The organism is Staphylococcus sp. EG-SA-18, assembly GCF_017151825.1.
GTDB lineage: Bacteria > Bacillota > Bacilli > Staphylococcales > Staphylococcaceae > Staphylococcus > Staphylococcus aureus.
This window is the reverse complement of sequence record NZ_JACYVY010000011.1, coordinates 1-57,671: the sequence shown is the minus strand read 5'-3', so window position 1 is coordinate 57,671 and position 57,671 is coordinate 1. Positions and strand designations below refer to the sequence as shown.

The 57,671-nt window shown below is 34.3% G+C and carries 57 protein-coding genes (1 of these 57 running past the window's edge); 40 read left to right on the top strand and 17 right to left on the bottom strand.

The genetic code is table 11. The features are described 5' to 3' along the window. Positions 1 to 963, top strand: the 3' portion of a protein-coding gene (locus tag IDG66_RS03765; RefSeq protein WP_000895196.1) for a nucleoside recognition domain-containing protein. 378 nt of this gene lie to the left of the window's left edge; the window shows 963 of its 1,341 coding nt (coding positions 379-1,341); its start codon lies beyond the left edge, outside the window; the stop codon is at positions 961 to 963. Positions 964 to 1,059: 96 nt separating this feature from the next. Next, on the top strand, positions 1,060 to 1,950 hold the full coding sequence (locus tag IDG66_RS03760; RefSeq protein WP_000706517.1) for a CobW family GTP-binding protein: 891 nt from the start codon (positions 1,060 to 1,062) through the stop codon (positions 1,948 to 1,950). A gap of 146 nt (positions 1,951 to 2,096) precedes the next feature. On the opposite strand, the gene IDG66_RS03755 is transcribed toward IDG66_RS03760, so the two are convergent. The 4 genes from IDG66_RS03755 to IDG66_RS03740 all read right to left on the bottom strand — a co-directional run bounded on the left by IDG66_RS03755 (position 2,097) and on the right by IDG66_RS03740 (position 5,297). Further along, the gene (locus IDG66_RS03755; protein ID WP_000448900.1) at positions 2,097 to 2,915 is read right to left on the bottom strand and encodes an alpha/beta hydrolase; all 819 of its coding nucleotides are present in this window, start codon (positions 2,913 to 2,915) and stop codon (positions 2,097 to 2,099) included. Between the two features lie 19 nt (positions 2,916 to 2,934). Beyond that, positions 2,935 to 3,945 (bottom strand): amidohydrolase family protein, encoded by a 1,011-nt coding sequence (locus IDG66_RS03750; RefSeq protein ID WP_000836417.1) that lies wholly within the window; start codon positions 3,943 to 3,945, stop codon positions 2,935 to 2,937. A 97-nt stretch (positions 3,946 to 4,042) separates the two neighbouring features. Further along, positions 4,043 to 4,747 (bottom strand): SDR family NAD(P)-dependent oxidoreductase, encoded by a 705-nt coding sequence (locus tag IDG66_RS03745; protein ID WP_000161829.1) that lies wholly within the window; start codon positions 4,745 to 4,747, stop codon positions 4,043 to 4,045. Beyond that, positions 4,740 to 5,297, bottom strand: coding sequence for a TetR/AcrR family transcriptional regulator (locus IDG66_RS03740; protein WP_001224187.1), 558 nt, complete (start codon positions 5,295 to 5,297; stop codon positions 4,740 to 4,742). Before IDG66_RS03740 ends, IDG66_RS03745 begins: the two co-directional genes overlap by 8 nt. A 131-nt stretch (positions 5,298 to 5,428) precedes the next feature. Here IDG66_RS03740 and IDG66_RS03735 point away from each other — a divergent pair, with 131 nt between their 5' ends. Genes IDG66_RS03735 through IDG66_RS03725 form a run of 3 tightly spaced genes read left to right on the top strand, consistent with a single transcriptional unit; the run spans position 5,429 to position 6,963 of the window. After that, positions 5,429 to 5,728, top strand: a complete 300-nt coding sequence (locus tag IDG66_RS03735; protein ID WP_000055860.1) for a DUF2316 family protein — start codon at positions 5,429 to 5,431, stop codon at positions 5,726 to 5,728. Positions 5,729 to 5,747: 19 nt separating this feature from the next. Then, positions 5,748 to 6,569: an NmrA/HSCARG family protein gene (locus IDG66_RS03730; protein ID WP_001837228.1), complete on the top strand. Its 822-nt coding sequence runs from the start codon at positions 5,748 to 5,750 to the stop codon at positions 6,567 to 6,569. A gap of 16 nt (positions 6,570 to 6,585) precedes the next feature. Then, positions 6,586 to 6,963 (top strand): VOC family protein, encoded by a 378-nt coding sequence (locus IDG66_RS03725; protein WP_000616227.1) that lies wholly within the window; start codon positions 6,586 to 6,588, stop codon positions 6,961 to 6,963. 162 nt (positions 6,964 to 7,125) lie between these two features. Here the strand turns inward: IDG66_RS03725 and IDG66_RS03720 are convergent, their stop codons facing one another. The 3 genes from IDG66_RS03720 to IDG66_RS03710 form a co-directional block, all read right to left on the bottom strand. Beyond that, entirely contained in the window at positions 7,126 to 7,356 is a 231-nt protein-coding gene (locus tag IDG66_RS03720) for a DUF896 domain-containing protein (protein WP_000697134.1), read from the bottom strand. Positions 7,357 to 7,575: 219 nt separating this feature from the next. Then, positions 7,576 to 8,076 (bottom strand): hypothetical protein, encoded by a 501-nt coding sequence (locus tag IDG66_RS03715; RefSeq protein ID WP_010956664.1) that lies wholly within the window; start codon positions 8,074 to 8,076, stop codon positions 7,576 to 7,578. A gap of 197 nt (positions 8,077 to 8,273) precedes the next feature. Then, positions 8,274 to 8,843 (bottom strand): TetR/AcrR family transcriptional regulator, encoded by a 570-nt coding sequence (locus IDG66_RS03710; protein WP_001789900.1) that lies wholly within the window; start codon positions 8,841 to 8,843, stop codon positions 8,274 to 8,276. Between the two features lie 154 nt (positions 8,844 to 8,997). On the opposite strand from IDG66_RS03710, the gene IDG66_RS03705 reads away from it, so the two are divergent. From IDG66_RS03705 to IDG66_RS03645, 13 genes are all read left to right on the top strand, one after another. Beyond that, positions 8,998 to 9,135: a hypothetical protein gene (locus tag IDG66_RS03705; RefSeq protein ID WP_031893178.1), complete on the top strand. Its 138-nt coding sequence runs from the start codon at positions 8,998 to 9,000 to the stop codon at positions 9,133 to 9,135. A 117-nt stretch (positions 9,136 to 9,252) separates the two neighbouring features. Then, a complete protein-coding gene (locus IDG66_RS03700; RefSeq protein WP_000200682.1) occupies positions 9,253 to 10,308 on the top strand; it encodes a PTS sugar transporter subunit IIC in 1,056 nt (351 codons plus the stop codon). A 607-nt stretch (positions 10,309 to 10,915) separates the two neighbouring features. Further along, positions 10,916 to 11,617, top strand: a complete 702-nt coding sequence (gene isaA, locus IDG66_RS03695; protein WP_000751267.1) for a lytic transglycosylase IsaA — start codon at positions 10,916 to 10,918, stop codon at positions 11,615 to 11,617. Between the two features lie 275 nt (positions 11,618 to 11,892). Next, positions 11,893 to 12,381, top strand: coding sequence for a GNAT family N-acetyltransferase (locus tag IDG66_RS03690; protein ID WP_000996736.1), 489 nt, complete (start codon positions 11,893 to 11,895; stop codon positions 12,379 to 12,381). Between the two features lie 511 nt (positions 12,382 to 12,892). Further along, positions 12,893 to 14,704 carry an acyltransferase family protein gene (locus IDG66_RS03685; RefSeq protein WP_000379821.1) on the top strand — a complete coding sequence of 604 codons (1,812 nt, stop codon included), beginning with the start codon at positions 12,893 to 12,895 and terminating at the stop codon, positions 14,702 to 14,704. Between the two features lie 360 nt (positions 14,705 to 15,064). Beyond that, on the top strand, positions 15,065 to 15,832 hold the full coding sequence (locus IDG66_RS03680) for a CHAP domain-containing protein (protein ID WP_000725225.1): 768 nt from the start codon (positions 15,065 to 15,067) through the stop codon (positions 15,830 to 15,832). 174 nt (positions 15,833 to 16,006) lie between these two features. Next, complete coding sequence (gene crtO, locus IDG66_RS03675; RefSeq protein WP_001795496.1) at positions 16,007 to 16,495, top strand: glycosyl-4,4'-diaponeurosporenoate acyltransferase; 489 nt, start codon at positions 16,007 to 16,009, stop codon at positions 16,493 to 16,495. Then, on the top strand, positions 16,488 to 17,981 hold the full coding sequence (locus tag IDG66_RS03670) for a phytoene desaturase family protein (protein ID WP_206172178.1): 1,494 nt from the start codon (positions 16,488 to 16,490) through the stop codon (positions 17,979 to 17,981). The genes crtO and IDG66_RS03670 overlap by 8 nt, the downstream gene beginning before the upstream one ends. Before the next feature lie 5 nt (positions 17,982 to 17,986). After that, positions 17,987 to 19,114, top strand: a complete 1,128-nt coding sequence (gene crtQ, locus IDG66_RS03665; protein ID WP_000871731.1) for a 4,4'-diaponeurosporenoate glycosyltransferase — start codon at positions 17,987 to 17,989, stop codon at positions 19,112 to 19,114. A gap of 36 nt (positions 19,115 to 19,150) precedes the next feature. After that, positions 19,151 to 20,014 carry a 4,4'-diapophytoene synthase CrtM gene (crtM, locus tag IDG66_RS03660; RefSeq protein ID WP_000178307.1) on the top strand — a complete coding sequence of 288 codons (864 nt, stop codon included), beginning with the start codon at positions 19,151 to 19,153 and terminating at the stop codon, positions 20,012 to 20,014. Positions 20,015 to 20,025: 11 nt separating this feature from the next. Further along, positions 20,026 to 21,534 (top strand): phytoene desaturase family protein, encoded by a 1,509-nt coding sequence (locus IDG66_RS03655; RefSeq protein WP_000686167.1) that lies wholly within the window; start codon positions 20,026 to 20,028, stop codon positions 21,532 to 21,534. A 426-nt stretch (positions 21,535 to 21,960) separates the two neighbouring features. Then, complete coding sequence (locus IDG66_RS03650; RefSeq protein WP_000625079.1) at positions 21,961 to 23,115, top strand: aminotransferase class I/II-fold pyridoxal phosphate-dependent enzyme; 1,155 nt, start codon at positions 21,961 to 21,963, stop codon at positions 23,113 to 23,115. A gap of 22 nt (positions 23,116 to 23,137) precedes the next feature. Continuing rightward, positions 23,138 to 24,136, top strand: a complete 999-nt coding sequence (locus tag IDG66_RS03645) for a D-lactate dehydrogenase (RefSeq protein ID WP_000161355.1) — start codon at positions 23,138 to 23,140, stop codon at positions 24,134 to 24,136. 89 nt (positions 24,137 to 24,225) lie between these two features. On the opposite strand, the gene copZ is transcribed toward IDG66_RS03645, so the two are convergent. The 3 genes from copZ to cwrA all read right to left on the bottom strand — a co-directional run bounded on the left by copZ (position 24,226) and on the right by cwrA (position 27,620). Next, positions 24,226 to 24,432, bottom strand: a complete 207-nt coding sequence (copZ, locus tag IDG66_RS03640) for a copper chaperone CopZ (RefSeq protein WP_000076661.1) — start codon at positions 24,430 to 24,432, stop codon at positions 24,226 to 24,228. A gap of 348 nt (positions 24,433 to 24,780) precedes the next feature. After that, positions 24,781 to 27,189 carry a heavy metal translocating P-type ATPase gene (locus IDG66_RS03635; protein ID WP_000024129.1) on the bottom strand — a complete coding sequence of 803 codons (2,409 nt, stop codon included), beginning with the start codon at positions 27,187 to 27,189 and terminating at the stop codon, positions 24,781 to 24,783. 239 nt (positions 27,190 to 27,428) lie between these two features. Further along, positions 27,429 to 27,620 (bottom strand): cell wall inhibition responsive protein CwrA, encoded by a 192-nt coding sequence (gene cwrA / locus IDG66_RS03630; protein WP_001221402.1) that lies wholly within the window; start codon positions 27,618 to 27,620, stop codon positions 27,429 to 27,431. Positions 27,621 to 27,858: 238 nt separating this feature from the next. Between cwrA and IDG66_RS03625 the strand changes: the two genes are divergently transcribed. The 3 genes from IDG66_RS03625 (at position 27,859) to IDG66_RS03615 (ending at position 30,471) form a co-directional block, all read left to right on the top strand. Next, complete coding sequence (locus IDG66_RS03625) at positions 27,859 to 28,458, top strand: sugar O-acetyltransferase (protein WP_000136500.1); 600 nt, start codon at positions 27,859 to 27,861, stop codon at positions 28,456 to 28,458. Between the two features lie 189 nt (positions 28,459 to 28,647). After that, a complete protein-coding gene (gene pruA / locus IDG66_RS03620; protein ID WP_000259692.1) occupies positions 28,648 to 30,192 on the top strand; it encodes an L-glutamate gamma-semialdehyde dehydrogenase in 1,545 nt (514 codons plus the stop codon). 111 nt (positions 30,193 to 30,303) lie between these two features. Then, positions 30,304 to 30,471, top strand: a complete 168-nt coding sequence (locus IDG66_RS03615) for a hypothetical protein (protein WP_001796738.1) — start codon at positions 30,304 to 30,306, stop codon at positions 30,469 to 30,471. A gap of 75 nt (positions 30,472 to 30,546) precedes the next feature. Here IDG66_RS03615 and farR read toward each other — a convergent pair whose 3' ends face one another. After that, the gene (farR, locus tag IDG66_RS03610; protein ID WP_000665232.1) at positions 30,547 to 31,095 is read right to left on the bottom strand and encodes a fatty acid efflux pump transcriptional regulator FarR; all 549 of its coding nucleotides are present in this window, start codon (positions 31,093 to 31,095) and stop codon (positions 30,547 to 30,549) included. Between the two features lie 144 nt (positions 31,096 to 31,239). On the opposite strand from farR, the gene farE reads away from it, so the two are divergent. The 4 genes from farE (at position 31,240) to IDG66_RS03590 (ending at position 36,361) form a co-directional block, all read left to right on the top strand. Then, positions 31,240 to 33,729 carry a fatty acid efflux MMPL transporter FarE gene (gene farE / locus IDG66_RS03605; protein ID WP_001051422.1) on the top strand — a complete coding sequence of 830 codons (2,490 nt, stop codon included), beginning with the start codon at positions 31,240 to 31,242 and terminating at the stop codon, positions 33,727 to 33,729. Positions 33,730 to 33,944: 215 nt separating this feature from the next. After that, the gene (locus IDG66_RS03600) at positions 33,945 to 34,172 is read left to right on the top strand and encodes a FeoA family protein (protein ID WP_000932073.1); all 228 of its coding nucleotides are present in this window, start codon (positions 33,945 to 33,947) and stop codon (positions 34,170 to 34,172) included. A gap of 11 nt (positions 34,173 to 34,183) precedes the next feature. Beyond that, the gene (feoB, locus tag IDG66_RS03595; RefSeq protein WP_000432897.1) at positions 34,184 to 36,178 is read left to right on the top strand and encodes a ferrous iron transport protein B; all 1,995 of its coding nucleotides are present in this window, start codon (positions 34,184 to 34,186) and stop codon (positions 36,176 to 36,178) included. A 12-nt stretch (positions 36,179 to 36,190) separates the two neighbouring features. After that, on the top strand, positions 36,191 to 36,361 hold the full coding sequence (locus tag IDG66_RS03590; protein ID WP_000111118.1) for a FeoB-associated Cys-rich membrane protein: 171 nt from the start codon (positions 36,191 to 36,193) through the stop codon (positions 36,359 to 36,361). A 68-nt stretch (positions 36,362 to 36,429) separates the two neighbouring features. Here IDG66_RS03590 and clpL read toward each other — a convergent pair whose 3' ends face one another. Next, positions 36,430 to 38,535 carry an ATP-dependent Clp protease ATP-binding subunit ClpL gene (gene clpL, locus IDG66_RS03585; RefSeq protein ID WP_001058988.1) on the bottom strand — a complete coding sequence of 702 codons (2,106 nt, stop codon included), beginning with the start codon at positions 38,533 to 38,535 and terminating at the stop codon, positions 36,430 to 36,432. Positions 38,536 to 38,943: 408 nt separating this feature from the next. Between clpL and IDG66_RS03580 the strand changes: the two genes are divergently transcribed. Beyond that, positions 38,944 to 39,465 (top strand): methylated-DNA--[protein]-cysteine S-methyltransferase, encoded by a 522-nt coding sequence (locus IDG66_RS03580; protein WP_000455993.1) that lies wholly within the window; start codon positions 38,944 to 38,946, stop codon positions 39,463 to 39,465. Between the two features lie 169 nt (positions 39,466 to 39,634). On the opposite strand, the gene IDG66_RS03575 is transcribed toward IDG66_RS03580, so the two are convergent. Then, positions 39,635 to 40,801 carry a hydroxymethylglutaryl-CoA synthase gene (locus IDG66_RS03575; RefSeq protein WP_000151982.1) on the bottom strand — a complete coding sequence of 389 codons (1,167 nt, stop codon included), beginning with the start codon at positions 40,799 to 40,801 and terminating at the stop codon, positions 39,635 to 39,637. Between the two features lie 253 nt (positions 40,802 to 41,054). On the opposite strand from IDG66_RS03575, the gene IDG66_RS03570 reads away from it, so the two are divergent. Next, entirely contained in the window at positions 41,055 to 42,335 is a 1,281-nt protein-coding gene (locus tag IDG66_RS03570; RefSeq protein WP_001180324.1) for a hydroxymethylglutaryl-CoA reductase, degradative, read from the top strand. A gap of 137 nt (positions 42,336 to 42,472) precedes the next feature. Here IDG66_RS03570 and IDG66_RS03565 read toward each other — a convergent pair whose 3' ends face one another. Further along, the gene (locus IDG66_RS03565) at positions 42,473 to 42,904 is read right to left on the bottom strand and encodes a CHAP domain-containing protein (protein ID WP_000455861.1); all 432 of its coding nucleotides are present in this window, start codon (positions 42,902 to 42,904) and stop codon (positions 42,473 to 42,475) included. A gap of 389 nt (positions 42,905 to 43,293) precedes the next feature. After that, positions 43,294 to 43,512, bottom strand: coding sequence for a sterile alpha motif-like domain-containing protein (locus tag IDG66_RS03560; RefSeq protein ID WP_000011687.1), 219 nt, complete (start codon positions 43,510 to 43,512; stop codon positions 43,294 to 43,296). A 166-nt stretch (positions 43,513 to 43,678) separates the two neighbouring features. Here IDG66_RS03560 and cidR point away from each other — a divergent pair, with 166 nt between their 5' ends. The 8 genes from cidR (at position 43,679) to IDG66_RS03520 (ending at position 52,262) form a co-directional block, all read left to right on the top strand. Continuing rightward, positions 43,679 to 44,557 carry a cidABC operon transcriptional activator CidR gene (cidR, locus tag IDG66_RS03555; RefSeq protein ID WP_031893180.1) on the top strand — a complete coding sequence of 293 codons (879 nt, stop codon included), beginning with the start codon at positions 43,679 to 43,681 and terminating at the stop codon, positions 44,555 to 44,557. Between the two features lie 212 nt (positions 44,558 to 44,769). After that, on the top strand, positions 44,770 to 45,165 hold the full coding sequence (gene cidA / locus IDG66_RS03550) for a holin-like murein hydrolase modulator CidA (protein ID WP_000549734.1): 396 nt from the start codon (positions 44,770 to 44,772) through the stop codon (positions 45,163 to 45,165). Next, positions 45,158 to 45,847: an LrgB family protein gene (locus IDG66_RS03545; RefSeq protein WP_001001019.1), complete on the top strand. Its 690-nt coding sequence runs from the start codon at positions 45,158 to 45,160 to the stop codon at positions 45,845 to 45,847. Before cidA ends, IDG66_RS03545 begins: the two co-directional genes overlap by 8 nt. 46 nt (positions 45,848 to 45,893) lie before the next feature. Beyond that, the gene (locus IDG66_RS03540) at positions 45,894 to 47,633 is read left to right on the top strand and encodes a pyruvate oxidase (RefSeq protein WP_001062652.1); all 1,740 of its coding nucleotides are present in this window, start codon (positions 45,894 to 45,896) and stop codon (positions 47,631 to 47,633) included. 300 nt (positions 47,634 to 47,933) lie between these two features. Then, positions 47,934 to 50,000 carry a glucose-specific PTS transporter subunit IIBC gene (gene ptsG / locus IDG66_RS03535; protein WP_000473675.1) on the top strand — a complete coding sequence of 689 codons (2,067 nt, stop codon included), beginning with the start codon at positions 47,934 to 47,936 and terminating at the stop codon, positions 49,998 to 50,000. 364 nt (positions 50,001 to 50,364) lie between these two features. After that, on the top strand, positions 50,365 to 50,775 hold the full coding sequence (locus tag IDG66_RS03530) for an acyl-CoA thioesterase (protein ID WP_000206033.1): 411 nt from the start codon (positions 50,365 to 50,367) through the stop codon (positions 50,773 to 50,775). A 41-nt stretch (positions 50,776 to 50,816) separates the two neighbouring features. Further along, positions 50,817 to 51,161, top strand: coding sequence for a thioredoxin family protein (locus IDG66_RS03525; protein WP_000240662.1), 345 nt, complete (start codon positions 50,817 to 50,819; stop codon positions 51,159 to 51,161). 132 nt (positions 51,162 to 51,293) lie between these two features. Beyond that, positions 51,294 to 52,262: an alpha/beta hydrolase fold domain-containing protein gene (locus IDG66_RS03520; RefSeq protein ID WP_001228169.1), complete on the top strand. Its 969-nt coding sequence runs from the start codon at positions 51,294 to 51,296 to the stop codon at positions 52,260 to 52,262. A gap of 80 nt (positions 52,263 to 52,342) precedes the next feature. On the opposite strand, the gene IDG66_RS03515 is transcribed toward IDG66_RS03520, so the two are convergent. Continuing rightward, entirely contained in the window at positions 52,343 to 53,278 is a 936-nt protein-coding gene (locus IDG66_RS03515) for a DMT family transporter (protein WP_072362001.1), read from the bottom strand. 182 nt (positions 53,279 to 53,460) lie between these two features. After that, positions 53,461 to 53,664: a hypothetical protein gene (locus tag IDG66_RS03510; protein WP_001177186.1), complete on the bottom strand. Its 204-nt coding sequence runs from the start codon at positions 53,662 to 53,664 to the stop codon at positions 53,461 to 53,463. Between the two features lie 549 nt (positions 53,665 to 54,213). Here IDG66_RS03510 and IDG66_RS03505 point away from each other — a divergent pair. From IDG66_RS03505 to IDG66_RS03485, 5 genes are all read left to right on the top strand, one after another. Beyond that, entirely contained in the window at positions 54,214 to 55,257 is a 1,044-nt protein-coding gene (locus tag IDG66_RS03505; RefSeq protein ID WP_000353634.1) for a PTS sugar transporter subunit IIC, read from the top strand. Positions 55,258 to 55,259: 2 nt separating this feature from the next. After that, positions 55,260 to 55,940 carry an L-serine ammonia-lyase, iron-sulfur-dependent subunit beta gene (sdaAB, locus tag IDG66_RS03500; protein WP_001140234.1) on the top strand — a complete coding sequence of 227 codons (681 nt, stop codon included), beginning with the start codon at positions 55,260 to 55,262 and terminating at the stop codon, positions 55,938 to 55,940. Between the two features lie 13 nt (positions 55,941 to 55,953). Continuing rightward, a complete protein-coding gene (gene sdaAA / locus IDG66_RS03495) occupies positions 55,954 to 56,853 on the top strand; it encodes an L-serine ammonia-lyase, iron-sulfur-dependent, subunit alpha (protein WP_000460421.1) in 900 nt (299 codons plus the stop codon). 18 nt (positions 56,854 to 56,871) lie between these two features. Further along, on the top strand, positions 56,872 to 56,970 hold the full coding sequence (locus IDG66_RS03490) for a hypothetical protein (RefSeq protein WP_001789909.1): 99 nt from the start codon (positions 56,872 to 56,874) through the stop codon (positions 56,968 to 56,970). A 61-nt stretch (positions 56,971 to 57,031) separates the two neighbouring features. Then, positions 57,032 to 57,202, top strand: coding sequence for a hypothetical protein (locus IDG66_RS03485; protein WP_001549802.1), 171 nt, complete (start codon positions 57,032 to 57,034; stop codon positions 57,200 to 57,202). Positions 57,203 to 57,671 lie beyond the last annotated feature (469 nt).

Genomic DNA, 57,671 nt, shown 5'->3' with positions numbered 1-57,671 from the left:
ACAACATTGCTCAATCACGATATATTACAGCATATATTATTTGGTGATTATGGTGTGCTATCACTTGGAACATATTCGCTCGTATGGGCATTGCCGGTTGTAATATTAATTAGTTTATCAACTGCAATAATTGATCAAACAGGACTCAAATCATGGATGATATGGGCAATTGAACCGTCAATGTTATGGATCGGATTACAAGGTAATGATATCGTGCCACTATTAGAAGGATTTGGATGTAATGCAGCAGCTATTTCACAAGCAGCACACCAATGCCATACCTGCACGAAGACACAGTGTATGAGTTTAATAAGCTTTGGTAGTTCTTGTAGTTATCAAATAGGTGCGACATTATCTATTTTTAGTGTAGCTGGAAAGTCATGGCTATTTATGCCGTACTTAATATTAGTACTTTTAGGTGGCATCTTACATAATAGGATATGGTTGAAAAAGAATGATCAACAACTTAGCGTTCCGCTACCTTATGATAGACAATTACATATGCCAAATATACGTCAAATGTTGCTGCAAATGTGGCAAAATATACAAATGTTTATCGTTCAAGCGCTACCTATTTTTATCACAATCTGTCTTATTGTTAGTATTTTATCACTAACGCCAATTTTGAATGTTTTATCACAAATATTTACACCTATATTATCGTTATTAGGCATCTCGTCAGAATTGTCACCAGGGATTTTATTTTCAATGATTCGAAAAGACGGCATGCTCTTGTTTAATTTGCATCAGGGCGCCTTATTACAAGGAATGACAGCAACACAGTTACTACTACTTGTGTTTTTTAGTTCAACTTTTACAGTGTGCTCGGTCACAATGACGATGCTTTTGAAACATTTAGGTGGTCAGTCAGCACTAAAATTAATTGGAAAGCAAATGGTGACATCATTGTCTTTAGTTATTGGTGTAGGCATCATTGTTAAAATAGTAATGCTGATTATTTAAAAAAATGAACTATAACTGAATATAGAGTCATGTCAGTCAATAGGAGATCTATCTTGGAATATGCTATTCATATGAAGTATAAGAGGAGAGTCGCAGATGAAAATAGTTATTATAGGTGGGTTTTTAGGTGGCGGTAAAACGACTGTCTTAAATCATTTGCTCGCTGAATCATTAAAGGAATCGCTGAAACCAGCAGTCATCATGAATGAATTTGGGAAAATGAGTGTTGATGGTGCCTTAGTATCTGAAGACATACCTTTAAGTGAACTGACAGAGGGGTGTATCTGTTGCGCAATGAAAGCAGATGTATCAGAACAGTTACATCAATTATATTTAAAAGAGCAACCAGACATTGTATTTATTGAATGTAGTGGGATTGCAGAACCAGTCTCTGTCTTAGATGCTTGTTTAACGCCTATTTTAGCTCCGTTTACAACAATTACACATATGATTGGTGTAATAGACGCAAGCATGTATAAACACATTAAATCATTCCCTAAAGACATCCAAGGCTTATTTTATGAGCAATTAGCATATTGTTCTGTCTTATTTGTTAATAAAATAGATTCAGCAGATGTTGAAACAACGAGCAAACTATTGAAAGATTTAGAAGTTATTAACCCAGAGGCCGATATACAAGTCGGTATGCATGGCAGCGTCACTTTGCCAATATCAGTTAGACAAATGACAGCAACTTCTGACAATAAACATAAGTCGTTACATCAAATGATTAATCATCAATTTGTGCAATCACCAGCCAAATGTACTAAAGCAGAGTTTATAAAACGTTTAGCATGCCTTCCGTCTCATATTTATAGGTTGAAAGGGTTTATGACATTTGAAGACACCGCACATACGTATCTCATTCAATTTACACAAGGACAATATGAATTAACACCTGTAGCATTTTCAAAAAAAGTGCCAGAATATTTGGTGCTTATCGGAAAGGGTATTTCAAAAGAAGACTATCAATGTTTGGAACAGTAGTGTTTTCAGTGGAAGAGAATGGTTAACATGCCTTCATGTATAATAACGAGTTGATTTGAACTTTTAAACGTAAACAAAAATAAGCTTGGTCAGCCATCAAATATAATTTGAAAACTGTCCAAGCTGTTTTATTAGAGAACGATAGATTAACCCCACATATTTAATAATACGTCAGCAAAGCCTTCAGGTTTTTGAATATAACCTAAGTGACCGCCTGGAATATCTACAATAGGTATGCTAGTTTCTTTGTTTATATAAAAGTTAACATCTTGTGGGAAGGAGCCTCTAGAATCTGTCCCATTTAGTAGGGTGATTTTATCGCTGTATTTTGTGAAATCATCCAAAGTAATATCTGAATGCGTATATTGTCTAATTTCAAATTCTGACCAGAACATCGTACGTTTGTACTGTTCTATACGTCCTTCTTCAGTATCAGCAGGTTGAGACATCATTTTTGCATCAATTGGTGCGATATTTAATGTTTCACCAAATGTTTTCATGCCTTTTTCTAAGCCTTCTGTTAAAATTTGATGCACAATGTCATCATTTTTATCTTTCCAATAAGTACTGTCTGGTAAAAATGTATTAATTGGTGGTTCATGAAATGCAATCTTTTTAACGACTTCAGGGTAATCTTTTAACACATGCATCGCAACGATTGAACCTAATATATAGACAGGTTCATCACTTAATGACTTTGCAAGTTCGGCAATGTCCTGTGCGTCGCGTTTGACACGATAATCACTGTCAGGGTTTGAAGCGGAATCAGGGAGTGGTTCAGTTAACTCGCTTTCTCCATAATCACGACGATCAACGGCTACAACAGTAAAATGGTCTTTTAACTGTTCTGCAAGAGGCAGAAAAATGTCTCCGGTACCGTTTGCACCAGGAATAAAGATGAGCACGGGTCCTTGTCCGACTTGGTGGTATCGTAATTTAGCGCCTTGTAATTCTAAAGTTTCCATATTCAATGACCTCCATTTGTTAATTGTTAGCTGATAAACCTAATAATTTAGCACCATTTGTATAACTTATTTTCTCTTTTTCTTCATCTGTTAAACCCAGTTCATCTAAAAATACACCTAATTTTTCAGGCTCAATATATGGATAATCAGCAGCATAAAGAATTCTATCAATACCTACTTCTTTCTTGACTAAATCAAACTGTGGCTTCGTTAACATGCCACTCGGTGTGATATAAAAATTATTTTTAAAGTAATAGCTTACAGGGTGGTTCAAATGTTCAGCGAATAAAGCTTCATCCATACGTTCTAAGAAGAATGGGATAAACTCACCCCAATGTCCAATAATCATATTTAACTTTGGATAACGATCAAAAATACCAGATAATACTAGATGTATTGCATGAATACCGACATCAATGTGCCAACCATAACCAAAACAAGCAAATGTTGCCGCAGTTACTTCAGGATAATTTCCTTTATAGTATGATTGATAAATGTCACTGTTAACTGGCGCGGGATGTAGATAAATCGGTACGTCTAAATTTTCAGCTGTTTTGAAAATAATGTCATATTTGTCTTGATCAAGAAAACCATCTTGTGCACGTCCCATAATGAGCGCACCTTTGAATCCTAAATCATTGATGCAACGTTCGAATTCTCGCGCTGCGGCTTCAGGCTCATTGATAGGTAAAGTTGCAAAGCCTACAAAGCGATTGGGATATTGTGCAATATAGTTTGCCAATTGATCATTTGCTTTTTGACATAATTCAATGGCTTTCTGACCAACCAAATTTGAAGGAGAACCATTTCCATAAGATAAGACTTGAATTTGAACGTCTTGATTATTCATAAATTGGATACGTTCATCATGATGTGATAATTCGTCGGCATTTGTAAAACCTGTCTTTTTTTCAAGGCCTTCTAACATTACTTTCATCGGTACACCTTTAGGATCTGCTGATATCGCATTCATCGTTTCTTTTTGAATATCTTCAATGACATAATGTTCTTCAAACGTAATACTTTTCATTTACTTCGCCTCCATATTGTATTGCATGTTTATTGCATCTATTGCAGAAGCATTTTTTATATACCTCTAATTTCAATGTTTGTAACATAAAATTGATCTACCAAGGCATCTCTCCATCGCCATTAATAAATGTACCTGTTGGGCCATCTGCACCAATCGTTGCTAATTGAATGATTGGCTTGATTCCTTCAGAAACGTGTTTGGAATTATTACTAAAATCACCAACTAAATCAGTATTTGTAGCGCCTGGATCAGCAGCATTGATTTGCATGTTAGGTAATCCTTTAGCGTATTGTAGCGTTAGCATTGTTACTGCCGATTTAGACGAACAATAAGCTAATGAATTCACTTTAGATTCAGCTGTTTCGGGGTTTGTAACCATTCCAAATGAACCTAAACCACTTGATACGTTGACGACAACAGGTTGTTCAGATTTTTCTAAGAGAGGGACGAATGTATTCATCATTCGTACGATACCGAATACATTCGTTTGATATACTTCTTCAACGTCACGAGGTGTCAATTTGGAAGGTGCTGAAAATTGACCAGATATACCTGCATTGTTAATGAGGATATCAAGACGGCCTTCTTTTTCAGCAATCATGTTATAAGCATTTTTGACTGAGTAGTCACTTGTAACATCTAACTGTACATAATGAACACCTAATTTTTGTGATGCTTGTTGTCCTCTTACATCATTCCGAGAACCTATATAAACTTTGTAACCCAATGCTTTAAGTGCCTCTGCACTTGCATAGCCTAACCCTTTATTGCCTCCTGTGATTAACACAATTTTAGTCATTACGTTCCACCTCATCTAAATAAATGTTTAATAAATAATTTCTGTACGCTTCAATTGAAATATGGCGATGCTCTATTTGGAAGGCAAATACACTAGTTGATAATGATTGCAACAGCATATCTGTTTTGAACTTCGTGTAAGTGTCGTCATCGCTTTTAAATAAGTCATAATAAAAATCAAATAATTCTTGATAAAATGCGCTTTGGTAAAAACGTAATTTATTGTTGCCTGCTTCAATACATTGCAGTAGTGCCTTATTATCGATTTTAAATTGTAAAAGATAATCTAACGACACTTGCATAACCTCATAATTAGAATGATAGTCATCTTTAATTTGCTTAAAATGAGTGATAAAAATATCAAGGTCTCTTTGTATGACGTAGTAGCATAAATCGCTTTTATCTTTGAAATGTCGATACAATGTCCCCATACCGATACCTAGTTCTTTAGCAATACGATTCATACTAATGTTTTCAACGCCTTCTTCATCAAAAAGTTTGTGCGCTATTTCTTCAATTCGTTGCCTATTCTCTTTTGCATCTTTTCGCATGATTACACCTACTTAAAATTCTCTAAAATTGACAAACGGATAACTCTCCGTTTATTATAAAACGTGTTAAGAAAGATAGCAATGAATTTGCAAAGTGCTGTAAATATTTAAAAAAGAAAAGAGTGTTGCATATGTCTTTAAATAAAGAGCAAAGACGCATTACGTGCGAAGAGTTGCAAGCACATTTTGAAGAATCTACCTTATCGGTTCAAATGATTGCTGAAAAACTGAATGTCACTACAGAAGATGTGGAAAAAGTATTAGCTATGACAGCGCCACTAGGCATTTTTAGTCATCAATTACAACGATTTATTCATTTAGTATGGGATGTCAGAGATGTAATAAACGACAATATTAAAGGAAATGGACAAACACCAGAACCATATACGTATTTAAAAGGTGAAAAAGAGGACTATTGGTTTTTAAGATAAAAAGAGGAGTGGATCTAAAATGAAAGATATTTTAGTAATAGGCGCAACAGGGAAGCAAGGTAATGCAGTTGTAAAACAGTTGTTAGAGGATGGATGGTATGTAAGTGCATTAACTAGAAATAAGAATAATCGTAAACTTTCAGACATAGGACATCCGCATTTATCAATCGTTGAAGGTGATCTGAGTGATAATGTTAGTTTGCAATCAGCGATGAAAGGTAAGTATGGCTTATACAGTATTCAGCCAATCGTTAAAGATGATGTTAGCGAAGAATTAAGACAAGGTATGAAGATAATTGAAATAGCTGAGCAAGAAAATATTCAACATATTGTGTATAGTACTGCGGGAGGGGTTAATCGAAATCGAACTGGCCCACACTTTGAAGTACTAGCAAAAATAGAAAATAGATTAATGGAATCTAATATAAATGCAACAGTTATCAAACTATCATTCTTTATGGATAATTTTTTACGCATTGCTAAAGTCGAAGATGAACGTATTACATTACCAGAATTTATTAATCCGAATATAAAATTCACAATGATTTCTTCTATTGATATAGCTAAAATTGCATCGTATATTTTTGCACATCCACAAAGCTTTACGCATCAATCAATAGAGATTGGTTCCGATGAAGTTACATTAAGTGAAGCAGCAACAATTTTTAGTGAAGTGACAGGTAAATCTACTGTTATAGAAGGAGAATTTGTTAGTGGTGTTGCAGAAAAGCAATGGTTGGAAGAAAAAGGTTATGAAGTAGACTTTGAATTAATGGCTGAAATAAATCCAACAAGATTATCATTAAGTGATTGGCTTAAAGTCCAAAACTATAATAAGTAATGAATGGGGTGCAATCATGATTCAATCAATGTGGTTTAATTTGCATGTGCAAGATTTAGAAAAGAGCGCACAGTTTTATAAAGCGTTAGGATTTAAAATAAATAGAAACCCACAAATGTTAGATAAAATGGTCGGCATTCAAATAGGTCAAACAACCGTAATTTTAATAGAAAACAAGCATTTTCAAAATGTAAGTCAGCAAAGCCTTAATACTGAACCAAATGAAGTGATGATTTCTCTAGGTGTGAACACAAATGAAGAAGTTGACCAGTTGGTGAATAAAGTGAAAGAAGCGGGTGGCACAGTCGTTCAAGAACCAACAGTAAGCCAAGGGTTTTATGGTGCAATGTTCAAAGATCTTGATGGACACCATTTTAATTTTTTGGTCTGCTAAAATGAAATTCTCAAAAGAATAAATAAAAAGCCCATACAAAGATGAAGGTTTAATGTGCACATGTCGTAAGAGACATGGTGGACACATTAGTGTCTTCAATCAGTATGGGCTTTGTTTATGAGGTCAGTTGGCACCTTAAGTGCAATACCTCGTGAGCAAATATTAATTTTGAATATAACCGTATTGTTGGCGAAGATCATACACTTTATCTGGTGTGACATCCTGACCGATTGGATCAACCACTTTTATTGTGGAAAATGTTGTTAATACTTGTCCTCGGATCATGCTTAAGTAGTCTTGACGCAATGCATGTTGTTCTTGTTTTTCAGCTACAGTAAGTGGTTGGACTTTTTCTTTATTTGCAAGTTCATTAATTCTATCTAAAATTTTCATATTGTCATATCCTCCTTAGAATCAAGTGTTGATATATTTTGAGTTTATTTCTATAAGATAATTTATCAACACATCCAGTAATGTTTTTAGTTTCTCGGTCTTTTGACCAGCAGATTTTTGGAATTAAAATAAGGGGTTTGAGACACGATTTTAATAGTAGTACGATGGCAAAGTGATGTTATTGAAGTGTCGTTTGATATACATGTCTGCAATGTTGTTTTATAAGACAGGATGACGTAACTGAGCAAAGAAATGAGCATTGTCGAATGACATCGTGTGTCTTATTAAAATTGCAATGGGCATAGCATAGGTATATTCACAGTCGATTTTCTTGATTTCTACAGTATCATAATACGTAATGTAAAAGTTATACGACAGTCGATAGTCGATTCGCTTTTTACCACGAGCATTTATTATGCGTTGCTTCAACGTCGACTTCAATTTACTTATAATGAATGTCATTAGACTCTGCCTATTCTGATTAATATTTAATATATTATGCGTGCGTTCAAACCCCTGAGGTTCATCTGTCTCGCTCACGTCAATCCCTCCTATCTTAGTATTTAAACAACGTATATCAACTATGCAACATGTGTTGTTTAGACATACTATACTACTATGTTGTACGTTTGCCAATAAACACGCACATATCATTTGTTGCCTAAACAACATATTGTCTGAAGTGTTGTTTAAGTACGCAAAAACAAAAATGCTTGTCACTAAAATCTATATGTTTTAATGACAAGCTTATTTTCATTCAGTTAACGACTGCTAATATGACATTGTAGAGTATAGGACGTTGATTTATGTCCTAGACACGGCTAATCAATCGTAATACGTTAAATTTTATTGTGTGTACAAGTATGAACCTAAGTCACATAGTGATTTCAAGATGCATGACTAAATACCAAGTTTTATTAAAAATGTGCTATATGATGAATTAAAAATGGAAGGTTGCGATCGATAAACACATCGGCTGTCTCTTGACTCGTGTTAAACCAATGTAATGCTAAGCCTGAGATACCAGCTGCTAAAAAACTCGCACTATTTACAATGATATCTCGTTGATGCTCCGGATAGCTGTTTTCTAACATAATCGCAAAAATATCTTCTAATTCATTATTAATACGTTGATGTGCTTTGTTGCAAAATGCTTCACTATTTAATTCGCAAGACTTTGCAGCATCTTTGATATAACTCGCAATTGAAATGAAAATATTACGCAGAACCTTTTCATTAATGACATTAGAAATGCTCAAATTATCATTCAAGTCTTTTAAAATGGTTACAGATAATGTGTAGTCTAGGAGGTCTTCTTTATCAGTGAAATGAGCGTAAAATGTTGCACGATTTAGCGTAGCAATATCAGTGATATCTTTAACTGTAATTTGAGATAATTTCTTTTCTCTAGAAATTTTAAGAAAAGCATCGACAAGCAATTGTTTGGTTCTAACGATTCTTGGATCTATGGATTTACTTTCCATCATTTGTTCACTACCTAACATCTGTTGTTTTAACACTTATTATCAGTATCTTCTATTATATTGTCAATTGTGTTGATGATATATAAGTGCTGATACGCTCCTAACAAATAATGTACCTTTTTGGTAAGCATTTGAATGTCTTTCTTCTATTGTATTAATGGATTTTAAAAATGAAGATAAAATAAAAGTGTATTGTAACAATATGTTTGAAAAATTGCCAATTTCTTTATCTAAAAATTCAGAATTTTGCGATATACTATTTTTCATAGTCTTGAGTTATAGATGTTACTGCTAGCCTAAATATAACAACATCGGCATGCACATCTTAGAATTTAAGCTAGTGGCAGCTTATAACTTAAGGCTCTTTATTATTTGCATAAAGATGTATATACATAAATGGAAGGATGATATTATGACATCAATTAAAACAATTACACCCAAAGATTTTATATTTAGAGTTTTATCAGGTGTCGCCATAGGTATTGTTGCGGGTTTAGTTCCTAATGCGATACTTGGAGAAATTTTTAAATACTTTATGGATTATCATCCGATTTTTAAAACGTTATTAGGCGTTGTCGTTGCAATTCAATTTACAGTACCTGCTTTGATTGGTGCATTGGTTGCCATGAAATTTGACCTATCGCCATTAGCAATTGCTGTTGTGGCGAGTGCAGCATATGTAGGAAGCGGTGCAGCGCAGTTTAAAAATGGTGCTTGGATGATTACGGGTATTGGTGATTTAATTAATACAATGATTACAGCAGCGATTGCAGTGTTGTTCATTTTACTTATTCAACATCGCGTAGGTAGTATGGCATTGATTGTATTCCCAACAGTTGTTGGCGGTATTTCAGGTGCAATTGGTGTTTTAATATTGCCGTATACGAAAATGATTACAACAGCCATCGGTAATATGGTTAATGGTTTTACAGAATTACAACCGATTGTCATGAGTATTTTGATTTCAATGGTATTTAGTCTTATTATTATTTCGCCACTATCAACTGTGGCCATTGCCTTTGCGATAGGTATTTCAGGTTTAGCAGCTGGATCAGCTTCAATTGGTATCTCCGCGACTGAAGCAGTATTGATAATTGGTACAAGTAAAGTGAATCGTTTAGGGGTGCCGTTATCCGTCTTCTTTGGAGGCGTTAAAATGATGATACCTAATATGGTGAAATATCCAATTCTTATGTTACCAATATTAACGACAGCCATTGTATCAGGTTTGGTATCAGCATTAGTAGGTATTCATGGAACGAAAGAGTCAGCTGGATTTGGTTTTATAGGAATGGTAGGACCGATTAATGCATTTAAATTTATGGAGGTTGATTCTGCTTGGTTGAGTGTCTTACTAATTGTAGTAGCGTTCTTTGTTGTACCATTTGTAACAGCTTGGCTTGCAGATATCATTTATCGTAAAGTGTTTCGTTTATATACTAATGATATTTTTAAATTCATGGGATAATAACAGTATGTTTTTTGAAAATATGAGATCAAAAATTATTTAATGTTATTGTGAATTACGATAATAGAGTTTAGCAATATAATTAAGGTGCAGTTTATTTGTGCTTATAAAAGATAAGACAATTCACAAAAGATGTGTGTTTTAAAACTTTGGATATACAACAATAATAGCAATCAATACATGTGTAGAAACATATGTGTTGATTGCTTTTTAATTGCGTTTAATGTACGAAAATAAGAGAAGTTACATGTCAGATATATTACAGCTATGTAACAAAAATACAATCTGTAATATTACGAAAGCTGTAATAGTTGAGCTAAATATAGTAAAAATCTTATGCGTTAAAGACTATTTCAAGGGTTTATTGGATTCTAAAGGGCACATATTTCACATTACAGTATAAAACAGCCATATTTCAACATTACAAATAAAACTTGATATTGTAATGTTTTGTAAAGAAAGTGTAATTTACTGGCTGGTTTTTTGTGATATAGTGAGTACCGTTGAAAGAAATAAAAGACAATTTAAACTTGCACTACGACATTCAAATTCAAAATATAATTACTAAAAACATAAACTTACAATTATTACTGGAGGATTTTTTACTATGAAAAAGACAATTATGGCATCATCATTAGCAGTGGCATTAGGTGTAACAGGTTACGCAGCAGGTACAGGACATCAAGCACACGCTGCTGAAGTAAACGTTGATCAAGCACACTTAGTTGACTTAGCACACAATCACCAAGATCAATTAAATGCAGCTCCAATCAAAGATGGTGCATATGACATCCACTTTGTAAAAGATGGTTTCCAATATAACTTCACTTCAAATGGTACTACATGGTCATGGAGCTATGAAGCAGCTAATGGTCAAACTGCTGGTTTCTCAAACGTTGCAGGTGCAGACTACACTACTTCATACAACCAAGGTTCAAATGTACAATCAGTAAGCTACAATGCACAATCAAGTAACTCAAACGTTGAAGCTGTTTCAGCTCCAACTTACCATAACTACAGCACTTCAACTACTTCAAGTTCAGTGAGATTAAGCAATGGTAATACTGCAGGTGCTACTGGTTCATCAGCAGCTCAAATCATGGCTCAACGTACTGGTGTTTCAGCTTCTACATGGGCTGCAATCATCGCTCGTGAATCAAATGGTCAAGTAAATGCTTACAACCCATCAGGTGCTTCAGGTTTATTCCAAACTATGCCAGGTTGGGGTCCAACAAACACTGTTGACCAACAAATCAACGCAGCTGTTAAAGCATACAAAGCACAAGGTTTAGGTGCTTGGGGATTCTAATTCCTTCATAATAAATAAAAGTAATGTTTAGACATTAAATATATAGCTCTTCCCATAGAAATTGGGGAGAGTTTTTTTATTAATTAAAAATACATTTTTTAAAAAGTGGATATTGAAGTTAGGGAAATTTATTGGACTTTATTGTATTACTGCTAAAATACTTGTCTTTATTAAGTGCCAAGTGGAATGAAACTTCATTTGAGGCTGTACTGAGTACACTAGATACAAACTAAACGCACATTTTATAATTAAATTAAATGAAAAAGGAGATAAAAATGGCTATAAACATAATTGAATATAATAGGTCTTATAAGGAAGAGCTAATCGAGTTTATTTTATCGATTCAAAAAAATGAATTTAATATAAAAATTGATAGAGATGATCAACCTGATTTGGAGAACATCGAACATAACTATTTGAATAATGGAGGGCAATTTTGGCTTGCAATAAACAATCATCAAAATATTGTTGGTACTATAGGTTTGATTAGACTAGATAATAATATGTCTGCACTTAAAAAAATGTTTGTTGATAAAGGTTATAGGAATTTAAAAATAGGTAAAAAACTTTTAGATAAAGTTATAATGACATGTAAAGAACAAAATATCGATGGTATTTATTTAGGAACAATTGATAAATTTATTAGTGCACAGTATTTTTATTCTAATAATGGCTTCCGTGAAATTAAGCGAGGAGATTTACCAAGTAGTTTTCCTAAATTAGATGTAGATAATAGGTTTTATTACAGAAATTTAAAAGATTAATTCGATGCAATAATAATTGATATGACAATCTTAGTAATATTCATTTTAAAAGTGACACATAGCGTTTAAATATAAAGTCTGACGAGATATATCGTTTGGTTTACATTAGAGGATAGGCTGCATTTCGCTTTTTTTTCAATACATGTTAATTTATTCATTATATAAATTTTGAAAAAGTATATTCGAATAGCATATCTTAATGATTCTGTTACAGTAAGAGGCATAAAATATAAAACGAACCTTTTTTTGTAAAAATATAATGAAAATAACAGTTATTTTGCTAAAAATTCAAGAATCTATGATAATCTATGTTATGTAGTAAAATCGACAAATTTATATGTGGTTTGCAGTAATGAAATTAACTGTAATAATTGTTTTCTACTTAATAAAAAATTTAAAACTATCTTAATTAAGGGTTAAATCAATTAATGAAAATCAGTGCAATATTTTATTTTCAAAAATATTGTGATATGCTACAAAATAGAGAAAAATAAATGGGGCGTTTATTAACATGGATACAAAAGACTTTAAACGTTTAGAAAAAATGTATTCCCCGCGATACTTACCCGGATTAGATGGATTGAGGGCATTCGCAGTTATAGGAATCATTATTTATCACTTGAATGCACAATGGTTAAGTGGGGGCTTTTTAGGAGTAGATACATTCTTCGTTATTTCAGGTTATTTAATAACAAGTTTGTTGATAAGTGAGTATTATCGGACGCAAAAAATTGATTTGCTAGAGTTTTGGAAGCGACGATTGAAACGACTCATTCCGGCAGTGTTGTTTTTAATTTGTGTCGTGCTTACGTTCACACTGATATTTAAACCGGAATTGATTATACAAATGAAACGAGATGCTATTGCAGCTATATTCTATGTTTCAAACTGGTGGTACATCTCACAGAATGTAGATTATTTTAACCAATTTGCTATTGAACCACTCAAACATTTATGGTCTTTAGCCATTGAAGAACAATTTTACTTGCTTTTCCCATTGGTTATCACGTTCTTATTACATAGATTTAAACCGAGAAATATTATTCAAACGCTATTTATTGTATCGTTGATTTCTTTAGGACTTATGATAGTGATTCATTTCATCACTGGAGATAATTCACGTGTGTATTTTGGGACAGATACACGACTGCAAACTTTATTGCTTGGTTGTATATTAGCATTTATTTGGCCTCCGTTTGCTTTGAAAAAAGATATTTCTAAAAAGATTGTCGTATCATTAGATATTATAGGGATATCTGGTTTTGCGGTTCTAATGACTTTGTTCTTTATAGTTGGCGACCAAGATCAATGGATCTATAATGGAGGATTTTACATTATATCATTTGCAACTTTATTCATTATTGCAATTGCGGTACATCCTTCTAGTTTATTTGCTAAATTTTTAAGTATGAAACCTTTACTAATTATAGGTAAACGATCATATAGCTTATATTTATGGCATTATCCTATCATTGTTTTTGTGAACAGTTATTACGTACAAGGACAAATACCGGTATACGTTTATATTATAGAAATTTTGTTAACAGCGTTAATGGCTGAAATTTCGTATCGCTTTATTGAAACACCTATACGTAAAAAAGGATTTAAAGCTTTTGCATTTTTACCTAAAAAGAAGGGGCAATTTGCTAGAACAGTGTTAGTTATCCTATTATTGGTTCCGTCTATCGTTGTGCTCAGTGGACAGTTTGATGCACTTGGCAAACAACATGAAGCCGAGAAGAAAGAGAAGAAGACGGAATTTAAAACAACGAAGAAAAAAGTCGTTAAAAAAGATAAGCAAGAGGATAAGCAGACAGCGAATAGCAAAGAGGATATTAAAAAGTCATCACCACTATTAATTGGTGACTCGGTCATGGTGGATATTGGTAATGTCTTTACTAAGAAAATACCAAATGCACAAATTGATGGTAAAGTTGGACGGCAACTCGTTGATGCTACACCAATTGTGAAATCGCAATATAAAGACTATGCTAAAAAAGGTCAAAAAGTTGTAGTAGAGCTTGGTACAAATGGGGCATTTACGAAAGATCAATTAAATGAACTATTGGATAGTTTTGGAAAAGCAGACATTTATTTAGTTTCTATTAGAGTACCTAGAGATTATGAAGGTAGAATAAATAAATTAATTTATGAGGCAGCTGAAAAGCGCTCTAATGTACATCTAGTCGATTGGTATAAAGCTTCTGCAGGTCATCCGGAATACTTTGCATATGACGGTATTCACTTAGAATATGCAGGTAGTAAAGCGCTGACTGATTTGATTGTAAAAACGATGGAAACACATGCTACAAATAAGAAATAATTTGATGCACTAAACTTTTGAAATATTACATTACTTCTGATATTTATTATCAAAAATGATGTATTTCATTAAAAGTTTAGTGCTTTTTTATTTTCAAATCCCATGGTAACGGTGCAGAAAAAGTGTTGTAAACATTCTAATTGGTATATTACATTCAATGAAGCTTTATTAGGAACAGATTACATTATGATAACAAAGCCCGCAAGACACCTAATCTCTGTTATAGTTTGTTTTGTCGCAAAACTATAAAAGTTATAATTATTTGCATACTAAAAAAATAAAAAATATAAAATTTAAAATAATTGAGTCGCTAATGACTATATGTATAGAGTGTTTTGATTATTGGGAGGATATTTAATTATGAAAAAAATCGTTACAGCTACAATCGCTACAGCAGGACTTGCCACTATCGCATTTGCAGGACATGATGCACAAGCCGCAGAACAAAATAACAATGGATATAATTCTAATGACGCTCAATCATACAGCTATACGTATACAATTGATGCACAAGGTAATTATCATTACACTTGGACAGGAAATTGGAATCCAAGTCAATTAACGCAAAACAACACATACTACTACAACAACTACAATACTTATAGTTATAACAATGCATCTTACAATAACTACTATAATCATTCATATCAATACAATAACTATACAAACAATAGTCAAACAGCAACAAATAACTATTATACTGGTGGTTCAGGTGCAAGTTATAGCACAACAAGTAATAATGTTCATGTGACTACAACTGCAGCGCCATCTTCAAATGGTCGTTCAATTTCTAATGGTTATGCATCAGGAAGTAACTTATATACTTCAGGACAATGTACTTATTATGTATTTGATCGTGTTGGTGGGAAAATTGGTTCAACATGGGGTAACGCAAGTAATTGGGCTAACGCAGCTGCATCATCTGGCTATACAGTGAACAATACACCAAAAGTTGGTGCTATCATGCAAACAACACAAGGCTATTACGGTCATGTTGCTTACGTTGAAGGCGTTAACAGCAACGGTTCTGTTCGTGTTTCAGAAATGAACTATGGACATGGTGCTGGTGTGGTTACGTCTCGTACAATTTCAGCAAACCAAGCAGGTTCATATAATTTCATTCATTAATCAAATGTAAATCAAATGACGTCAATATTCTCTAACATGAGAGTATTGGCGTTTTTGTTTTATATAAATATAAATGAGAGCGGTTTATTCACTGATCTTTAGGGAACTAAGTAATAAAGTGATAATTTATACTATGTCAGTATGATTGAGAGTGATTCAATTTAGATGAAAACCATGAAAAAATATATTAAAACAGCATTTTTTTGTAGTATGTATTGGTTAATTGTTCAACTAAATATAGCAAATTTAGGTACAAGAATTCCTGATAAGTATTTTCGTCAGAAGTACATAATATTTAAATCATTTAACTTTGAGAAGCATGGAAAATTTTGGAACAAATGGTTTTACGTAAGAAAATGGAAACATAAGATTTTAGATGGTCATCAGCTTAATCAAAATATATATGATCAGCGTCATTTAATGACAATCAATACTGATGAAATTGAAAAAATGATTATAGAGACAAAGAGGGCAGAGTTGATTCATTGGATATCGATACTTCCAGTCATCATATTCAATAAAGGCCCTCGTTTAGTAAAGTATATAAATATTTTCTATGCAATGATAGCTAATGTTCCAATCATTATTGTGCAACGCTATAATCGACCGAGATTAACGCAGTTACTACGCATATTAAAACGAAGAGGTGAACGTCATGACTAAACATATCATCGTTATTGGTGGTGGCTTAGGTGGGATTTCTGCAGCAATTCGAATGGCACAAAGTGGCTATTCGGTCTCATTATATGAACAAAATAATCATATAGGAGGCAAAGTGAATCGTCATGAATCAGATGGCTTTGGCTTTGATTTAGGTCCATCTATTTTAACGATGCCTTATATTTTTGAAAAATTATTCGAATATAGCAAGAAGCAAATGTCAGACTACGTTACAATCAAGCGATTGCCACATCAATGGCGTAGCTTTTTTCCAGATGGAACGACTATCGATTTGTATGAAGGTATTAAAGAAACAGGTCAGCATAATGCGATATTGTCGAAACAGGATATAGAGGAACTGCAAAATTATTTGAATTATACAAGACGAATCGATCGTATTACTGAAAAAGGGTATTTTAACTATGGTTTAGATACACTATCTCAAATTATTAAATTTCATGGGCTATTAAATGCTCTTATTAATTATGATTATGTACATACTATGCAACAGGCCATAGACAAGCGTATCTCGAATCCATACTTGCGACAAATGTTAGGCTATTTTATCAAATATGTAGGTTCTTCATCATACGATGCGCCAGCTGTATTATCTATGTTATTCCATATGCAACAAGAGCAAGGCCTTTGGTATGTAGAAGGTGGAATCCATCATTTAGCCAATGCCTTGGAAAAGCTAGCGCGTGAAGAAGGTGTCACAATTCATACAGGTGCACGTGTGGACAATATTAAAACATATCAAAGACGTGTGACGGGTGTCAGATTAGATACAGGTGAGTTTGTAAAGGCAGATTATATTATTTCAAATATGGAAGTCATACCTACTTATAAATATTTAATTCACCTTGATACTCAACGATTAAACAAATTAGAGAGGGAATTTGAGCCGGCAAGCTCAGGATATGTGATGCATTTAGGTGTTGCTTGCCAATACCCGCAATTAGCACATCATAATTTCTTTTTTACGGAAAATGCTTATCTCAATTATCAACAAGTTTTTCATGAAAAGGTATTGCCAGATGATCCGACCATTTATCTAGTAAATACGAATAAAACTGATCACACACAAGCGCCAGTAGGTTATGAAAATATCAAAGTCTTACCACATATTCCATATATTCAAGATCAGCCTTTTACAACTGAAGATTATGCGAAGTTTAGGGATAAAATTTTGGATAAATTAGAAAAAATGGGACTTACTGATTTAAGAAAACACATTATTTATGAAGATGTTTGGACACCGGAGGATATTGAAAAAAATTATCGTTCTAATCGTGGTGCAATATATGGTGTTGTAGCAGATAAAAAGAAAAACAAAGGATTTAAATTTCCTAAAGAAAGTCAGTATTTTGAAAACTTGTACTTTGTAGGTGGATCAGTAAATCCTGGTGGTGGCATACCAATGGTTACATTAAGTGGGCAACAAGTCGCAGACAAAATAAACGCGCGAGAAGCGAAGAATAGGAAGTGATATCTATGAAATGGTTATCACGAATATTAACAGTAATAGTGACCATGTCTATGGCGTGTGGTGCATTGATATTTAATCGTAGACATCAGCTAAAGGCGAAAACGCTGAACTTCAATCATAAAGCATTAACAATTATTATTCCGGCTAGAAACGAAGAAAAAAGAATAGGTCATTTACTACATTCGATAATACAACAGCAAGTTCCAGTAGATGTCATTGTTATGAATGACGGATCGACAGATGAAACAGCACGTGTAGCACGTTCATATGGTGCGACTGTAGTAGATGTTGTTGATGATACTGACGGCAAATGGTATGGGAAATCACATGCTTGTTATCAAGGTGTGACGCATGCATGTACGAATCGTATTGCCTTTGTAGATGCTGATGTAACTTTCTTAAGGAAAGATGCTGTTGAAACGTTGATTAATCAGTATCAATTACAAGGTGAAAAAGGATTGTTAAGCGTACAGCCTTATCATATAACAAAGCGTTTCTACGAAGGGTTTTCAGCGATATTTAATTTAATGACAGTCGTTGGTATGAATGTATTTTCTACCTTAGACGACGGTCGGACTAACCAGCATGCATTTGGACCGGTGACATTAACAAATAAAGAAGATTATTATGCAACTGGAGGTCATAAAAGTGCAAACCGTCATATTATTGAAGGATTTGCTTTAGGAAGTGCATATACTTCACAATCATTGCCCGTAACAGTTTATGAAGGGTTTCCATTTGTTGCATTTCGCATGTATCAAGAAGGATTTCAGTCATTACAAGAAGGATGGACAAAGCATTTGTCAACTGGGGCAGGTGGCACAAAGCCTAAGATCATGACAGCAATTGTGTTGTGGTTGTTTGGTTCTATAGCGAGTATTTTAGGGCTATGTCTTAGTTTAAAATATCGCCAAATGTCTGTAAGAAAAATGGTAGCACTTTACTTGAGCTATACTACACAATTTATTTATCTGCATCGAAGGGTCGGCCAATTTTCTAATTTATTAATGGTATGTCATCCATTGTTATTTATGTTTTTTACTAAAATTTTCATCCAATCTTGGAAACAAACGCATCGGTATGGTGTAGTTGAATGGAAAGGTCGTCAATATTCTATATCTAAAGAACAATAAATCAAGGTAATGGCATTTCAATATAGGAGGACTAGTATGACAATGATGGATATGAATTTTAAATATTGTCATAAAATCATGAAGAAACATTCAAAAAGCTTTTCTTACGCTTTTGACTTGTTACCAGAAGATCAAAGAAAAGCGGTTTGGGCAATTTATGCTGTGTGTCGTAAAATTGATGACAGTATAGATGTTTATGGCGATATTCAATTTTTAAATCAAATAAAAGAAGATATACAATCTATTGAAAAATACCCATATGAACATCATCACTTTCAAAGTGATCGTAGAATAATGATGGCACTTCAGCATGTTGCACAACATAAAAATATCGCCTTTCAATCTTTCTATAATCTCATTGATACTGTATATAAAGATCAACATTTTACAATGTTTGAAACGGACGCTGAATTATTCGGATATTGTTATGGTGTTGCTGGTACAGTAGGTGAAGTATTGACGCCGATTTTAAGTGATCATGAAACACATCAGACATACGATGTCGCAAGAAGACTTGGTGAATCGTTGCAATTGATTAATATATTAAGAGATGTCGGTGAAGATTTTGACAATGAACGGATATATTTTAGTAAGCAACGATTAAAGCAATATGAAGTTGATATTGCTGAAGTGTACCAAAATGGTGTTAATAATCATTATATTGACTTATGGGAATATTATGCAGCTATCGCAGAAAAAGATTTTCAAGATGTTATGGATCAAATCAAAGTATTTAGTATTGAAGCACAACCAATCATAGAATTAGCAGCACGTATATATATTGAAATACTGGACGAAGTGAGACAGGCTAACTATACATTACATGAACGTGTTTTTGTGGATAAGCGGAAAAAGGCAAAGTTGTTTCATGAAATAAATAGTAAATATCATAGAATATAGGTGGTTGAATAATGAAGATTGCAGTAATTGGTGCAGGTGTCACAGGATTAGCAGCGGCAGCCCGTATTGCTTCTCAAGGTCATGAAGTGACGATATTTGAAAAAAATAATAATGTAGGCGGGCGTATGAATCAATTAAAGAAAGACGGCTTTACATTTGATATGGGTCCCACAATTGTCATGATGCCAGATGTTTATAAAGATGTTTTTACAGCGTGTGGTAAAAATTATGAAGATTATATTGAATTGAGACAATTACGTTATATTTACGATGTGTATTTTGACCACGATGATCGTATAACGGTGCCTACAGATTTAGCTGAATTACAGCAAATGCTAGAAAGTATAGAACCTGGTTCAACGCATGGTTTTATGTCCTTTTTAACGGATGTTTATAAAAAATATGAAATTGCACGTCGCTATTTCTTAGAAAGAACGTATCGCAAACCGAGTGACTTTTATAATATGACGTCACTTGTGCAAGGTGCTAAGTTAAAAACGTTAAATCATGCAGATCAGCTAATTGAACATTATATTGATAACGAAAAGATACAAAAGCTTTTAGCGTTTCAAACGTTATACATAGGAATTGATCCAAAACGAGGCCCGTCACTATATTCAATTATTCCTATGATTGAAATGATGTTTGGTGTGCATTTTATTAAAGGCGGTATGTATGGCATGGCTCAAGGGCTAGCGCAATTAAATAAAGACTTAGGCGTTAATATTGAACTAAATGCTGAAATTGAGCAAATTATTATTGATCCTAAATTCAAACGGGCCGATGCGATAAAAGTGAATGGTGACATAAGAAAATTTGATAAAATTTTATGTACGGCTGATTTCCCTAGTGTTGCGGAATCATTAATGCCAGATTTTGCACCTATTAAAAAGTATCCACCACATAAAATTGCAGACTTAGATTACTCTTGTTCAGCATTTTTAATGTATATCGGTATAGATATTGATGTGACAGATCAAGTGAGACTTCATAATGTTATTTTTTCAGATGACTTTAGAGGCAATATTGAAGAAATATTTGAGGGACGTTTATCATATGATCCTTCTATTTATGTGTATGTACCAGCGGTCGCTGATAAATCACTTGCGCCAGAAGGCAAAACTGGTATTTATGTGCTAATGCCGACGCCGGAACTTAAAACAGGTAGCGGAATCGATTGGTCAGATGAAGCTTTGACGCAACAAATAAAGGAAATTATTTATCGTAAATTAGCAACGATTGAAGTATTTGAAGATATAAAATCGCATATTGTTTCAGAAACAATCTTTACGCCAAATGATTTTGAGCAAACGTATCATGCGAAATTTGGTTCGGCATTCGGTTTAATGCCAACTTTAGCGCAAAGTAATTATTATCGTCCACAAAATGTATCGCGAGATTATAAAGATTTATATTTTGCAGGTGCAAGTACGCATCCAGGTGCAGGCGTTCCTATTGTCTTAACGAGTGCGAAAATAACTGTAGATGAAATGATTAAAGATATTGAGCAAGGCGTGTAAGGGAGTAGTCTAAGAGAAAGATGTGAGAAAAGTATAAGGGGAACGTAAAAGGCATAGTGAAATAAGTATGTGCTTAAGAAGTTTTATTTAACAATGAATGACGCCTGTTAAGGTTCACGTTTGAATACGTACCTTGATGGGCGTTATACTTTATATAAGCATATCTAACTGGTTGCGCATGCGGATATGCATGGCAGTTGAATCATAATGATTGAGTGTATATTAATCTGAAAATTCCTAATATTGACAATAATATTATACCTACCTAAAATGAAAATAAATTCATTCAATACAACGTGTGTCATAAGTTCTGTTGAACATAACGGTGAATGGCGATGTCATTGTAACCATCTAAATGAGAGTGATACAAGTTGTTAGGATTATGATAGTCGCCCAGGCTATGTTTAATGATAGAGGAGGAATTTGATGATCTCTAACAAATTAGCAAATATCCCTGATAGTTATTTCGGGAAAACGATGGGACGTAAAATCGAACATGGACCATTGCCATTAATTAATATGGCAGTTGGAATCCCTGATGGGCCTACGCCACAAGGTATTATTGATCATTTTCAACAAGCACTAACTATTCCTGAAAATCAAAAATATGGTGCTTTTCATGGTAAAGAAGCGTTCAAGCAAGCTATTGTAGATTTTTATCAAAGACAATATAATGTGACGTTAGATAAAGAAGATGAAGTGTGCATTTTATATGGTACAAAAAATGGATTAGTGGCAGTACCAACATGTGTTATCAATCCAGGAGACTATGTATTACTACCTGATCCAGGCTACACGGATTATTTAGCAGGTGTACTTTTAGCTGATGGCAAGCCTGTCCCGCTTAATTTAGAACCGCCACATTATTTGCCAGATTGGTCCACAGTTGATTCACAAATAATAGATAAAACAAAACTCATTTATTTAACGTATCCAAATAATCCAACTGGATCGACAGCTACGAAAGAAGTTTTTGATGAAGCGATAGCTAAATTTAAAGATACAGACACTAAAATCGTGCATGATTTTGCTTATGGTGCTTTCGGTTTCGACGCTAAAAATCCTAGTATACTTGCTTCGGAAAATGGGAAAGATGTTGCGATTGAAATTTATTCCTTGTCTAAAGGTTATAACATGTCAGGTTTTAGAGTCGGTTTTGCAGTTGGTAATAAAGATATGATTCAAGCTTTGAAAAAGTACCAAACGCACACAAATGCTGGGATGTTTGGTGCATTACAAGATGCCGCAATATATGCTTTGAATCATTATGATGATTTTTTAGAAGAACAAAGCAATGTATTTAAAACACGTCGTGACCGATTCGAAGCCATGCTTGCAAAAGCTGATTTGCCATTTGTTCATGCTAAAGGTGGCATATATGTATGGTTGGAAACACCGCCTGGTTATGACAGCGAGCAATTTGAGCAATTTTTAGTGCAAGAGAAGTCAATACTTGTTGCTCCAGGGAAACCATTTGGAGAGAATGGTAATCGTTATGTGAGAATTTCATTGGCGTTAGATGACCAGAAATTAGACGAAGCTGCAATAAGATTAACAGAACTAGCATATTTATATGAATAATAAAGTTAAGGGTGATGTTAAAATGACAAAAATTAAAATCATGAGTGTACGTGATGAAGATATGCCTTATATCAAGGCGTGGGCAGAGAAACATCATGTTGAGGTAGATATTACTAAAGAAGCATTAACTGATGACAATGTTGAAGGTGTCGCTGGTTATGATGGCTTATCGCTATCACAACAAATACCATTATCAGAGCATGTTTATAAACGATTAAATGAACTTGATATTAAACAAATCGCACAACGTAGTGCTGGATTTGATACATATGATTTGGAGTTAGCAAACAAGTATAACTTGATTGTGTCAAATGTGCCGTCATACTCTCCGAATTCAATTGCGGAGTTTGCTGTGAACCAGGCTATTAATGTGGTTCGTCATTTTAATCAAATTCAAACGAAAGTGCGGGAGCATGATTTTAGATGGGAACCTACTATTTTATCGAAATCCATTAAAGATTTAAAAGTAGCTGTTATTGGTACAGGTCGAATTGGCCGTGTAGTAGCCGATATATTTGCCAATGGTTATCAAAGTGATGTGGTCGCATACGACCCGTTTCCTAATGCTAAAATTGCAACGTATGTCGATTACAAAGATACGATTGAGGAAGCGGTTGAAGGTGCTGATATCGTGACATTACATGTACCTGCAACGAAATATAATCATTATCTATTTAATGCTGAATTATTTAAACATTTTAAAAAGGGCGCAGTATTTGTCAATTGTGCGAGAGGTTCTTTAGTAGATACTAAGGCGTTATTAGACGCATTAGACAATGGTGTGATTAAAGGTGCAGCACTTGATACGTATGAATTTGAACGCAAACTTTTCCCAAGTGATCAAAGGGGCAAAACACTGAACGATCCATTGTTAGAATCGTTGATTGACAGGGAAGATGTCATATTAACACCACATATTGCGTTTTATACTGAAGCTGCAGTTAAAAATCTAATTGTCGATGCATTAGATGCAACATTAGATGTATTGCAGACTGGAGATACTAGGTTACGAGTAAATTAAAAATCGAACTGATGAGATAATTTGGATTGTTGGGATTCTCATCAGTTCGATTTTTTAATTTGGTGTTGATGACGTTGAATATTGCCTAATTAAACGACATCGTAACCTTGATCTTCAATTGCGTCTTTCATTTGAGATACAGCAACTTTACTGTCATCATATTGAACACTTACTTGACCATTTTCAAGGTTAACGTCAGCTGAAGTGACACCGTCAATATTATTTAATGCAGATTCAACAGCACTTTTGCAGTGACCACAGCTCATACCTTCAACATTTAAAATTTCTTGTGACATAGCATTCACCTCCTTTTAGAGCCACTTATTATTTATAATAATTAGTGGCTCTTATGCAGTTGGAGCGAAGGACCAACTGTAAACCGTAGTGTACTTATTATTTATAATAATTAGTGGCTCTTATGCAGTTGGAGCGAAGATCCAACTGTAAACCGTAGTGTACTTATTATTTATAATAATGATGGAACCTAATAGGCGGAGCTATTAGGTAAGATACACTAATTCGCCAAGCGAAAAGTGTAACTATATATGCAGTTGGAGCGAAAATCCAACTGTAAACCGCGACATTATAGAGCCAATCACTAGCCTATCTCAGAATCACCAACGAATCCTTCATTATTAAGGAATCTAGGCATCTTTACGGCGTGGTTCTAATCGCATCTTTTTCAATCTAAGTGCGTTTGTGACAACACTTACTGAACTTAGTGCCATTGCAGCACCAGCAACCCATGGCGCAAGTAAGCCCAATGCAGCTATAGGGATACCGGCAATATTATAGCCGAATGCCCAAAATAGATTTTGACGAATATTACGAATGGTTGCTTTACTTGCATAAATGGCTTTAGGAATAAGCATCAAGTCGCCACCAAGAATAGTAATATCAGCTGCTTCAATGGCAACTTCTGTACCTGTACCAATGGCGATACCGATATCAGCTTTAACTAATGCAGGTGCATCATTTACACCGTCACCAACCATCGCAACCTTCTTACCTTGTTGCTGTAGTTTCGCAATTTGTGCAGCTTTTTCTTCTGGTAAAATATCTGCAATAACAGTATCTATGCCTACTTGTTTTGCAATGGCTTGAGCAGTGTTTTTATTATCGCCAGTTAACATGGCAACTTCAATGCCCATATCATGCAATTGTTTTATTGCATCTTTGGCATGATCTTTTACAGTATCTGCCACTGCGATGATACCAGTTAATGAATAATTAACAGCAATGAGCATAGCAGTTTTACCATCTCGTTCATAATATGTTAAATCATCAGAAATATGCTTAGGCAAGCTAATATCATTGTCAGCCATTAATTTACGGTTACCAACCAATATATGGTGATGATCAATCGTTGCTTCAATACCATGTCCAGGTACTGCTTTAAATGTTGTCGTCTCAGTTAATGTTAATTGCTTTTCTTTTGCATAATTGACAATGGCTTCTGCCAATGGGTGTTCAGAATCTTTTTCAGCAGTAGCAAGTAGTTGTAGCGTTTGATTGTCACCATGATAATCTGTCACGACTGGACGACCATTTGTAATGGTACCCGTCTTATCTAAAACGATGGTATCAATTTGATGTGTGCGTTCAACAAACTCGCCACCTTTAAATAAAATACCATTTTCAGCAGCGCGACCAGTACCTACCATAATAGAAGTTGGTGTAGCAAGTCCTAATGCGCATGGACAAGCAATGACAAGAACGGAAATACTCGCAACAAGTGCAGGTTCAAATGTACCTGGTGTAACTAAAGTAATCCACACGATAAATGTTAATAGTGCGATACCAACAACGATAGGAACGAAATAACCAGAAATAATATCTGCCAATCGTTGAATCGGCGCTTTAGAACTTTGAGCTTCTTCGACAACTTTAATAATATTTGCCAACGCAGTGTCCCCGCCAACTTTTGTTGCTGTCATAGTAATAGTACCGTTTTTGTTCATCGTTGAACCAATTACAGTATCATCAACATTCTTCTCAACAGGGATAGATTCACCTGTTAACATAGATTCGTCGATGGCAGTCATACCTTTAATAATTTTGCCATCAACAGGTATCTTTTCACCTGGTTTAACGATAAGTGTATCTCCAACATGTACTTCATTTAGAGGAATCATCACTTCATTACCATCTTTTAAAATGCGTGCTTCTTTAGCTTGCAAACTTAATAATTCGCCAAGCGCATTGGTTGTTTGAGACTTCGCTCTAGCTTCTAAATACTTACCGAATAAGATTAAGGTAATTAGTACGGCGCTTGTTTCAAAGTATAAATGCGGTTGCGTTGTTGAGCCATTTAGCCAACGAACCATTTCATAAATACTGTAAAAATATGCTGCACTTGTACCAACAGCAACAAGTACATCCATATTGGCGCCACCATTTCTTAAGTTTTTATAAGCACCTACATAAAATTGCCATCCAATAATAAATTGTACAGGTGTAGCTAAAATAAATTGGAACCATGGATTCGTAAATAGTGCTGGTATATGCATATTGAAAAGATGCACAAACATTAACATTAATAGTGGTAAAGATAATACTGCTGATATGATAAGCTTAATCAATTTATGTTGTAGCGCTTCAGCTTTGCGTGACGTTTGATCTTTATTGTTATCTTTAATAGACGCGTCATAACCTAATTTTTGAATGCGAGTGACAAGTTTATCAGCATCTGTTTCTTCAGGATAATAGTCAACTTTAGCTTGCTCTGTTGTTAAATTGACCGTTGCATTTTGAACACCGTCCATTTTATTTAACACTTTTTCAATACGGCTTGAGCATGCAGCACAAGTCATACCTGTAATGTCTAATTCGACAGTTTCTACAGCGACACCGTAACCTAAATGTTGAATCGTATTAATAAATTCTTGGACATCATGTTGATCAGGGTTATACTCAACAGTTGCTTTCTCTGTAGTTAAATTCACTTGGGCATTAACGTCATCAAGTTTATTCAGTTTCTTTTCGATACGATTTGAACATGCGGCACAAGTCATACCAGTGATATCTAATGTTGTTTTTTTCGTATTAGCCACATTATTGCCTCCCTGTGATTCATTGTTACACGTCTAATGTACCCCCTATAGGTATATAAGTCAATCGTTGCGTTTTACTTTTACCAATTTTAAAAAGAAAAAGAGAGATTGCCGTGCAAACATTGCACAACAATCTCTCTATTTAGCATCTATATAAAAGAAGTCGTAATTAATATTAAAGGATGTATGAATGAAAGGTAAAACTTAAATGACTTCTGGATTTGCAATTCTTAGGTGACTTAAAAGAAATCAGATGGGTTAAATTCTTTCGCATGTAAATTTTTAAAATTATTAAGATGGATGACTTTATCATCATCTTTGTTGTCTGACAACTGACGACTCGTGTCGTTTGTCATTTCGTGATCTTGTATCGTTTTGACCAAACCTAAAATGATTAAGATAGCAACTGTGCCTGTAATTAATATTCTCATCGCTATCATACTCCTTTATATTTCTCTTACTCACATTGTACGTTAATAGATTAAAAAATGAATGCGTCTGTAGTATTGAATTTATCTACTACTTTAGCAGTATTTGATGCGAGAATTGTATAGATAAGGGTGATAAGGTCATGATTTCATAATGTTATAGCGTATTAGTTGCATAGGCGAATGTTTATTTGATTAACTTTTAAACAAGTAAATAAGTTATTAGGAGTTGAAAGGTGTAATGACTGAAAAAGAAAAAATGTTAGCAGAAAAATGGTACGATGCAAACTTTGATCAATACTTAATCAATGAACGTGCACGAGCGAAAGATATTTGCTTTGAATTAAATCATACAAGACCGAGTGCTACAAATAAAAGAAAGGAATTAATTGATCAATTATTTCAAACAACAACAGACAATGTAAGTATTTCGATTCCTTTTGATACAGATTATGGTTGGAACGTTAAACTAGGAAAAAATGTCTATGTAAACACCAATTGTTACTTTATGGATGGTGGACAGATTACAATTGGCGATAATGTTTTTATAGGACCTAATTGTGGATTCTACACAGCGACACATCCACTTAATTTCCATCATAGAAATGAAGGTTTTGAAAAAGCCGGACCCATTCATATTGGCAGTAATACTTGGTTTGGCGGTCATGTAGCCGTGTTACCAGGGGTGACGATTGGAGAAGGCAGTGTGATTGGTGCTGGTAGTGTTGTCACTAAAGATATTCCGCCACACAGCTTAGCGGTTGGAAACCCTTGTAAAGTCGTTCGTAAAATTGATAATGACCTACCATCCGAAACATTAAATGACGAAACGATAAAGTAGCAGTTGCGACCCATATAAATTTTAAAAAGTAACCAATCAATTTCAAAATACTTGAGAATAAGTGATAAAGCATAAAAATGAAAGCGATTGCAAAACTAACCTTAATCATAGTAAAATGAGTTTAAATGATGTTATATCATTAAATCAAAGGGTTAAACCACTTTCAAAATTTATAGGGGGTAAGTGTACATGGTAGTAGAATTTAAAAATGAACCTGGTTACGATTTTTCAGTCCAAGAAAATGTGGATATGTTTAAGAAAGCATTGAAAGACGTGGAAAAAGAATTAGGTCAAGACATACCATTAGTGATTAATGGAGAGAAGATTTTCAAAGATGACAAAATTAAATCAATCAATCCTGCAGACACATCACAAGTGATTGCAAATGCATCAAAGGCAACAAAACAAGATGTTGAAGATGCGTTTAAAGCAGCAAACGAAGCTTATAAATCTTGGAAAACATGGTCAGCAAATGATCGTGCAGAGCTTATGTTACGTGTTTCGGCAATTATTCGTCGTCGAAAAGCGGAAATTGCAGCAATTATGGTTTATGAAGCAGGTAAGCCATGGGATGAAGCAGTTGGTGATGCAGCTGAAGGTATTGATTTTATTGAATACTATGCACGTTCAATGATGGACTTGGCTCAAGGTAAGCCAGTACTTGATCGTGAAGGTGAACACAATAAATATTTCTATAAATCAATTGGTACAGGTGTTACAATTCCGCCGTGGAACTTCCCGTTTGCGATTATGGCTGGTACAACTTTAGCACCAGTTGTGGCAGGTAATACAGTGTTATTGAAACCTGCTGAGGATACACCTTATATCGCTTATAAATTAATGGAAATTTTAGAAGAAGCAGGATTACCAAAAGGCGTAGTTAACTTTGTTCCTGGTGATCCGAAAGAAATTGGTGATTACTTAGTTGATCATAAAGATACGCATTTCGTTACATTTACAGGATCACGTGCGACAGGTACTAGAATTTATGAACGTAGTGCCGTTGTTCAAGAAGGTCAAAACTTCTTGAAACGTGTTATCGCTGAAATGGGTGGTAAAGATGCCATTGTAGTTGATGAAAATATTGATACAGATATGGCAGCAGAAGCTATTGTAACGTCAGCATTTGGTTTTTCTGGTCAAAAATGTTCAGCATGTTCACGTGCAATTGTGCATAAAGACGTTTATGACGAAGTATTAGAGAAATCAATCAAATTAACAAAAGAATTAACGTTGGGCAATACTGTAGACAATACGTATATGGGCCCAGTTATTAATAAAAAACAATTTGATAAGATTAAAAATTATATTGAGATTGGTAAAGAAGAAGGTAAATTAGAACAAGGTGGCGGCACTGATGATTCAAAAGGTTACTTTGTAGAACCAACAATCATTTCAGGACTTAAATCTAAAGATAGAATCATGCAAGAAGAAATTTTTGGTCCAGTTGTTGGCTTTGTGAAAGTTAACGATTTTGATGAAGCAATTGAGGTTGCAAATGATACAGATTACGGTTTAACTGGTGCAGTGATTACAAATAATCGCGAGCATTGGATTAAAGCGGTAAACGAATTTGATGTAGGCAATTTATACCTTAACAGAGGCTGTACTTCAGCAGTTGTTGGATACCATCCATTTGGTGGTTTCAAAATGTCAGGTACGGACGCTAAAACAGGTAGTCCAGACTACTTATTACACTTCTTAGAACAAAAGGTTGTTTCAGAAATGTTCTAATGCTTCATAATGAACAAGGGCCATCCATTGCGGTTGGCTCTTTTTATTTATAACTTTAAAAATTAAGTAATAGCAACCATATTTTTAGAAAAGGATTATAGGTATAAGAATGTGAGATACGTTATTTCAATAATAATGGGAATTGTATTAGCAATTTGGTCATTTAAACAACTGAGTCAAAGTCATTTAGATAGCGGATTTATTTTTTTCTTCATAGTTTATGTGTTGTGTATCAGTTATTTTAATAGCGATAAGCATGATAAAAATAAAAAACGATAGTGTACACGAATTCATTAACGTGTACACTATCGTTTTTATTATGAATGTTGGTAACGCTCATGAGTTTCTCATCTACTATTTAATCTTAATATTTATTACCTTATGGAAAATTTTATCAATTTCTTCCCCAGGCCAGTCAATTTTTTCATCTTTTATCCAATGCATAAAACCTTCAATCAACGAGTCATAAATATAAAATATGAGATTATCTGGGATGTCGCTGTCAATATCGATACGGTCTCTATTATTTTTGATATCGTTATGCATAATTTTAATGCAGACATTTTTTAATACTTTATTAAATTCAGCGTCTTCTTCTTGAAATTCTGCAATATCTCGCAAATCTTCTTTATTGTTAATTGTATCGCTAATCGTTTGAAATGGGTGGTTAAGGCGATCGCTAATGTCTCTGGCAAAATAGTCTTTAGTCAATTGATTGAACAAATACTCTAGAAGATCGTATTTATCATAAAAATGTTTATAAAATGTTGTGCGGTGTACGAGTGCGTTGTCGCAAATTTGATTGACAGTAATCGTTTGGAATAATTGCTGTTCTAACAATTGTAGCAAGCTACTCGACAATGCTTTTTTTGTCTTTATAACTCGTAAATCAGTCTCTTTCATCTACATTTCTCCTTTGTGTGTAGTTTAATATACAAAATTTTCCAATTGATTCTTTAAGAGGTCGGGGATAGATACTATAATCTAACAATAATCTACACTGTATATTTAAACTATAACGTTGATTTTAAAAGGAGGCAATATACTTTGGCAAAATTTTTATATAAGATGGGGACATTCATCGCAAAACATAAATGGTCCGCGGTCATTGCATGGATAGTGATTGTAGCTGCAATATTGATACCACTTGCTACAAATGCACCGAAATTTGACAATGATATTAAAATGACAGGATTAGAGTCGTTGGATACGAATAAAAAGATTGAAAAACATTTTAATCAAGATAGTGAAAAGGCACAAATACGTGTTGTCTTTAAGACGACTAAAGATGATGGTATTGTGCAACCGAACATTACTAAAGATATTAAGAAAACGTTAGATGATATTAAAAAAGATGACAAGCACATTGATAAAATATCAGATCCTTATGAAAATAAGCAAATTAGTAAAGATAAAACAACTGCATTTGCAGATATCACATATGACGTTAGTCAAACATCTTTAAAAGATGGCTCTAGAGATAATGTTAAAAGTCATTTGAAAGACTTACGTGACAATCATAATGTACAAACAGAGTTAACTGGTACAGGAATGACATCTACAGAAGTAGGCGGTAATTCTGAACTAGTTGGTATCATTGTTGCATTTGTAGTGTTATTGATTACATTTGGTTCAGTCATTGCTGCAGGATTACCAATTATAAGTGCATTGATTGGTCTAGCATCTGGGGTTGGCATTATCAGTTTGTTAACTTATGCATTCGATATACCAAATGTCACACTGACATTAGCCGTAATGATTGGACTAGCAGTTGGTATCGATTATGCATTATTTATTTTATTCAGATATCGACAAGTTATGAAAACTGAAACAGATTACATTAAAGGCATTGGTCTTGCAATAGGAACAGCAGGTAGCGCAGTCATCTTCGCTGGTGTGACAGTTGTGATTGCCGTATGCGGTTTATCGCTAGTTGGCATAGATTTCTTAGCAGTGATGGGGTTTGCTTCGGCAATTAGTGTTATATTTGCTGTATTCAGTGCACTGACTTTATTACCTGCGTTAATTAGTATTTTCCATAAACGCATTAAAGTGAACAAATTGCAGTCTAATTTTAAAAAAGATATTGATACGCCTTGGTCTAAATTTATTACAGGAAATGCACTTGCGGCAGTATTACTAGGTTTAATCATATTAGTAGCAGCTGCAATACCAGTTAGTCATATGCGACTTGGTATTCCAGATGACGGTGTTAAACCAGCAGATTCTACACAGAAAAAAGCTTACGATATAATCTCGGATAAATTTGGTGAAGGATTTAATGGCCAAATTCCGATGTTGATAAATGTGAAAGATAAAAAGGATGATCCACAAGGATTACAACAAGATTTACAGTCTGTATATAAAGATATTAAAGATAAGAAAAATGTAGATATCGTTACGCCGCCACAAATGAGTAAAGATAATGATTACGCTTTGATGGTCGTGATACCTAAGAAAGGGCCTAATGCAGAGAGTACAAATGATTTAGTGCATGATTTACGAGATTATCATAAAGATGCACAAGATAAATATGGGTTCAAAACGGAGATTTCGGGACAAAGTGTCATTAATATTGATATGTCTAAAAAGTTAAATGAGGCGATACCTTTATTTGCAACAGTAATTGTTGTATTGGCATTTTTCTTATTAATGATTGTCTTCCGTTCAATTCTAATACCGTTAAAAGCAGTTTTAGGATTTGTCTTGTCATTAATGGCAACGCTAGGATTTACAACATTAGTAATGCAAGATGGTTTTATGAAAGGTCTGTTTGGTATTGAAACGACAGGACCAATGCTAGCATTTTTACCGGTTATTACTATAGGTATCTTATTTGGATTAGCGATGGATTATGAAGTCTTCCTTATGTCGCGAATTCATGAAGAATATAGTAAAACAGGGGATAATGATTATTCTATCAAAGTAGGGTTGAAAGAAAGCGGTCCTGTTATTGTAGCAGCTGCATTAATCATGTTTAGTGTCTTCTTTGCGTTTGTATTCCAAGAAGATGTCATGATTAAATCAATGGGTATGGCATTAGCGTTTGGTGTACTCTTTGATGCCTTCGTAGTCAGAATGATGTTAATTCCTGCATTAACGAAATTGTTTGGAAAAGGTTCGTGGTATTTACCAGCATGGTTGAATCGCATTATTCCACGAGTTGATATTGAAGGACATGCACTTGAAAAATATAAAACGGTTGAATCACAGGAATCTGAAGCTAAAGATAGTAAGGAAACATACGACACAACCTTTAAAATATATCCACAAGGTGCAACAAATGTATCGAAACATCAAGATGTACATGGGCAAGATGATGTACGTTCAATAGTACTAGATGATAAAACTATGGCATTGTACCAAGAAGTGAAACAGCAATCAGCAAGTTCATTTTTCTTATATGATGCTTTAATAGATTATCAAAACAAGCATCAACTAAATTCAAAACAACAAGTAACGAATATAGAACAGTTGAATAAAAATATTGAAAAGCTCAATCAATTGTTAGAAAAAAATCTACGAAATAAATCATAAAATAACATGTACATGCCTCCGCTTTAAATGTCTATCAATGACATTTGAAGCGGAGGTTTTTTGCATGAAAGTGATTATACAAAACATTTTTGCAATGTCACAAATTTTACATGAAAAATGAAAATTATTTAAATAAAGTATTGCGAGCTACAATTTTAAGGGTTATGATTTTTAAGTGATAATGATTATTATTTCTAATAGGAGAGCGAAATAGTATGTTAAACATTAAAAATGGTGAAATGAATAAGGCTTATAAAATAAAGCGAATGGATATTGCTAATGAGAATATGTTGTATCGTCTAAGTGCCTTTGGGTTAACAGATGACGCTATCATAACGATTAAACAAAAATGTTTATTTAAAGGGCCATGTATTATTGAAGTAAACGGACAACAGTTAAGTATTAGGCATTGCGATGCTTGTTCTATTGCATTAGAAGAATAGGAGCCGGACGAATGGAAAATTATTGTATTTTAGGAAACCCTAATGTTGGTAAAACATCTTTGTTTAACGCTTTAACTGGTTCGTATGAATATATAGGCAACTGGAGTGGCGTAACGGTAGAGAAAAAAGTAGGGAAGCTAAAAGAAAATGTAGGACAATTAATTGATTTACCAGGTACATATGATTTATCGCCGATTTCTAAAGATGAAACTGTAGTGACAGACTATTTATTAAACGATTCATTTTCAGGAATCATTAACATTGTTGACGCGAGTCAACTAAAAAGGAATATGCAATTAACAGTACAATTGTTAGAACTTAATCAACCAATATACATCGGATTAAATATGATTGATGTAGCTACAAAGCGCGGGATAAAAATCGATTATCATAAATTGATGAAAAAGTTAAAAACACCTATTTTTCCAGTTGTGGCACGTACAGGCAAAGGAACTAAACATTTACTTGGCGAAATAAAGCATCTAGGGGAAGGGTATCAACCGCATTTTAAAATCAATTATGGTGAGAAGATTGAAGAGACAATTAAAAATATGTGTCAAATAATAATGACAGAGACATCTCATGATAAATATCAAGCTAGATTTATTGCGATTCAATTCTTATTAAATAACATGCAAATTGCAAACGAACTTAATTCAGAGGTTGTAAATAAATTGTCGAGTTTACGTGATCAAGTTGATAAACAAGTAGAGGCTGTATCTGTTCGTCGAGAGATGGAGCGTATACGCAATCATTATATTGAGACGTTATTGCAAGACGTGGTAACGTATCCAGATGAAGATAAGCAATATTTCAGCTCTAGAATAGACAAGATATTAACACATAAATATATAGGGATGCCTATCTTTCTAGCGATTATGTGGTTGATCTTTCAAACTACATTTACATGGATTGGCACACCTTTGTCGGATCAACTCGATGCATTTATAGGTGGTACATTTACAGATAGTGTGAAGACGATTATGAATTATCTTGGCGTTATACCATTTTTACAAGATTTAATTACAGATGGCATTATTGCTGGTGTAGGATCAGTATTAGTCTTTGTACCACAAATTGTTGTGCTATTTTTCTTTATATCTTTATTAGAAGATTCAGGTTATATGGCGCGTATTGCAGTTTTAATGGATCGTATTATGGAATCGTTCGGTTTAAGCGGGAAGTCTTTTATACCGATGATTATCGGATTTGGTTGTAACGTACCGAGTATTATGGCTGCGCGCAGTATTGAAAATGAAAAAGAGCGTTTAACAACGATATTAATTGCACCATTCATGTCATGCTCTGCTAGACTGCCAGTGTATGCGTTGTTCGTAGGTATCTTTTTCAAAGAGAATCAATCTTTAGTAGTATTAAGCTTGTATGTTTTAGGTATTATTATGGCATTTTTAGTCAGTACAGTACTTACTAAGACGATTTTAAAAAATGATAATGCAATCTTTATTGTGGAATTGCCAACATACCGTGTGCCTTCCATTAAAACGTTGTGGCGTAGTACTTGGGAAAAGGCTAAGGGCTTTGTTCGTAAAGCAGGTACATTTATTTTTGGCGGCTCAGTAGTCATTTGGCTATTAAGTTATGTAGGACCACATGGTATCAATGTGAATATCAATCAAAGTTTTTTACATATGGTTGGTAGTTTCTTTGGTATGTTAGTGCAACCGCTCGGATTTGGAACATGGCAAGCAGGTGCTACGTTAGTGCCAGGATTTTTAGCAAAAGAAGTTATCGTAAGTTCGATGGCGATTATCTATTCATCAGGTGATGCAGGCCTTGTTAATGTGATTCAAAATCAATTCACACCGCTATCTGCGTATGCATTTATGATATTTATACTATTGTATATTCCTTGTGTTTCTACAGTGGCAGCAATCCGTAAAGAGACTTATTCATGGAAATGGACGGCACTTGCAGTTGTCTATCCTCTAGTCACTGCATATGTCTTAACATTCATTTTTTATCAAATCGGACATTTATTTGTTTAAGGAGTGGTTAAAGTGTCAGTCATTATTAACATTTTAATTTTTTTAGCAATTTTCGGATATGCCTTGTATACACTAGTGAAATTTTTCAAACGTTCGAAACAAGGAAAATGTGGTACATGTGACATTAATCGTGATTGTTGTGGAACAGAACAGCACACAGCGAATCATTTTCCAGGGAAATAATTAAAAAAATGAGCACAGGCAAGGGCGACCTGATGCTCATTTTTGATGCGCGATATGTTAAAGTGTCGTTATTTACCTTTTACGACTAATTCGTTATCCTCAACATCTATATCCACATGTTTAACGTCTGTATGATCTAAATAGTAATCTGTAATTTTGTCACGTACTTGCTGTTCAACAATACGTCTTAATGGACGTGCACCTAATTCTTCATCATAGCCTTCTTCAATTAACCAATCTTTCGCATCTTGAGAAACGTCCATCGTAATACCTTTTTTATCTAATGTAACTTGTACATCGTCTAATAATAAGTTGACGATATCTTGCAATGCATCTTTATCTAAATGTAAGAATTCAACGATGCCGTTGAAGCGGTTAAGGAATTCAGGGCGGAAGAATTTTTTCATTTCGTGCATAATATCTTTTTCTTCAGCGTCATTGCCATTGCCAAAGCCAGCATTTGATGTACAAATAATAATTGTATTTTTAAAGTTGATGACATTACCTTGACCATCAGTCAAATTACCATCATCCATTACTTGTAATAACAATGTTAAAATTTGTGGATTTGCTTTTTCGATTTCATCAAATAGAATGACTGAGTATGGATTACGGCGTACTTTTTCAGTTAACGTGTTTGAATTGTCATCATAACCGACATAACCAGCAGTTGTACCAATCATTTTTGAAACAGCTGTTGTGTCACTATATTCACTCATATCAAGTCGAATCAGTGCATCTTTATTACCAAATAGATCAATTGCTAATTGTTTAGCAAGCTCTGTTTTACCAACACCAGTAGGGCCAACAAATAGGAAACTGCCAATTGGGCGGTTGCCGTCATCAAACCCAGCACGATTACGGCGAATTGCACGTGAAACCATTTCTACAGCTTGATCTTGACCTATGATTTTACTTCTTAAACGATTAGAAATATTTTTTAAACGTTCAATATCGTTATCATCCATTTGAGAAACTGGAATACCAGTTAATCGTTGAATAGTATCTGAAATATCATGAACTGTAGCAACAGCAGTATGTTCACCATTACTATTTTCTAATTTATCTTGTAATGATTTGATTTCATTTTGAATGTCGTCAGCTTTTTTATATTCTTCAGCACTTACCGCTTTACGTTTATCATTTTCTAATTCAGAAATTCGTTTTTCAGTTTCAACTTTATCGACAGCTGGACTTTGCGCAGATAAATGTGCTGCTGTAATATCTAACACATCGATTGCTTTATCTGGTAATAATCGTTGTGGAATATATTGAATTGATAAGTCAACACATGCTTTTAATACGTCATCTGGTAATTTTACTTGATGGTGTTCTTCGAATTTTTCGCGAATACCTTTTAAAATTTCAACAGTATCTTTAGCGCTTGGTTCATTAACAAGTACTTCATTAAATCTGCGCGTTAATGCAGCATCTTTAAGAATATTGTTTCGATATTCATCTTGTGTTGTTGCACCAATAATTGAAATTTCACCACGACTTAATGCAGGTTTCAAAATATCAGATAACCCTTTGCTACCTGAATCACTTCCTGTGGCACCTGAACCGATAATTTGATGGATTTCATCAAAGAATAATACGGCATTTTGTGAAGATTTAACACCTTCGATTAATTTTTGAATATTTTCTTCAAAAGCACCACGATATTGCGTTCCAGCTTCTAATGATGAAATATCTACAGAAATAATTTCTTTGTCTTTGATTGCTGCTGGTACATTTCCTTCAACGATTGCCTGTGCTAAACCTTCAACAATCGCAGTTTTACCAACACCAGCTTCTCCAACTAATATAGGATTGTTTTTAGTTCGTCTACTTAAGACTTCAGCAGTTTCTTGAATTTCTTTATCACGACCAATGACTGGATCTAATAAACCGTCACGTGCTTCTTGCGTAAGGTTACGACCAATTTGTTCTAAATAATTGCCGTTGCCACCTTGTTGCCCTTGTTGTCTTTGTGCTGCTTGTTGAAAAGCTTGCGCACTTTGTTCAGCAGAGTGATTGCCACCTTGTTGTGTGAGTTGCGCTAGTTCTTCAGGTGAAACTTCTTTACCATTAATATAGTACTTTTTGTTACCGACTTGATTTGAACCTTGCATATCTTGCATCATTCTTCGGAAAATTGAATCAAAGTCGCTATTGAAAAAACCGTTATTCATATAACATCACCTCTAAATTTTTTTGAACTAAACAAAAAAGAAAATACTTTTGAAGCGTTATGCAAACTATAAACAATTGCTCTTATATTTTTCCACTAATAATAGATGATTAAACAGAATATTTTTAAAACTTTATGAATATTGTGTGTTATTTTTAATAAGTAATTATAGGTTTAATAAAATATTAAGGATTCATTGCATTTTCAATATTTTAATTTAAGATTTGGTTTACAAAGTAAGAGGTTAGCGCGTGTAGTAAGATATGTAACTGTATATTGCAGCAAAGTGATAGCTGGTATTACGTGTTTATATACGTAATTGACGACTTATTTATTTTTAAAAAATGTGAACATGAATATTTTCTAAATTAACAATTAAGGCGTATGATTAGAAAAAGGGGGCATTTTTATGGAGTATAAGAGTTACTATGATTCGCCTGTAGGACGATTGGAACTTGTGAGTGATGGGGGAAGTCTGACCGCTGTTTTGTTTGAAAATCAACAAGGTGATAGTACTAGGGAAGAAAATACGTCTTTAGCGATATTTAGAGAGGCGACACAGTGGTTAGACGCGTATTTTAAAGGTGACAATCCTGAAATCACAATACCTTTAAAGCCAACAGGTAGTCATTTTCAACAGTGTGTTTGGAATGAATTAAGACAGGTTCCTTATGGGACTCTAACAACGTATGGTGCTATTGCCAAAAAAGTAGGCAAGCTGCTTAACAAGCCAAAAATGTCAGCCCAAGCGGTTGGAGGTGCAGTCGGAAGTAATCCATTATCTATTATCGTGCCATGTCATCGTGTTGTCGGTAAAACGGGTAGCTTAACAGGGTTCGGTGGAACGATTAATAATAAAATTAAGCTGTTAGAGTTGGAGAATATCGATATGTCAAAGCTTTATGTACCAAAACATAGCACGAAGCCGTAACGTATAAAGGATCCAGGCATTAGGAAAACTTCAATAATGTGTCAAACAGGCTTAGCTAATTCATTCAATACGAAGTGTTATAAATAGAGAACAGCAGTAAGACGATTTCAATGAGAAGCTGTCTTACTGCTGTTTTTAGGTTATATTTAAATGCTTTCAAATACACAGATTACTCTGGTCTGTGATATTCGCGAACGTTATTTTCAATATTTGATAAGTAGAAAATATGACGATCTTCATGAACAGCATCTTGTTCTTCGTCAAATTCAACGTCATCAAAACGTTTGAAGAATGTTTCATATGCATCAACAGATACTTCAGTACGGTTATTTAATAATGCTTTATGTGCAGCTTGATCTAAATGATCTTTGTAGCCTTCAACTAATGTCGCACTATAAAATTCACCAACTGAACCTGAGCCATAACTGAATAAACCGATTGTTTCACCAGCTTGTAAATCACGATTTTCAAGTAATGATATTAGGCTTAAATATAATGATCCAGTATAAATATTACCGACATAACGGTTATAATCTACAGCATCTTCATATCCTGAACGTAAACGCTCTTGAGTTGTTTCATCAGCGTTATCAATGATTGACTCTAATGCCTTTTTACCCATTTTTGTAAATGGAACATGGAAGCATAGAGATGCGAAGTCAGCTAGCGACTTACCTTGACGTTTTGCGTATTCATTCCAGCTTTGTTGGAATGAGCGGATATAAGCATCTTTAGATAATGCACCATCAACTAATGGATATTTATGTCCAGTTGGACGCCAGAAATCATAAACGTCTTCAGTGTAAGCAACAGCATCTTCATTTAATGCCAAAATGCTTGGATTATGTGCAATAACCATCGCAACTGCGCCAGCACCTTGTGTTGGCTCGCCGCCTGAATTCAATCCATAACGTGCTGTATCTGTAGCAATAACTAATACTTTTTCATTCGGTCTAGTTGCTAAATAATCTTTAGCTAATTGAATTGCTGGTGTTGCAGCATAACAAGCTTCTTTCATTTCAAAGCAACGTGCAAAAGGTTGAATACCTAATAAGTTGTGAATTTGAACAGCGGCTGCTTTAGCAGCATCAACTGCTGATTCAGTTGCCACAATTACCATACCAATTTTCTTTTTGTCTTCGTCTGTTATAATGTCCTTAGCAGCATTAGCGCCCATTGAAACGATGTCTTGGTTTACAGGACTAACAGCCATTTCAGTTTGACCAATACCAATTAAAAATTTGTTTGGATCTACTTGGCGTGCTTCTGCTAATTTAGCCATGTCTACATAGTACTTTGGAACGTAAAAGTTTATTTTATCGATACCTATTGTCATAAGGTTTTACATCCTTTCAAATTTATAAAAGCAACACTTGTATCATATCAGAATATGCTAATTTTATACAAAGAAATATACTAAATTTAAAAATGATTTGTCGTTTCTTGTAAGCGTTTTAATTTACCTTGTTTTATTTTAAAGTCAAAACGACAATTATTCAATTGAATTTTAAGACGAATGACGTTATTTTGTGGTAAAAATAGTAGTGATTGAAATGTTAAAAATTATGTGAAGTAAAAGGAGTACGTCCATGCAAAATTTAGATAAGAATTTTCGACATTTATCTCGTAAAGAAAAGTTACAACAATTGGTTGATAAGCAATGGTTATCAGAAGAACAATTCGACATTTTACTGAATCATCCATTAATCGATGAAGAAGTAGCCAATAGTTTAATTGAAAATGTCATCGCGCAAGGTGCATTACCCGTTGGATTATTACCGAATATCATTGTGGACGATAAGGCATATGTTGTACCTATGATGGTGGAAGAGCCTTCAGTTGTCGCTGCAGCTAGTTATGGTGCAAAGCTAGTGAATCAGACTGGCGGATTTAAAACGGTATCTTCTGAACGTATTATGATAGGTCAAATCGTCTTTGATGGCGTTGACGATACTGAAAAATTATCAGCAGACATTAAAGCTTTAGAAAAGCAAATTCATAAAATTGCGGATGAGGCATATCCTTCTATTAAAGCGCGTGGTGGTGGTTACCAACGTATAGCGATTGATACATTTCCTGAGCAACAGTTACTATCTTTAAAAGTATTTGTTGATACGAAAGATGCTATGGGCGCTAATATGCTTAATACGATTTTAGAGGCCATAACTGCATTTTTAAAAAATGAATTTCCGCAAAGCGACATTTTAATGAGTATTTTATCCAATCATGCAACAGCGTCCGTTGTTAAAGTTCAAGGCGAAATTGATGTTAAAGATTTAGCAAGGGGCGAGAGAACTGGAGAAGAGGTTGCCAAACGAATGGAACGTGCTTCTGTATTGGCACAAGTAGATATTCATCGTGCAGCAACACATAATAAAGGTGTTATGAATGGCATACATGCTGTTGTTTTAGCAACAGGAAATGATACGCGTGGTGCAGAAGCAAGTGCGCATGCATACGCAAGTCGTGACGGACAGTATCGTGGTATTGCTACATGGCGTTACGATCAAGATCGTCAACGATTGATTGGTACAATTGAAGTGCCTATGACATTGGCAATTGTTGGGGGTGGTACGAAAGTATTACCAATAGCTAAAGCTTCATTAGAGCTACTAAATGTAGAGTCAGCACAAGAATTAGGTCATGTAGTTGCTGCCGTTGGTTTAGCGCAAAACTTTGCAGCATGTCGCGCGCTTGTGTCAGAAGGTATTCAACAAGGTCATATGAGTTTACAATATAAATCATTAGCTATTGTTGTAGGAGCAAAAGGTGATGAAATTGCTAAAGTAGCTGAAGCTTTGAAAAAAGAACCCCGTGCAAATACACAAGCAGCGGAACGTATTTTACAAGATTTAAGAAGCCAACAATAGTAAATTGCAAATAGCGATTTTAAAGAAAAGTTTAGGTCAGTCCATCGTAGCGCTTAGATAAATTAATATGAACAAAAATAAAAACTTCTATCACACGCATACAGGAAATTGAAGCGTTCGTGATAGAAGTTTTTTGATTAGTAAATATAGTTAAAGTTACGTGCTGCCTTTTTGCTTAGTACACGTGTATTGTATTTTAATGGGCGATAAAAGTTGTATTCTGAAACTTTAATACTACCGTTTTTATATACTTGTTCAACAACTGCGACATGTCCATAATATCCTGCAGTTGATTGCATGACAGCAAATTTTCTTGGTGTACGACCAGTCGCATATTTTGATTTACGTGCATTGTAATACCAATTTTTAGCATTGCCCCATCTATTAGAAACAGGTTTACCGACTTGTGCGCGACGTTTAAATGCCCACCATGTACATTGGTTTTTACTATAATAATTAACTGCGGCATGCGATTGATGCGTTTGTTCGACGGATTGATAAGTGAAATCTGCTGAGAAAAGTACTGCAAAAGCAATTAATAAACGAATTAGTATCTTTTTATATTCCATTTTTATCTCCCAAGTTAATTTTTTTCTTTATTCAACGTTAATTATGATAACAAATTTTTTTTAGAAAACAATGTAAGCAATCAACAATAAAAGTAACTGTAATGAAGTTGTCATATAAAGTGTTGAATTGTAATAAAAATGGATTTTTTCATAAAATGTAGAAATTCATGTATTTAACAATTAATTGTCATAGTGATACAAGGATGTCAGGATTGATTAACAGCGGATATTAGTGGGAAAATATAAAATGATTTAAAAGAAAAGGTACGTGGTTCTATAACTGAAAGAAAATAGCAATCACAATATACTAAATGTAGCAATAACATTAAAAATAGCGCCCTGCAATCAGAGCGCTAACATGAGATGATGTGACTCCATGTATTCATGTATCATTGTACATTTGTGAATTGGTTGAAAACTGATAGTGCCCGTTTAATTACAGGTACTGAGATGCTTTCAGGACATGGATTTGTTCGAAAATATGACAATATTTCACTATGGCTCTTCACTTCTCTAGGGAAATTGCTATCTTGATTAATCCAATCAACCAATTCACCTAATGGTGTGTCATCACCAAGAAAACTTTGCATAAATTCGTAAAAGCTCAATACCTCACCTCGATTAATATACTTGAGCCATTAATATAATACCATAAAAGAATGTGTATTTTACATAAAACTTTTTATAAAGCAATTTTATAAATCTAAATTTATTGAATGTTTAAGAAGTTGTGTATAATGAAATAAACGTGTTGAAATAGTTAGGATGATGTTAGTGGATATCAAACATATGAAATATTTTATTGAAGTCGTTAAGCAAGGAGGCATGACTAATGCTTCCAAATCATTATATATTGCACAACCTACAATTAGTAAAGCAATTAAAGATATTGAAAATGAAATGGGCACGCCCTTATTTGATAGAAGTAAAAGACATTTAATTCTTACCGATGCAGGTCAAATTTTTTATGAGAAAAGTAAAGAAATTGTTGCACTGTATGATTATTTACCATCTGAAATGGAACGCTTGAATGGACTGGAAACAGGACATATAAACATGGGCATGTCGGCAGTCATGAATATGAAGATTCTTATCAATATTCTTGGTGCATTCCATCAACAATATCCAAATGTTACATATAATTTGATAGAAAATGGCGGTAAAACAATTGAACAGCAAATTATCAATGATGAAGTAGATATAGGCGTGACCACTTTGCCAGTCGATCATCATATTTTCGATTATACTACCCTAGATAAGGAAGATTTGCGACTTATCGTGAGCAGAGAGCATCGACTCGCAAAATATGAAACTGTTAAATTCGAAGATTTAGCAGGTGAAGACTTCATTTTATTTAATAAAGACTTTTACTTGAATGATAAAATTATTGAAAATGCTAAAAACGTTGGCTTTGTTCCGAATACTGTAGCGCAAATTTCACAATGGCATGTTATAGAAGATTTAGTTACGAATGAATTAGGTATTAGTATTTTACCAACATCAATTTCAGAGCAACTAAATGGAGATGTGAAGCTGCTACGCATTGAAGATGCTCATGTACATTGGGAATTAGGTGTTGTTTGGAAGAAGGATAAACAATTAAGTCATGCCACAACGAAATGGATAGAATTTTTGAAAGACCGTTTAGGCTAACATATTAATAAAGCACTCATTATTTAAGGCGCATCATTACGTGGGTCATTGAAATAATGAGTGTTTTTTTGTGAAAATGAAGTGAAATTTAGAGAGCGTTTCCATAGAAAATAGTAATACAAACTATAAAAAAAGAGTATTTTTATATTGTGTACGCCATCTTTATAATAGTTATTGTAACAATTTAGACATATTTAGAAAGGGATGGCGCCATGCACAAAGTCCAATTAATAATCAAACTACTACTACAACTAGGAATCATCATTGTGATTACTTATATTGGCACAGAAATTCAAAAGATTTTTCATCTTCCCTTAGCCGGCAGTATTGTTGGTCTATTTTTATTTTATTTACTATTACAATTTAAGATTGTACCGCTAACTTGGGTAGAAGACGGTGCAAACTTTTTATTAAAGACGATGGTCTTTTTCTTCATACCGTCAGTTGTAGGTATTATGGATGTTGCTTCCGAAATTACGCTAAATTATATACTCTTTTTCGCAGTCATTATCATAGGAACATGTATCGTTGCATTATCTTCAGGTTATATTGCTGAAAAAATGTCTGTTAAACATAAACATCGTAAAGGTGTAGACGCTTATGAATGATTACGTGCAAGCCTTATTAATGATTTTGTTGACTGTCGTTTTATATTATTTCGCTAAAAGGTTACAACAAAAATATCCGAACCCATTTTTGAATCCAGCATTAATTGCATCTTTAGGAATTATTTTTGTCTTACTTATCTTTGGAATTAGTTATAACGGGTATATGAAAGGTGGCAGTTGGATCAACCATATTTTAAACGCAACGGTCGTATGTTTAGCGTACCCACTTTATAAAAATAGAGAGAAAATTAAAGACAATGTCTCTATCATTTTTGCAAGTGTATTAACTGGCGTCATGCTGAATTTCATGTTAGTGTTCTTAACACTTAAAGCATTTGGCTATTCTAAAGACGTCATTGTAACGTTATTGCCCCGATCTATAACAGCCGCAGTAGGTATCGAAGTGTCACATGAACTAGGTGGTACAGATACGATGACCGTACTTTTTATTATCACAACGGGTTTAATCGGTAGTATTTTAGGTTCGATGTTATTAAGATTTGGAAGATTTGAATCTTCTATCGCCAAAGGTTTAACGTATGGGAATGCGTCACATGCATTTGGCACAGCTAAAGCACTAGAAATGGATATTGAATCCGGTGCATTTAGTTCAATTGGGATGATTTTAACTGCAGTTATTAGTTCAGTGTTAATACCTGTTCTAATTTTATTATTCTATTAATTTAGATATTTAAAATGATAGACAGAAAGGGAGGCTATTAGTAATAATGGCAAAAATAAAAGCAAATGAAGCATTAGTTAAAGCATTACAAGCATGGGATATAGATCACTTGTATGGTATTCCAGGAGACTCAATCGACGCAGTAGTCGATAGTTTACGTACAGTGAGAGATCAATTTAAATTTTATCATGTACGTCATGAAGAAGTAGCAAGCTTAGCGGCTGCTGGTTACACAAAATTAACTGGTAAAATCGGTGTGGCATTAAGTATCGGTGGCCCTGGTTTAATTCATTTATTAAATGGTATGTATGATGCCAAAATGGATAATGTACCGCAATTAATATTATCTGGACAAACGAATAGTACAGCACTTGGAACGAAAGCATTCCAAGAAACAAATTTACAAAAATTATGTGAAGATGTAGCCGTTTATAATCACCAAATTGAAAAAGGTGACAATGTGTTTGAAATTGTTAACGAAGCAATTCGTACGGCATATGAACAAAAAGGTGTAGCTGTTGTTATTTGTCCTAACGACTTATTAACTGAAAAAATTAAAGATACAACGAATAAACCAGTAGATACATCAAGACCAACTGTTGTATCACCAAAATATAAAGACATTAAAAAAGCGGTTAAATTAATCAATAAGAGTAAAAAGCCGGTTATGTTGATTGGTGTTGGTGCAAAACATGCGAAAGATGAGCTACGTGCGTTTGTTGAAGCGGCAAAAATTCCGGTCGTTCATTCATTACCTGCTAAGACAATCTTACCGGATGACCATCCATACAGTATTGGTAACTTAGGTAAAATAGGTACAAAAACCTCATATCAGACAATGCAGGATGCAGATTTACTAATTATGGTAGGTACAAACTATCCATATGTAGATTACTTACCTAAGAAAAATATTAAAGCAATCCAAATCGACACAAATCCTAAAAATATCGGACATCGTTTTAATATTAATGTAGGAATTGTTGGAGACAGTAAAATTGCATTGCATCAGTTAACTGAAAATATTAAACATGTTGCGGAAAGACCATTTTTAAACAAAACGTTAGAACGTAAAGCGGTTTGGGATAAATGGATGGAACAAGATAAAAATAATAATAGCAAACCATTACGTCCAGAACGTTTAATGGCATCAATTAACAAATTTATTAAAGATGATGCAGTAATTTCAGCAGATGTTGGTACTGCAACAGTTTGGTCTACACGTTATTTAAATCTTGGTGTGAACAACAAGTTCATCATTTCAAGTTGGTTAGGTACAATGGGTTGCGGTCTTCCAGGAGCTATGGCATCAAAAATTGCATATCCAAATAGACAAGCGATTGCCATTGCTGGTGACGGTGCATTCCAAATGGTAATGCAAGACTTCGCTACAGCAGTACAATATGATTTACCTTTAACTGTATTTGTACTTAATAACAAACAGTTAGCATTTATTAAATATGAACAACAAGCAGCTGGTGAATTAGAATATGCAGTTGATTTTTCTGATATGGATCATGCAAAATTTGCTGAGGCAGCAGGTGGTAAAGGTTATACAATTAAGAGTGCTAGCGAAGTAGATGCTATAGTCGAAGAGGCATTAGCACAAGATGTACCAACGATTGTAGATGTATATGTTGATCCTAATGCTGCGCCATTACCAGGTAAAATTGTAAATGAAGAAGCGCTTGGTTATGGTAAGTGGGCATTTAGATCAATTACTGAAGATAAGCATTTAGATTTAGATCAAATTCCACCAATTTCAGTGGCAGCAAAACGTTTCTTATAACTGATTTAAAGGTTATCACAATTGAATTGAACTATAAAAACGGTAATTTCTATTTCAACAAAATGGGAATTGCCGTTTTGTTTATTTATCACAAATGATCGTACTGAATTGATGATAAAATTGTGAAAAAGTTGTTGAAAACGCTTTTACAAATATGTATAATAGCTATGAATTAGATATCACTTGCGTGTTACTGGTAATGCAGGCATGAGCAAACAACCGCACTATGAGAATAGTCTTGTTTGTTCATGCCTGCTTTTTTTGTACATGGAAGCGGAAATTGAGATAGGGGATGTTTATATGTTTAAGAAATTGTTTGGACAATTGCAACGTATCGGTAAAGCATTAATGTTACCTGTTGCGATTTTACCAGCAGCTGGTATTTTATTAGCGTTTGGTAACGCAATGCACAACGAACAATTAGTAGAAATTGCACCATGGTTAAAAAACGATATCATTGTAATGATTTCGTCGGTCATGGAAGCAGCAGGACAAGTTGTATTTGATAACTTGCCATTATTATTTGCAGTTGGTACAGCACTTGGATTAGCAGGAGGAGACGGTGTTGCAGCATTAGCAGCGCTAGTAGGTTACTTAATTATGAATGCAACAATGGGGAAAGTGTTGCACATTACAATTGATGACATTTTCTCATATGCCAAAGGGGCAAAAGAATTAAGTCAAGCAGCGAAAGAACCAGCACATGCTTTAGTATTAGGTATTCCAACGTTACAAACGGGTGTGTTTGGTGGTATTATCATGGGTGCTTTAGCCGCATGGTGTTACAACAAATTTTATAATATTACACTACCACCATTTTTAGGATTCTTTGCAGGTAAACGATTTGTACCGATTGTGACATCGGTCGTAGCAATCGCAACAGGTGTGCTTTTAAGCTTTGCGTGGCCACCAATTCAAGATGGATTAAATAGTTTATCGAATTTCTTATTAAATAAAAATTTAACATTAACAACGTTTATATTCGGTATTATTGAACGCTCATTAATTCCATTTGGTTTACATCATATTTTCTATTCACCGTTCTGGTTTGAATTCGGAAGTTATACAAATCACGCAGGTGAATTGGTTCGTGGTGACCAACGTATTTGGATGGCACAATTGAAAGATGGCGTACCATTTACTGCTGGTGCATTTACTACTGGTAAATATCCATTTATGATGTTTGGTTTACCAGCGGCGGCATTTGCTATTTATAAAAATGCACGACCAGAACGTAAAAAAGTCGTGGGTGGTTTAATGTTATCAGCAGGATTAACTGCATTTTTAACTGGTATCACTGAGCCATTAGAATTTTCATTCTTATTTGTAGCACCAGTACTTTATGGAATTCACGTATTATTAGCTGGTACATCATTCTTAGTAATGCATTTATTAGGCGTTAAAATTGGTATGACATTCTCAGGTGGTTTCATAGATTATATTTTATATGGTTTATTAAACTGGGATCGTTCACACGCATTATTAGTTATTCCAGTCGGTATTGTATATGCTATCGTGTATTACTTCTTATTCGACTTTGCAATTCGTAAGTTTAAATTGAAAACACCAGGTCGTGAAGATGAAGAAACTGAAATTCGTAACTCTAGTGTCGCAAAATTACCATTTGATGTCTTAGATGCAATGGGTGGAAAAGAAAACATTAAACATTTAGATGCATGTATTACACGTCTACGCGTAGAAGTGGTTGATAAATCAAAAGTAGATGTAGCAGGTATTAAAGCTTTAGGCGCATCAGGTGTATTAGAAGTTGGAAACAATATGCAAGCTATCTTTGGTCCAAAATCAGATCAAATTAAACATGATATGGCCAAGATTATGAGTGGTGAAATTACGAAACCAAGTGAAACGACAGTGACTGAAGAAATGTCAGATGAACCAGTTCACGTAGAAGCACTTGGAACAACAGACATCTATGCACCAGGTATCGGTCAAATCATTCCATTATCAGAAGTACCTGATCAAGTATTCGCTGGTAAAATGATGGGTGATGGTGTTGGCTTTATCCCTGAAAAAGGTGAAATTGTAGCACCGTTTGATGGTACAGTGAAAACAATCTTCCCTACGAAACATGCGATAGGATTAGAATCTGAAAGTGGCGTCGAAGTACTTATTCATATTGGTATCGATACAGTGAAACTGAATGGTGAAGGATTCGAAAGTCTGATTAACGTTGATGAAAAAGTAACACAAGGTCAACCATTAATGAAAGTGAATTTAGCATACTTGAAAGCACACGCACCAAGCATCGTTACACCAATGATTATTACAAATCTTGAAAATAAAGAACTTGTCATTGAAGATGTACAAGATGCTGATCCAGGTAAGCTAATTATGACAGTCAAATAATGATTAAAAATGAAACAGCATATCAAATGAATGAACTTTTAGTCATTCGTAGTGCGTATGCGAAGTAGCGAGTTGAAAGAGAATACGTTACAAAAGGCAGTAGCTTAAAATGAAGCTACTGCCTTTTTAGTGCGCAATGATGTATAGCAATGGCATAGATGTTAGTTTGGGGGATAGAAAGTAGGGATTGTACTTTTTGTACATTTTAGAAAAATGCATCTTCACGACTAGTCAAATTAATAACGTCATTGAAAAGTTTGATTTTCCGTAATAAAGTTCAATTGCTTGTATTTTTATCATGAAAGTAATAAAAATAAATTAACATGATTTTAAATCTATTTGTAAGATAAGGAGATTTGTCATTATGACAACAGAAGGTCTATTAGTTGCAGAGAAAGAAATCGAAGTGAATGGTTACGACATTGATGCGATGGGTGTCGTTAGTAATATCGTTTATATTAGATGGTTCGAAGATTTGAGAACAGCGTTTATTAATCAGCACATGAATTACTCAACAATGATCAATCAAGGCATTTCACCTATACTTATGAAAACGGAAGCAGAGTATAAAGTACCTGTCACAATACATGACAAACCAGTAGGTCGTATTTACTTAGTTAAAGCAAGCAAGATGAAATGGGTGTTTCAGTTTGAAATTGTGTCCGCACATGGCGTGCATTGTATTGGTACACAGACAGGCGGTTTTTACAGATTGAGCGATAAGAAGATAACCTCTGTGCCACAAGTGTTTCAAGACATTTTAGCAACAAAATAATGACTTCATTTTAAAATATAAAAAGTAAGAAGGTGTTCGAAATGGTTAAGCAATTAAATAGTGTCGAAGCATTCCGTGAATTTATTCATCAATATCCGTTAGCAGTTGTACATGTCATGCGCGATCAGTGTAGCGTGTGTCATGCCGTTTTACCACAAATTGAAGACTTGATGCAATCATATCCCAATGTGCCATTAGCTGTGATTAATCAAAGTCAGGTGGAAGCTATTGCTGGAGAATTAAATATTTTCACTGTACCTGTGGATTTAATTTTTATGAATGGAAAAGAAATGCATCGTCAAGGGCGTTTTATCGATATGCAACGTTTTGAACATCATCTTAAGCAAATGAATGATAGTGTAAATAACGATGTCGATGAGCATTAATATCGCAAATGATTAGCATTGCTAAGATTATGTAGACATCATAACTTATTTCCCAGTAAATATTGGTAGTAATAAGAATCAGCATGGTACAGTAGAACTATAGTAGAAATCATCAAAGAGGAGTGACGACAAATGCGTAAAAAATGGTCTACACTTGCGTTTGGATTTTTAGTAGCAGCATACGCACATATTAGAATTAAAGAAAAACGCAGTGTGAAAAGTTATATGTTAGAACAAGGTATACGATTATCTAGAGCTAAGCGTCGTTTTATGTATAAAGAAGAAGCGATGAAAGCATTAGAAAAAATGGCGCCACAGACAGCAGGTGAATATGAGGGCACCAATTATCAGTTTAAGATGCCAGTAACAGTGGATAAGCACTACGGTTCAACCGTTTATACCGTTAATGATAAACAAGATAAGCATCAACGTGTTGTATTATACGCACATGGAGGTGCATGGTTCCAAGACCCACTTAAAATTCACTTCGAATTTATTGATGAACTTGCAGAAACACTCAATGCTAAAGTCATCATGCCAGTATATCCGAAGATTCCGCATCAAGATTATCAAGCGACGTATGTGCTTTTTGAAAAGTTATACCATGATTTATTGAATCAAGTAGCAGATTCTAAACAAATCGTTGTAATGGGTGACTCTGCGGGCGGTCAAATTGCTTTATCATTTGCTCAATTGTTAAAAGAAAAACATATTGTGCAACCAGGACATATTGTATTAATTTCACCAGTTTTAGATGCAACGATGCAGCATCCTGAAATTCCTGACTACTTAAAGAAAGACCCAATGGTAGGTGTGGATGGCAGTGTGTTCTTAGCTGAACAATGGGCAGGGGACACACCTTTAGATAACTACAAAGTATCACCAATTAATGGTGACTTAGATGGTTTAGGTCGTATTACATTAACTGTTGGCACAAAAGAAGTACTGTACCCAGATGCTTTGAACTTATCGCAATTGTTGAGTGCAAAAGGTATCGAACATGACTTTATACCTGGATATTACCAATTCCATATTTATCCAGTATTTCCGATACCAGAGCGCCGACGCTTTTTATACCAAGTGAAAAATATTATTAATTAAAATAAAAAACTCTGATATCACATAAAAGGTAGCTACGTTGTTAAAAATAGTTACTTGCTAAAGTGATTATCAGAGTTTTCTTATTCATCTAATGCTTCAGGTTGTCTTTTAAGTGATAGTAATAAAATTAAAATCATAATAAGAATGATGCCTACGATTTGAAATGGTTTGAATGCCACATGTAACCATAGACTGCTTGCGATAACGGCTACGACAGGTTCAACAGTTCCGAATAATGTTGTTTCTTTCGCTGATATGTATTGTAAACTGTCGATAAAGAAATAAAATGCGAGTGCGGTACCACCGATAATACCAAAGATTAAAAATAATATAATTGATATGTCCCATTTAGTGATATCAATGTGCCAAATTGGATGGCGTAAATTCATCGCAACACCAGAAATAAGCATTGCCCACCCGACAATTAGAATCGAACCGAAGCGGTTAAGTAGGTCTGAAGGATAAATTGTGTAAAAAGCGAGTGCTACACCAGCTAAAATACCCCAGAATAAACTTGCAGGATTGACGACTAAATTAGAAAATGAACCATTCGTTAATAATAAAAATGTTCCTAATAGTGTCATGATAATAGCAAGCACATCAAATAATGTTAGTTTTGCAACGCCTCTTATGACAAACCAAATAATAATATAAACTGGCGCAATGTATTGTAGTAATGTTGCAATCGCAGCATTACCTGTATTAATAGATGCCATATAAGCATATTGTACAACTAACATGCCCAGTATACTGAAGATAAGTAATTTGCCTAACATACGTCGATCTTGGAATACGCTAAATATAGAACGTTTGGGTTGCATCATTTTGTACATAATAAGTAAGAAAACACCACTGACTACAAGTCGAGCAGTGACGTACCAATCGACATTAATATTCTTATATTTGAACAAGAAATCAGAAACAGTACCACCTAATCCCCATAAACAAGCACCGACAATGGCAAGTATAATTCCTTTTAAACGCAAAGCTGAATGATTATTCGCCAAGTATCTCACCCCTTTAAAACTTAACACCAACAACATAAAATATGTCGGTGTATGATAATGATTTAATTCATTATATCGACTTTTAAGAAAGAGTGAAATGAGAAAATAAAAAAATCATCTAAGATGTAGTGGTCTAGATGATAGATAAATGAATCGATATGGGAAATGAATGTTGAAACACAGAGGATAAACTATTTAAATGAGATTTCAGGAAGACTCAAATGTTTTTGCGTAAGAGATCCATGATGAGAATGCTGACTATCTAACACGAAATGTGATACATCATGTCCAGTCATACTCGTATATAAAATAATGACTAAATAAGAAGTGAACGTTATAAAGATAAGTGCTAAATAGATAGAAATTGCAACTTTAACGGAATGACTCAATTGCACCTTTATCGCCTCCACTAAGTTATACTAAATATTTTCATCTTCAGTATAACCAGCCATTGTTAAGTTGATGTAAATTTAGCTTTAAAAAAAGTAAAGATTCAACCTATAGACTATCATCATTCCTATCAGAAAACTAAAAATAATATCCTACTTTAATTATCTTATTGCAAATATATGTGTAATAAGTTATTTTTGAATATAGTGTGCGGTTTTATAAACACAGCACAAAAACAAAAAATAAATAGTTCGAAAGATAAAGTGTATAAATATTAAAGATTTTTAGAAATATTACTCACTTTCAGATGTAAAAAAGTTATCAAAAAACTGTCACACAACTGTTTGAAATATAGAGTAAAAAGTTAATTAGTAAATATTAATGACAACATAAGTAGTTTTTGAAACAATCCATTTTAAAAATCTTTCACAAATATGAAATATTTCACTTAAATATTTGATTTGATAACAGATAAAAGTTGAAAACGTTTTCTTAAGGGTGTACGATGTTTATGGTCTGAAAATAAAATAAACATAGAGAGAGGTTTTTGGGAAATGGATATTCTGTTAGGTGTAGGCACATTAGTCTTGGTTTTAGTGATCATGACGCTATTTTTAAAGTATGCACCGTACGGTAAACAAGGACTACAAGCATTATCCGGTGCAGCTTGTGCGACATTTCTACCACAAGCATTCTTAAGTTACGCTATTGGTGGCGTATTTGATATTAAATTTCTACAAGATATTGGGGATTTAGCAGGAAGTTTAAGCGGTATCGCAGTAGGTATTCTAACGTGCTTAAACTTAGGCGTTGCACCAGTATTTGCGGTTATTGTTGGTTTAGTATTACATGACTTTAAATTATTACCAGCATTCATCGCAGCTTATGGCGTAGCTTTTTTAATTAAATGGATTGAAAAGAAAGTTCCAGAAGGCTTGGACTTAATTGTGGTGATCTTATTTGCACCAGCAATTGCTTTCGGACTTGCATCAATCATTACACCTGGTGTGCTAGCAACATTAAAACAAATAGGTAGTGCTGTCACTGCGGTAGGTGATAACAATCCATATGCATTAGCGGTCATTTTAGGACTAGTGATTCCTGTTACAGGTATGACACCGCTAAGTTCAATGGTATTAACAAGTTTATTAGGACTGACAGGTGTTCCTATGGCTATTGGAGCACTAACATGTACAGGTAGCTCATTTGTTAACCTTATTTTATTCCGAAAATTAAACATTGGTGGACCGTCAAAAGCATTTGCAGTTTGTATTGAGCCATTGACGCAAATTGATTTAATAGCGCAATATCCAGTACAACTATATGGTACAAATGCACTGATTGGGGTCGTCAACGCATGTATCGTGACATTTAGCGGACTAGTAATAGGTGTCAAAGGTATGGCAACACCAATTGCAGGCGCCATCGTATTGTTTGGCTTTAATAATGCAGTGACATCAATTGTAACAATCGCAACAGTGATTATTGTCAGCATTGTCTTAGCCTATATTATTGGAACACTAATTAATAAGTTTAATTTAATGAATATCAACTTTAAAATGCCGAGCAAAAAGAATCATATTAAGGAGAGTGTTTAATTATGGCAAAGAGCTATGATTATCAAAGTGCTTTCGATATTATCGGACCAGTTATGATGGGCCCTTCAAGTTCTCATACGGCTGGTGCAGTAAAGATTGGGAATTCAGCACGCGCAATATTGGGAGATATTCCTAAAAATATTGAAATACATTATTATGAATCATTTGCTCAAACACACCAAGGACATGGTACAGATGTCGCTATTGTGGGTGGAGCAATGGGATATTCAACATTTGATAACCGAATTAAATCTTCATTAGAAATTGCAGCTGATGATGGTATTAAAATAGATATCATCGAAGAAGAAGGCGATAGTATTGGTCAACATCCAAACTGTGCTTATATCAAATCATCTCGTAATGATGGTCGCTACATTGAAATTATCGGTATTTCAATCGGTGGTGGTACAATTAAAATTAAAGGTATTCATATAAATGGACTAGAAGTAGATTTAAATCATGGATTACCAATTTTAGTTGTTGACGGAAATATGACTAAAGCACAAGTAAATCATTTCATCAATGATATCAACGATATGAAATTAGACTGTAAAGATGAATTTATTAAGATAGATGAAGATAAATGCTTGGTTGTAATACCATTAAATAAAGCAATCTCAGAATCAACATTAAATACAATTAAAGAGAAATACAGTGACGTAAACGTTTCCTATATAAATTAGAGGGGGAATAAACATGTTTGATTCAATTAGAGAGACTATAGATTATGCCGTAGAAAATAATATGTCATTTGCGGATATCATGGTTAAAGAAGAAATGGAATTAAGCGGTAAATCACGTGATGAAGTGCGAGCGCAAATGAAACAAAATTTAGATGTCATGCGAGACGCAGTAATCAAAGGGACGACAGGTGATGGGGTTGAAAGTGTAACGGGCTACACTGGTCATGATGCTGCTAAACTACGTGATTATAATGAAACACATCATGCTTTGTCTGGATATGAAATGATTGACGCAGTCAAAGGTGCCATTGCAACAAATGAAGTCAATGCTGCGATGGGTATTATTTGTGCAACGCCAACAGCTGGTTCCTCGGGTACCATTCCCGGTGCACTTTTTAAATTAGAAAAAACACATGATTTAACAGAAGAGCAAATGATTGATTTCTTATTCACTTCAGCATTGTTTGGGCGTGTCGTAGCAAACAATGCAAGTGTAGCTGGTGCAACAGGTGGCTGCCAAGCTGAAGTTGGTTCAGCATCTGCAATGGCCGCAGCTGCAGCAGTAGCTATATTCGGAGGATCACCAGAAGCATCCGGGCACGCTATGGCATTAGCGATAAGTAATTTATTAGGTTTAGTTTGTGATCCAGTAGCCGGACTTGTTGAAATTCCTTGTGTTATGAGAAATGCAATTGGTTCGGGTAACGCTTTAATTTCAGCAGATTTAGCATTAGCAGGTATTGAAAGTAGAATCCCTGTTGATGAAGTTATTGAAGCAATGGATAAGGTTGGTCGTAACCTTCCTGCATCATTACGTGAAACTGGATTGGGTGGACTAGCAGGCACACCAACTGGCGAAGCAATTAAACGTAAAATCTTTGGCACAGCTGAAGATATGGTTAAAAATAATTAATGAGATAACAATAAAATATTGATAAAAAAGAAGCATCTGTCTGGATCATTAGTACCAGATAGATGCTTCTTAATTATCTCTGAAGAAGTTGAAAGATTTATGGAAAATGCATACTAATCAAAATAGTGATTGCAAAAGCGTCCCCGTATATCTAAAATAACTTAAAAGGAGTGATGATATGCTAAGACTATCAATCATCTTTATAGCATTCATCATTAACACAACGATTACATATGGATATACGACTGAGGGAACGTGGGTCAATCTATTATTTAAATCTTTATCGCTCAGCATGATTATCGTTTTCATGTTCTACTATATTCGTTTTGTTATTGAGAAAAAGCGTTAAATCAAAGCTATGGGGATAGTATTTGAAAAGAATAAATAAAAGGGACGATGTAAATCAATGTAATATGCTCTACAAAGTTATATTGGCAGTAGTTGACTGAACGAAAATGCGCTTGTAACAAGCTTTTTTCGATTCTAGTCAGGGGCCCCAACACAGAGAATTTCGAAATGAAATTCTACAGGCAATGCGAGTTGGGGTGTGGGCCCCAACACAGAAGCTGACGAAAAATCAGCTTACAATAATGTGCAAGTTGGCGGGGCCCCAACAAAGAGAAATTGGATTCCCAATTTCTACAGACAATGTAAGTTGGGGTGGGACGACGATAAAGAAATACTTTTTCTATAGAAATTAGTATTTCTTATGCATGAGTTTTACTCATGTATTCCTATTTTTAAGTACACATTAGCTGTGGCTAATGTGTAAGAACCACTACATAATAAATCATTAGTGGCTCTTTATCATTTCTGTC

Coding starts and splice junctions, on each gene's coding strand:
- IDG66_RS03700 (WP_000200682.1), top strand. CDS start 9,253: ATGACATCAATTAAAACAATTACACCCAAAGATTTTATATTTAGAGTT.
- crtO (WP_001795496.1), top strand. CDS start 16,007: ATGAAAAAATATATTAAAACAGCATTTTTTTGTAGTATGTATTGGTTA.
- IDG66_RS03645 (WP_000161355.1), top strand. CDS start 23,138: ATGACAAAAATTAAAATCATGAGTGTACGTGATGAAGATATGCCTTAT.
- IDG66_RS03685 (WP_000379821.1), top strand. CDS start 12,893: ATGGATACAAAAGACTTTAAACGTTTAGAAAAAATGTATTCCCCGCGA.
- clpL (WP_001058988.1), bottom strand. CDS start 38,535: ATGAATAACGGTTTTTTCAATAGCGACTTTGATTCAATTTTCCGAAGA.
- IDG66_RS03650 (WP_000625079.1), top strand. CDS start 21,961: ATGATCTCTAACAAATTAGCAAATATCCCTGATAGTTATTTCGGGAAA.
- IDG66_RS03760 (WP_000706517.1), top strand. CDS start 1,060: ATGAAAATAGTTATTATAGGTGGGTTTTTAGGTGGCGGTAAAACGACT.
- pruA (WP_000259692.1), top strand. CDS start 28,648: ATGGTAGTAGAATTTAAAAATGAACCTGGTTACGATTTTTCAGTCCAA.
- IDG66_RS03625 (WP_000136500.1), top strand. CDS start 27,859: ATGACTGAAAAAGAAAAAATGTTAGCAGAAAAATGGTACGATGCAAAC.
- crtM (WP_000178307.1), top strand. CDS start 19,151: ATGACAATGATGGATATGAATTTTAAATATTGTCATAAAATCATGAAG.
- IDG66_RS03705 (WP_031893178.1), top strand. CDS start 8,998: ATGGATTTTAAAAATGAAGATAAAATAAAAGTGTATTGTAACAATATG.
- IDG66_RS03680 (WP_000725225.1), top strand. CDS start 15,065: ATGAAAAAAATCGTTACAGCTACAATCGCTACAGCAGGACTTGCCACT.
- IDG66_RS03710 (WP_001789900.1), bottom strand. CDS start 8,843: ATGATGGAAAGTAAATCCATAGATCCAAGAATCGTTAGAACCAAACAA.
- IDG66_RS03750 (WP_000836417.1), bottom strand. CDS start 3,945: ATGAAAAGTATTACGTTTGAAGAACATTATGTCATTGAAGATATTCAA.
- IDG66_RS03690 (WP_000996736.1), top strand. CDS start 11,893: ATGGCTATAAACATAATTGAATATAATAGGTCTTATAAGGAAGAGCTA.
- farR (WP_000665232.1), bottom strand. CDS start 31,095: ATGAAAGAGACTGATTTACGAGTTATAAAGACAAAAAAAGCATTGTCG.
- sdaAB (WP_001140234.1), top strand. CDS start 55,260: ATGGCAAAGAGCTATGATTATCAAAGTGCTTTCGATATTATCGGACCA.
- IDG66_RS03745 (WP_000161829.1), bottom strand. CDS start 4,747: ATGACTAAAATTGTGTTAATCACAGGAGGCAATAAAGGGTTAGGCTAT.
- IDG66_RS03600 (WP_000932073.1), top strand. CDS start 33,945: ATGTTAAACATTAAAAATGGTGAAATGAATAAGGCTTATAAAATAAAG.
- IDG66_RS03545 (WP_001001019.1), top strand. CDS start 45,158: ATGAATGATTACGTGCAAGCCTTATTAATGATTTTGTTGACTGTCGTT.
- IDG66_RS03655 (WP_000686167.1), top strand. CDS start 20,026: ATGAAGATTGCAGTAATTGGTGCAGGTGTCACAGGATTAGCAGCGGCA.
- IDG66_RS03725 (WP_000616227.1), top strand. CDS start 6,586: ATGATTCAATCAATGTGGTTTAATTTGCATGTGCAAGATTTAGAAAAG.
- IDG66_RS03525 (WP_000240662.1), top strand. CDS start 50,817: ATGGTTAAGCAATTAAATAGTGTCGAAGCATTCCGTGAATTTATTCAT.
- IDG66_RS03530 (WP_000206033.1), top strand. CDS start 50,365: ATGACAACAGAAGGTCTATTAGTTGCAGAGAAAGAAATCGAAGTGAAT.
- sdaAA (WP_000460421.1), top strand. CDS start 55,954: ATGTTTGATTCAATTAGAGAGACTATAGATTATGCCGTAGAAAATAAT.
- IDG66_RS03540 (WP_001062652.1), top strand. CDS start 45,894: ATGGCAAAAATAAAAGCAAATGAAGCATTAGTTAAAGCATTACAAGCA.
- cwrA (WP_001221402.1), bottom strand. CDS start 27,620: ATGAGAATATTAATTACAGGCACAGTTGCTATCTTAATCATTTTAGGT.
- IDG66_RS03730 (WP_001837228.1), top strand. CDS start 5,748: ATGAAAGATATTTTAGTAATAGGCGCAACAGGGAAGCAAGGTAATGCA.
- IDG66_RS03580 (WP_000455993.1), top strand. CDS start 38,944: ATGGAGTATAAGAGTTACTATGATTCGCCTGTAGGACGATTGGAACTT.
- copZ (WP_000076661.1), bottom strand. CDS start 24,432: ATGTCACAAGAAATTTTAAATGTTGAAGGTATGAGCTGTGGTCACTGC.
- IDG66_RS03520 (WP_001228169.1), top strand. CDS start 51,294: ATGCGTAAAAAATGGTCTACACTTGCGTTTGGATTTTTAGTAGCAGCA.
- IDG66_RS03670 (WP_206172178.1), top strand. CDS start 16,488: ATGACTAAACATATCATCGTTATTGGTGGTGGCTTAGGTGGGATTTCT.
- crtQ (WP_000871731.1), top strand. CDS start 17,987: ATGAAATGGTTATCACGAATATTAACAGTAATAGTGACCATGTCTATG.
- ptsG (WP_000473675.1), top strand. CDS start 47,934: ATGTTTAAGAAATTGTTTGGACAATTGCAACGTATCGGTAAAGCATTA.
- IDG66_RS03505 (WP_000353634.1), top strand. CDS start 54,214: ATGGATATTCTGTTAGGTGTAGGCACATTAGTCTTGGTTTTAGTGATC.
- cidA (WP_000549734.1), top strand. CDS start 44,770: ATGCACAAAGTCCAATTAATAATCAAACTACTACTACAACTAGGAATC.
- IDG66_RS03565 (WP_000455861.1), bottom strand. CDS start 42,904: ATGGAATATAAAAAGATACTAATTCGTTTATTAATTGCTTTTGCAGTA.
- IDG66_RS03740 (WP_001224187.1), bottom strand. CDS start 5,297: ATGCGAAAAGATGCAAAAGAGAATAGGCAACGAATTGAAGAAATAGCG.
- IDG66_RS03570 (WP_001180324.1), top strand. CDS start 41,055: ATGCAAAATTTAGATAAGAATTTTCGACATTTATCTCGTAAAGAAAAG.
- IDG66_RS03755 (WP_000448900.1), bottom strand. CDS start 2,915: ATGGAAACTTTAGAATTACAAGGCGCTAAATTACGATACCACCAAGTC.
- IDG66_RS03735 (WP_000055860.1), top strand. CDS start 5,429: ATGTCTTTAAATAAAGAGCAAAGACGCATTACGTGCGAAGAGTTGCAA.
- IDG66_RS03575 (WP_000151982.1), bottom strand. CDS start 40,801: ATGACAATAGGTATCGATAAAATAAACTTTTACGTTCCAAAGTACTAT.
- isaA (WP_000751267.1), top strand. CDS start 10,916: ATGAAAAAGACAATTATGGCATCATCATTAGCAGTGGCATTAGGTGTA.
- IDG66_RS03485 (WP_001549802.1), top strand. CDS start 57,032: ATGCTAAGACTATCAATCATCTTTATAGCATTCATCATTAACACAACG.
- IDG66_RS03720 (WP_000697134.1), bottom strand. CDS start 7,356: ATGAAAATTTTAGATAGAATTAATGAACTTGCAAATAAAGAAAAAGTC.
- feoB (WP_000432897.1), top strand. CDS start 34,184: ATGGAAAATTATTGTATTTTAGGAAACCCTAATGTTGGTAAAACATCT.